The sequence below is a fragment of the Streptomyces sp. NPDC007856 genome (assembly GCF_042868225.1).
GTDB lineage: Bacteria > Actinomycetota > Actinomycetes > Streptomycetales > Streptomycetaceae > Streptomyces.
In genome coordinates this window covers 383,897-440,267 of record NZ_JBIAEC010000007.1, presented here as the reverse complement: position 1 = coordinate 440,267, position 56,371 = coordinate 383,897, and the positions used below count along the sequence as shown (strand labels likewise).

Annotated in this window: 39 protein-coding genes and 4 pseudogenes; 18 read left to right on the top strand and 25 right to left on the bottom strand. The window is 70.1% G+C overall.

What is annotated here, in order from left to right; all coding sequences use genetic code 11:
• A pseudogene (locus tag ACFYOH_RS19970) lies at positions 1-576 on the bottom strand (hypothetical protein); the annotation flags it as partial.
• A 657-nt stretch (positions 577-1,233) separates the two neighbouring features.
• A complete protein-coding gene (locus tag ACFYOH_RS19965; protein WP_388627181.1) occupies positions 1,234-1,566 on the bottom strand; it encodes a helix-turn-helix transcriptional regulator in 333 nt (110 codons plus the stop codon).
• Between the two features lie 177 nt (positions 1,567-1,743).
• Here ACFYOH_RS19965 and ACFYOH_RS19960 point away from each other — a divergent pair, with 177 nt between their 5' ends.
• The gene (locus ACFYOH_RS19960; protein ID WP_388627179.1) at positions 1,744-2,502 is read left to right on the top strand and encodes an ANTAR domain-containing protein; all 759 of its coding nucleotides are present in this window, start codon (positions 1,744-1,746) and stop codon (positions 2,500-2,502) included.
• Between the two features lie 225 nt (positions 2,503-2,727).
• Here ACFYOH_RS19960 and ACFYOH_RS19955 read toward each other — a convergent pair whose 3' ends face one another.
• From ACFYOH_RS19955 to ACFYOH_RS19935, 5 genes and pseudogenes are all read right to left on the bottom strand, one after another.
• Complete coding sequence (locus tag ACFYOH_RS19955; RefSeq protein WP_388627177.1) at positions 2,728-4,152, bottom strand: M1 family metallopeptidase; 1,425 nt, start codon at positions 4,150-4,152, stop codon at positions 2,728-2,730.
• Complete coding sequence (locus tag ACFYOH_RS19950) at positions 4,149-8,105, bottom strand: Pls/PosA family non-ribosomal peptide synthetase (protein ID WP_388627175.1); 3,957 nt, start codon at positions 8,103-8,105, stop codon at positions 4,149-4,151. The genes ACFYOH_RS19955 and ACFYOH_RS19950 overlap by 4 nt, the downstream gene beginning before the upstream one ends.
• Positions 8,106-8,289: 184 nt before the next feature.
• Positions 8,290-9,111: a polysaccharide deacetylase family protein gene (locus ACFYOH_RS19945; RefSeq protein ID WP_388627173.1), complete on the bottom strand. Its 822-nt coding sequence runs from the start codon at positions 9,109-9,111 to the stop codon at positions 8,290-8,292.
• A 535-nt stretch (positions 9,112-9,646) separates the two neighbouring features.
• Complete coding sequence (locus ACFYOH_RS19940) at positions 9,647-10,702, bottom strand: alpha/beta hydrolase (protein ID WP_388627171.1); 1,056 nt, start codon at positions 10,700-10,702, stop codon at positions 9,647-9,649.
• Between the two features lie 320 nt (positions 10,703-11,022).
• A pseudogene (locus ACFYOH_RS19935) lies at positions 11,023-11,820 on the bottom strand (FtsW/RodA/SpoVE family cell cycle protein); the annotation flags it as partial.
• Between the two features lie 267 nt (positions 11,821-12,087).
• Here ACFYOH_RS19935 and ACFYOH_RS19930 point away from each other — a divergent pair.
• Positions 12,088-13,062, top strand: coding sequence for a magnesium transporter CorA family protein (locus ACFYOH_RS19930; RefSeq protein WP_388627169.1), 975 nt, complete (start codon positions 12,088-12,090; stop codon positions 13,060-13,062).
• Here ACFYOH_RS19930 and ACFYOH_RS19925 read toward each other — a convergent pair.
• Positions 13,029-14,438, bottom strand: coding sequence for an NAD(P)-binding protein (locus ACFYOH_RS19925; RefSeq protein WP_388627167.1), 1,410 nt, complete (start codon positions 14,436-14,438; stop codon positions 13,029-13,031). The two genes, ACFYOH_RS19930 and ACFYOH_RS19925, sit on opposite strands and share 34 nt — an antisense overlap.
• A gap of 213 nt (positions 14,439-14,651) precedes the next feature.
• Between ACFYOH_RS19925 and ACFYOH_RS19920 the strand changes: the two genes are divergently transcribed.
• Positions 14,652-15,311: an MSMEG_1061 family FMN-dependent PPOX-type flavoprotein gene (locus ACFYOH_RS19920; RefSeq protein ID WP_388627166.1), complete on the top strand. Its 660-nt coding sequence runs from the start codon at positions 14,652-14,654 to the stop codon at positions 15,309-15,311.
• An 85-nt stretch (positions 15,312-15,396) separates the two neighbouring features.
• Here the strand turns inward: ACFYOH_RS19920 and ACFYOH_RS19915 are convergent, their stop codons facing one another.
• The 5 genes from ACFYOH_RS19915 to ACFYOH_RS19895 form a co-directional block, all read right to left on the bottom strand.
• Positions 15,397-17,331, bottom strand: coding sequence for an ArnT family glycosyltransferase (locus ACFYOH_RS19915; RefSeq protein ID WP_388627164.1), 1,935 nt, complete (start codon positions 17,329-17,331; stop codon positions 15,397-15,399).
• A 72-nt stretch (positions 17,332-17,403) separates the two neighbouring features.
• Positions 17,404-18,495: an NlpC/P60 family protein gene (locus ACFYOH_RS19910; protein WP_388627162.1), complete on the bottom strand. Its 1,092-nt coding sequence runs from the start codon at positions 18,493-18,495 to the stop codon at positions 17,404-17,406.
• 44 nt (positions 18,496-18,539) lie between these two features.
• Positions 18,540-19,022, bottom strand: coding sequence for a poly-gamma-glutamate biosynthesis protein PgsC/CapC (locus ACFYOH_RS19905; protein WP_388627160.1), 483 nt, complete (start codon positions 19,020-19,022; stop codon positions 18,540-18,542).
• Positions 19,019-20,482 (bottom strand): poly-gamma-glutamate synthase PgsB, encoded by a 1,464-nt coding sequence (gene pgsB / locus ACFYOH_RS19900; protein WP_388627158.1) that lies wholly within the window; start codon positions 20,480-20,482, stop codon positions 19,019-19,021. Before pgsB ends, ACFYOH_RS19905 begins: the two co-directional genes overlap by 4 nt.
• A gap of 15 nt (positions 20,483-20,497) precedes the next feature.
• Positions 20,498-22,750: a HAMP domain-containing protein gene (locus ACFYOH_RS19895; protein WP_388627156.1), complete on the bottom strand. Its 2,253-nt coding sequence runs from the start codon at positions 22,748-22,750 to the stop codon at positions 20,498-20,500.
• A gap of 610 nt (positions 22,751-23,360) precedes the next feature.
• Between ACFYOH_RS19895 and ACFYOH_RS19890 the strand changes: the two genes are divergently transcribed.
• Entirely contained in the window at positions 23,361-24,194 is an 834-nt protein-coding gene (locus tag ACFYOH_RS19890; protein ID WP_388627155.1) for a PIG-L family deacetylase, read from the top strand.
• Between the two features lie 131 nt (positions 24,195-24,325).
• On the opposite strand, the gene ACFYOH_RS19885 is transcribed toward ACFYOH_RS19890, so the two are convergent.
• Both ACFYOH_RS19885 and ACFYOH_RS19880 read right to left on the bottom strand, forming a co-directional pair.
• On the bottom strand, positions 24,326-27,082 hold the full coding sequence (locus tag ACFYOH_RS19885) for an ATP-binding protein (RefSeq protein WP_388627153.1): 2,757 nt from the start codon (positions 27,080-27,082) through the stop codon (positions 24,326-24,328).
• 610 nt (positions 27,083-27,692) lie between these two features.
• On the bottom strand, positions 27,693-28,367 hold the full coding sequence (locus tag ACFYOH_RS19880) for a polysaccharide deacetylase family protein (protein ID WP_388627152.1): 675 nt from the start codon (positions 28,365-28,367) through the stop codon (positions 27,693-27,695).
• A 793-nt stretch (positions 28,368-29,160) separates the two neighbouring features.
• Between ACFYOH_RS19880 and ACFYOH_RS19875 the strand changes: the two are divergent.
• The 7 genes and pseudogenes from ACFYOH_RS19875 to ACFYOH_RS19845 form a co-directional block, all read left to right on the top strand.
• Positions 29,161-30,039, top strand: a pseudogene (locus ACFYOH_RS19875) (DUF1152 domain-containing protein); the annotation flags it as partial.
• Between the two features lie 154 nt (positions 30,040-30,193).
• The gene (locus ACFYOH_RS19870; RefSeq protein ID WP_388627150.1) at positions 30,194-30,811 is read left to right on the top strand and encodes a hypothetical protein; all 618 of its coding nucleotides are present in this window, start codon (positions 30,194-30,196) and stop codon (positions 30,809-30,811) included.
• A 287-nt stretch (positions 30,812-31,098) separates the two neighbouring features.
• Positions 31,099-32,238, top strand: a complete 1,140-nt coding sequence (locus tag ACFYOH_RS19865; protein WP_388627149.1) for an acyltransferase family protein — start codon at positions 31,099-31,101, stop codon at positions 32,236-32,238.
• Between the two features lie 330 nt (positions 32,239-32,568).
• Entirely contained in the window at positions 32,569-33,147 is a 579-nt protein-coding gene (locus ACFYOH_RS19860; protein WP_388627147.1) for a DUF4232 domain-containing protein, read from the top strand.
• A 28-nt stretch (positions 33,148-33,175) separates the two neighbouring features.
• Positions 33,176-33,334 (top strand): hypothetical protein, encoded by a 159-nt coding sequence (locus ACFYOH_RS19855; RefSeq protein WP_388627146.1) that lies wholly within the window; start codon positions 33,176-33,178, stop codon positions 33,332-33,334.
• 11 nt (positions 33,335-33,345) lie between these two features.
• Positions 33,346-34,176, top strand: a complete 831-nt coding sequence (locus ACFYOH_RS19850; protein WP_388627144.1) for an SAM-dependent methyltransferase — start codon at positions 33,346-33,348, stop codon at positions 34,174-34,176.
• A 795-nt stretch (positions 34,177-34,971) separates the two neighbouring features.
• Positions 34,972-35,607 (top strand): AAA family ATPase, encoded by a 636-nt coding sequence (locus tag ACFYOH_RS19845; RefSeq protein WP_388627143.1) that lies wholly within the window; start codon positions 34,972-34,974, stop codon positions 35,605-35,607.
• A gap of 309 nt (positions 35,608-35,916) precedes the next feature.
• On the opposite strand, the gene ACFYOH_RS19840 is transcribed toward ACFYOH_RS19845, so the two are convergent.
• Positions 35,917-36,141: a hypothetical protein gene (locus ACFYOH_RS19840; RefSeq protein WP_388627141.1), complete on the bottom strand. Its 225-nt coding sequence runs from the start codon at positions 36,139-36,141 to the stop codon at positions 35,917-35,919.
• 153 nt (positions 36,142-36,294) lie between these two features.
• On the opposite strand from ACFYOH_RS19840, the gene ACFYOH_RS19835 reads away from it, so the two are divergent.
• Positions 36,295-37,311 (top strand): DNA-directed RNA polymerase subunit alpha, encoded by a 1,017-nt coding sequence (locus ACFYOH_RS19835; protein ID WP_388627139.1) that lies wholly within the window; start codon positions 36,295-36,297, stop codon positions 37,309-37,311.
• A gap of 59 nt (positions 37,312-37,370) precedes the next feature.
• Here ACFYOH_RS19835 and ACFYOH_RS19830 read toward each other — a convergent pair whose 3' ends face one another.
• Genes ACFYOH_RS19830 through ACFYOH_RS19820 form a run of 3 tightly spaced genes read right to left on the bottom strand, consistent with a single transcriptional unit; the run spans position 37,371 to position 40,142 of the window.
• Positions 37,371-38,801, bottom strand: coding sequence for a DHA2 family efflux MFS transporter permease subunit (locus ACFYOH_RS19830; protein WP_388627137.1), 1,431 nt, complete (start codon positions 38,799-38,801; stop codon positions 37,371-37,373).
• Between the two features lie 14 nt (positions 38,802-38,815).
• The gene (locus ACFYOH_RS19825; protein WP_388627135.1) at positions 38,816-39,634 is read right to left on the bottom strand and encodes an alpha/beta fold hydrolase; all 819 of its coding nucleotides are present in this window, start codon (positions 39,632-39,634) and stop codon (positions 38,816-38,818) included.
• A gap of 49 nt (positions 39,635-39,683) precedes the next feature.
• Entirely contained in the window at positions 39,684-40,142 is a 459-nt protein-coding gene (locus tag ACFYOH_RS19820; protein WP_388627134.1) for a cupin domain-containing protein, read from the bottom strand.
• A gap of 150 nt (positions 40,143-40,292) precedes the next feature.
• Between ACFYOH_RS19820 and ACFYOH_RS19815 the strand changes: the two genes are divergently transcribed.
• Positions 40,293-40,913, top strand: coding sequence for a TetR/AcrR family transcriptional regulator (locus ACFYOH_RS19815; protein WP_388627133.1), 621 nt, complete (start codon positions 40,293-40,295; stop codon positions 40,911-40,913).
• A gap of 243 nt (positions 40,914-41,156) precedes the next feature.
• On the opposite strand, the gene ACFYOH_RS19810 is transcribed toward ACFYOH_RS19815, so the two are convergent.
• Positions 41,157-42,059, bottom strand: coding sequence for an RNA repair domain-containing protein (locus ACFYOH_RS19810; protein WP_388627132.1), 903 nt, complete (start codon positions 42,057-42,059; stop codon positions 41,157-41,159).
• A 1,121-nt stretch (positions 42,060-43,180) separates the two neighbouring features.
• Between ACFYOH_RS19810 and ACFYOH_RS19805 the strand changes: the two are divergent.
• The 3 genes and pseudogenes from ACFYOH_RS19805 to pntB form a co-directional block, all read left to right on the top strand.
• A pseudogene (locus tag ACFYOH_RS19805) lies at positions 43,181-43,741 on the top strand (pyridoxamine 5'-phosphate oxidase family protein); the annotation flags it as partial.
• A 386-nt stretch (positions 43,742-44,127) separates the two neighbouring features.
• Entirely contained in the window at positions 44,128-45,684 is a 1,557-nt protein-coding gene (locus ACFYOH_RS19800) for a Re/Si-specific NAD(P)(+) transhydrogenase subunit alpha (RefSeq protein WP_388627130.1), read from the top strand.
• 6 nt (positions 45,685-45,690) lie between these two features.
• On the top strand, positions 45,691-47,157 hold the full coding sequence (gene pntB, locus ACFYOH_RS19795) for a Re/Si-specific NAD(P)(+) transhydrogenase subunit beta (protein WP_388627128.1): 1,467 nt from the start codon (positions 45,691-45,693) through the stop codon (positions 47,155-47,157).
• 156 nt (positions 47,158-47,313) lie between these two features.
• Here the strand turns inward: pntB and ACFYOH_RS19790 are convergent, their stop codons facing one another.
• From ACFYOH_RS19790 to ACFYOH_RS19775, 4 genes are all read right to left on the bottom strand, one after another.
• Positions 47,314-48,555 (bottom strand): Ig-like domain-containing protein, encoded by a 1,242-nt coding sequence (locus ACFYOH_RS19790; RefSeq protein ID WP_388627126.1) that lies wholly within the window; start codon positions 48,553-48,555, stop codon positions 47,314-47,316.
• A 76-nt stretch (positions 48,556-48,631) separates the two neighbouring features.
• The gene (locus ACFYOH_RS19785) at positions 48,632-49,585 is read right to left on the bottom strand and encodes a hypothetical protein (protein WP_388627125.1); all 954 of its coding nucleotides are present in this window, start codon (positions 49,583-49,585) and stop codon (positions 48,632-48,634) included.
• A gap of 30 nt (positions 49,586-49,615) precedes the next feature.
• Complete coding sequence (locus tag ACFYOH_RS19780) at positions 49,616-50,734, bottom strand: Ca2+-dependent phosphoinositide-specific phospholipase C (protein ID WP_388627123.1); 1,119 nt, start codon at positions 50,732-50,734, stop codon at positions 49,616-49,618.
• A 157-nt stretch (positions 50,735-50,891) separates the two neighbouring features.
• Positions 50,892-52,148, bottom strand: a complete 1,257-nt coding sequence (locus tag ACFYOH_RS19775) for an alkyl sulfatase dimerization domain-containing protein (protein WP_388627121.1) — start codon at positions 52,146-52,148, stop codon at positions 50,892-50,894.
• 75 nt (positions 52,149-52,223) lie between these two features.
• Here ACFYOH_RS19775 and ACFYOH_RS19770 point away from each other — a divergent pair, with 75 nt between their 5' ends.
• Together ACFYOH_RS19770 and ACFYOH_RS19765 are read left to right on the top strand one after the other, a co-directional pair.
• On the top strand, positions 52,224-53,384 hold the full coding sequence (locus tag ACFYOH_RS19770) for a PucR family transcriptional regulator (RefSeq protein ID WP_388627119.1): 1,161 nt from the start codon (positions 52,224-52,226) through the stop codon (positions 53,382-53,384).
• Between the two features lie 137 nt (positions 53,385-53,521).
• A complete protein-coding gene (locus ACFYOH_RS19765) occupies positions 53,522-55,108 on the top strand; it encodes a Na+/H+ antiporter (protein WP_388627117.1) in 1,587 nt (528 codons plus the stop codon).
• Between the two features lie 688 nt (positions 55,109-55,796).
• On the opposite strand, the gene ACFYOH_RS19760 is transcribed toward ACFYOH_RS19765, so the two are convergent.
• On the bottom strand, positions 55,797-56,371 hold a 575-nt coding region (locus ACFYOH_RS19760), incomplete at its 5' end, for a hypothetical protein (RefSeq protein WP_388627115.1).

Sequence of the window (56,371 nt, the reverse complement as noted above, 5' to 3'; positions counted from 1 at the left end):
GGTGGGAGTGGTGACCAGCAGGATGTTGGCGCCTGGTGCCATGGCGTGGGCGGTCTCGACGTCGAGAGCCACCTCCAGTGCCCACGCACTCTTGTCCTCCTGCCCAGGGGATTTGCTTGTGGGCGGCGGCGCCTTGGTGGCGGGCGAGCCCTGCAGATGAAGCTCGCTGAAGGTCGGCATGCCGGGTGCGCAGCTGACGTTGTCTTCCCCGCACATGGCTGCGAGGTTGAACGCCTGGTCGAATACGTGCAGGTCGTGGGCCATGGTGTCGCTGCCGTAGGAGTCGACGATCGCAATCGTCTGACCGCGGCCATCGTCTCCGGCTGAGTGCAGCGGGCCCACGTTGTAGGCCGCCTGGATGGCCTGGGGGGTGAAGCAGCGGCGTCCCACTGACGCGCACTGAGCTTGTGTCGGGGGCGTCTGGCTGGTCGTCAACTGCGTGTAGTCGGCGACAGTTGGCCGTACGTGCGGATAGGTTGCCTGGTGGGCAGCGCTCGTCGCGGGCACGGCGCCCGCCGCTGCGAGGCTGAGTGTGCCCACCCCCGCGAGCAGCCACCGTCTGATGGTGCGTGCCATCAGAGTCCTTTCTTGAGATCGAAAGGGACCTTGCGTGTCCGCCCCTCAGGTGGGGGGTGGTGGCACAGGGGTTGCGGACGGGGCGAGGTTACTCTCGCAGTTGTTGGGCGGACAGTCTCGTCCTGTCAACAATGACCAAAGAATGGTGTCACTGGACCAGTTGAGCGGTGGTGCCTGAGTGTTCGGGCCGCTCGCGTTCGCCGCCGCGTGGTCGCCGAACTGTTTGGCGCCCGCTCCGGCTCGGCTGGAGGCTGAGGCATGCGCTGCCGGCGCCCGGGGCCAGGTCCCTCGTCGGTGCTGACACATCCCGGATAGAGATGGTGCACATCGGTTCTGCCGTAATGACCGTTTGGGGCAAGGCGGCTGGCTGCGAATCCGTTGGTCCATGCCGGCTCGGAGGACTGGGTCGGGCCCACGAGAGCAGCCGGCGCGAACATGCTCTTCCGGCTGCCGTGGCTCGCAGTCGTCAGGGCGGGCGGCCCACGAAGGGGAATCGGCGATCGGGGCAGCCACTGCGATGGACCGGTGGCCGTGGTGGTCGGCCAGGGCCCCGACCAGCGGGCCGCCGACGGCGATGGCGATGCTCTGGGCCGCGCCGGCCGGTCCCGCGCAGGCGTAGCTGTGGGTCGCCGCCTGGTCCTGGACGAGCGTGGCCGTTTATCGAGTGTGTCTGGCGTCGTCCGCACGGGCGGTGTCGTGCCGGGAGAGGAGGGAGAGCAGGTCTGCGACGGTGAGGTCGGCTTCGGCGGGGTGGCGCAGGACGGTTCCGGGCTGGATGCGGTAGGCGTTGGCCCGGCCCTCACGGGTGTGGGTGAGATACCCGTCGGCCTCCAGATCGGAAATGATCTTCTGGACTGCGCGTTCGGTGAGCCGGCAGCGTGCGGCGATGTCGCGCATGCGGGTTGTGTGATCGTCGGCGATCGTGGCGAGTACCCGGGCGTGGTTGGTGAGGAACGTCCACCCGGTGTGCGGTTCCGGTGCTTCTCCCATGCATCCCAGGGTAGACGTCTTATTCGCGTATCCAAAAGGGTGAAATATTTTTCCGGTATTCCTTGACGGGTGAGGTCCGGTGAGCGGAGTCTTGGTAGCGAGGTCGGAGGGACCCGGACGGGAGAGGTGGCCATGTCCGAACCGAGGCTTCCACCGCAGAGCGCCAGGGAGGAGGACATGACCGTGCACGCAGCAATGACCGACGCCTCTGCCACTGCGCAAGCGCCGCTGCAGGATCTGATGATCAATGTCTCCCCGTGCGGTGGGCGTGTGCTGGTGACGATCTGCGGCGAGCTGGACCTCTGTACGGAAGGGGCACTTCGGTCAGCCCTGAGGGAAGCCGTCGGGCGGGGCACCCGGGGCGTTGACCTCGACTTGACCGAGACAACGTTCTGTGACTGTTCCGGACTCAATGTCCTGCTGGCCGCTCGGCGTGATGCCCTACGCACCGGGAAGACCCTGACCGTCCAGGCCGCCAGTCGGCAGGTCCAGCGTCTGCTGAGCGCGACAGGGACCGGTTCCCTGTTCGTATGTCGTCGTGCCCCGTACCCGCCGTCAGGGACTGCCCTGCCGGCTGCCGAGACCCAGGAGGATGCCCTGAGTCAGGAGGAGGAGCTGCGCACCGAGGTGGTTCAGCTGCGCCGCGCCATGCAGACACGCGCCGTCATCGACCAGGCGCTCGGGGTCCTGATGGCCTCGTTCCGCCTCAGCTCCGAGGACGCCTGGAACGTGCTGGTCACGGTCTCCCAGAACACGAACATCAAGCTCCATAGGCTCGCCGGGCAACTGGTCACCACAGTCCAGGGAGTTGCCCTGGCCGATGCGGTGCAAGCGCAAGTGGCCGCAGCCGTCGCTGCTCTGCATGCCGCCGCGAACATGCCTTCAGAGGTCCCGCGGCCCACTGAGGCGGGCGAAGGTGGTGGCGACGGGCAATGAAGTCGCCGTCGACGGCACTGCAGTTCATGGCGGATCTGGGTGAGTGCGGAGTGCAATGTGCTCCTGACTGTGCTGACAGCCGTGCTGAGGGCGGCAGCTGTTCTCTTGGTCGTGCCCTGATGAGGGGCGGGCTGGAGTGGCCGTTGCGGCAGGTGTAGCCGGTACGGTTGTGGGTCCAGTGGGATTCCAAGTGTCCGCCGCAGACGCCCCTCGCTCCGGCGGGTTTCAGCTCCGCCCGTGTCCCGGTTCCGGCGGGGGCAGGGGCGGCAGGTGGGTGTCGTAGAGCCAGGCGCGCAGCAGGGGTTCCACCGCCCTCGGTACGGTCCGGCCGGCGTGGGCGACGAAGGCTGCGGTGTCGGCGCTTTCGCCGCGGTGGGCGTGGTGCCAGCCGCGCAGCATGGCGAAGAAGCGGTCGTCGCCCATCGTCAGTCGTAGCGCGTGCAGCGTGCACGCGCCCCGGTTGTACACCCGCTCGTCGAAGATGCGGTCGGGGCCGGGGTCGGCGATCCGCAGCCCCTTGCCTTGGCGGGCGAGGGCGTGCCAGGCCGCGCGGGCGATGGTGTCGGCGGAGTCCTCGCCCAGGTGCTCCGACCACAGCCATTCCCCATAGGTGGCGAAACCCTCGTTGAGCCAGATGTCCCGCCAGTCGCGCAGGCTGACGCTGTTGCCGTACCACTGGTGGACGAGTTCGTGGGCGACCAGCGTCTCCCAGGTGCGCTCGCCGTCGATGTGGTTGCGGCCGAAGACGGACGCCGTCTGGTTCTCCACCGGCTGGTCCAGGTCGGCGTCCACGACGACGGCGCCGTACGTCTCGAAGGGGTACGGCCCGAACCACCGGGTGAACGCCTCGAACATCTCGGGCTGGCGGCCCAGATCATGCCGGGCCCGGCCGGACAGGTGGACGGGGTAGGCGTTGCGGCCGGTGATCGAGCGGCCGGTCGCGCTGTCCGTGGCCTTCCAGGTCTCGTGCGCGAAGCGGCCGGTGTACAGCGCGGCGAGGTAGGGGGCCATGGGACCCCCGTGGTGGTACGTCCAGCACTCGGTGGTGTCCGAGGTGCGCCGCTCCAGCAGGACTCCGTTGGCGAGCGCCTGGTGGCCGCGGGGCACGGTCACCCGGAAGGTGAACTCGGCCTTGTCGTCCGGACGGTCGTTGCACGGGAACCATGACGGGGCGCCCAGCGGCTGGGCGGCCACCAGCGTGCCGTCGTGTGCGTCGCCCGTGCGGTCCCACCCGATCTGCCCGAACGGTGTGCGTACCGGGCCGGGCCGGCCGCCGTAGCCGATCTCCAGGGTGAACGGCGTGCCCGCCGGGATCGGGCGCGGGGCGGGCAGCAGCAGTTTGTGCCCCTTTCGGCCGGGCTGTACGGCGGCCCCGTCGACCAGCGCCTCGTACACGGAGAGCCTTGCCAGGTCGAGGCGGACCTGACGCAGCGTCCGCTCGGCCACCACGCGGATGTGCGCCCGGCCCTCCAGGGTGCCGGCGGCCGGGTCGTAGGCCAGGCGGAGGTCGTAGGCGAGCGAGCGGTGGTCGTAGCTGCCATGGCCGGCGAAGTAGCGTTCGGCCGGGTTCGGGAGGGCATCCGCGGCCATCGCCGCCAGCGGGGCGAGCGCCGCGCCCCGGACCAGCGCGCGCCGGCTGCACCAGATCATGCCGTCTCCTCTTCGACGAGCCGGGCGGCGGGGCCGACCGCGGGGACGCCGGCGATGGGGTTGCCGGCCCAGCGGGTGCCGTCGGGGACCGTCTCCCCCCGCATCACCAGAGAGGCCGCGGCGATGGACGCGCCGGTGCCGATCGTGGTGCCGGGCAGGGCGATGCTGTGCGGGCCCAAGGAGGCGCCGGCGGCCAGGCACACGGTGTCCATCCGCATGATCCGGTCGTGGAAGAGGTGGGTCTGCAGCACGCAGCCACGGTTGACGGTGGCGCCGTCGCCGATGCTGACCAGATCCGTCTCCGGCAGCCAGTACGTGTCGCACCACACCCCGCGTCCAATGCGCGCACCGAGGCTGCGCAGCCACCAGTTCACCACGGGCGTGCCCAGGTGCGCGGCGATACCCCACGGCACCGCCAACACCTCCACGAACGTGTCGAACAACTCGTTGCGCCACACGAACGACGACCACAAGGGCCGCTCCACCGGCCGGAACCGGCCCACGAGCAGCCACTTGGCGACGGTCGTGGTCAGGCAGGCCGCCAGGGAGGCGGCAAGGAGCAGCGGGACGCCTGCGAGGGCCGCCAGGGCCAAGCCGCCCAGGTCCAGGGCGTACTGCTGGGCCAGCAGCAGCCCCTCGGTCAGCAGCGTGCCGAGGATCACCGGCAGCACGCGGCACGCCTCGACGGCAGCGCGGGCCGCCACCAGCCGCCGGGGCGGGGCGAACGTCCGCGCCGCGTCGCCGATCTCGGCCACTCGGGGCAGCGGCATCGAGGGCCGTCCGATCCAGGACGTCCCGGGCTCCCCCTGCTCCGGTGCGTCGGACAGCACACCCACCAGGGCGTCGTCGGCTACTTCACGGCCGGGGCCGACGATGCCGGAGTTGCCGACGAAGGCCCGCCTGCCGATCCGCACGGCCCCCAACCGCATCCAGCCGCCGCGCAGTTCGAACGGTGCCATGAGCGTGTCGTCGGCGAGGAACGCCCCGTCCTCGACCCCGAGCAGCGACGGCAGCGGCAGCACGGTCGAGATCTCGGCGCCGCGGCCGACCCGGGCGCCGAGGAGGCGCAGCCAGGCCGGTGTGGCGAGGCTCGCGTAGAGCGGGAACAGGGTGCCGCGAGCGCCGTCGAGCAGCCGCGTCACCAGCCACGCCCGCCAGGCCACGCCGCCGTCGGCGCGGTGCAGGCCGGGCGTGATCCCGCGGCCCAGGAGGCGCACGGTGAGCGCGGTGAGGAGCATCCCGCACCCGGTGGTCAGCAAGGCGAACAGGGGTGCGGCGGCGAGCAGCCGCCAGGTCGCCCCGGACAGCGTGGCCGTACCGCGCACCAGCAGCCAGGTGACGGCCAGCGCCGGGGCGGAGGCCAGCAGCGACAGCAGCGGCAGCAGGGCGAGGGACAGCGCGTAGGCGAGATGCCAGCGGCGCCGGCGGTCCGCCGGCGGGGCGGCCCGGCCTCGGTCCGCGAGGTGTTCGGTGGCCGCGGCCGGCCGGGCGGGTGAGCCGGTCCACACCTGGCCGTCGGGGATCCGGCCGTCCAGGCAGCCACCGGCGGCGAGTTCCGCACCGTGCCCGAGGACCGCACCCGGCAGCAGGGTGCTGCGGTGTCCCACCCGGGCGTCCGCGCCGACGACGACCCTGCCGACCTGCAGCCGGTCGCCGTCGAGCCACCAGCCCGCGATGTCCGCCTCCGGTTCGACGCTGCATCCGTCGCCCAGCTCGGCCAGGCCCGTCACCGGGGGCATGGCGTGCAGCCGTATGTCCCGCCCGGTGCGGCAGCCGAGGATCCGGGCGTACAGCGCGGCCCACGGGGTGCCGAGCAGGGACGGCACGCCGAACGCCGCGACCGCACGCTCCGCGCTCCACAGGCGCAGGTGGACGGCGCCGCCGCGCGGATGGGTGCCCGGAGTGATCGAGCCGGCCAGCGCGCGGGCGAGGGCCGCCCCGAGCAGGCAGCGCACGGGCGCGCTGAACAGCAGCACCCACCCGGCCAGGACCAGCCACCACGAGGTGTGCGGCGCCCACCGGTGCGGCGCGACCCAGCCGAGGACGTCGTCCGCCGCGGCCAGTGCGACCAGGCCCCGCAGCCCGGTGACGCCGTAACCGGCCAGGGAGACGAGGAACTGCACCACGGCGGTCTTCCGGGGCACCGGCCGGGCGGGGCGCACCTGCTCGGCGGCGCCGGCCAGGGAGTCGAGATGGTCGGCCATGCGCCGCAGCACCGGGTGCCGGTAGAGGTCGGCGACCGACAGACCCGGGTGATCCCGGCGCAGCATCGAGGCCATCCGGGCGGCGGTCAGGCTGGTGCCGCCCAGCTGGACGAAGTCGCTGTCCGGGCCGGGCCGCAGACCCAGCAACTCCTCCCAGACGTCCGCCAGCCGGGCGGCGGTGCCCTGGAGCCGGTGGGCCGCCTCGCCGTTCGGTGCGCCGCCGGCCAGCGGCACCGGCCAGGGCAGCGCCTTGCGGTCCACCTTCCCGGACACCCGCGTGGGCAGGTCCGCCACCTCGGCCAGCACCGGAACCAGCGGTGCGGGCAGCCGCTCGACCAGCAGGGCCCTGGCCTTGTCGGCGTCGAAGGCCGAGCGGCCGTCGGCGTTCTCCTGCGCGACGATGTAGCCGACCAGCACCTGGGCGCCGGCAGCGGTGGACGGCACGGCCGCCGCCGCGCCGCGCACCCCGGGCAGGGCGAGCAGGGCGGTGTCGATCTCGCCGAGTTCGACACGGCGTCCGCCGAGCTTGACCTGGTCGTCGGCGCGCCCGAGGAACACCAGTCCCTCGGCGTCGGCGCGCACGAGGTCGCCCGAGCGGTAGGTGCGCGGGGAGTTGAGCGCCGGGCAGGGCCGGAAGCGTTCGGCGTCCTTGACGGGGTCGAGATAGCGGGCGGTTCCGGCACCGGCGATGACCAGTTCGCCCTCCTCGCCGTACGCGACCGGTTCGCCGGCCTCGTCCACCACCGCCAACTCCCAGCCGGCGAGCGGCAGTCCGATGCGCACCGGCTGCCCGGTCTCCAGCCGGGCGGCGCAGGCCACAACGGTGGTCTCCGTGGGGCCGTAGGTGTTCCACATCTCCCGGCCGGGGCGGGCGAACCGTTCGACGAGGCCGGGCGGGCAGGCCTCGCCGCCCAGGATCAGCAGCCGCACCCGCCGTAGCGCCTCCTCCGGCCACATCGCCAGCAGGGTGGGCACGGTGGAGACGGCGGTGATGCCGCGGGCGTCCAGCCACGGGCCGAGTTCGTGCCCGGCGCGCACCAGGGCCCGTTCGGCCGGTACCAGGCAGGCGCCGGAGCGCCAGGCCAGCCACATCTCCTCGCAGGAGGCGTCGAAGGCGACCGACAGGCCCGCCAGGACGCGGTCGCCGGGGCCGAGCGGCCGGCCGGCGAGGAACAGCGCGGCCTCGGCGTCGACGAAGGCCGCGGCGGAGCGGTGGGTGACGGCCACGCCCTTGGGCGCGCCGGTCGAGCCGGACGTGAAGATGATCCAGGCGTCGTCGGCGGGGGCGGGCGCGGTGCCCGCGGCCCCGGACGCCGGTACCAGGTCGGCGGGTTGCGGATGCGGCCCGAGAACGTGGCAGACGCCCGCCTCGCGGAAGACGGTCGCGGCACGCTCCTCGGGGTCGTCGGCGTCGACCGGGACGTACGCCGCGCCGCAGTGCAGGACCGCGAGGATCGACAGGTACAGCTCCGCGGTACCCGACGGCACCCGTACGCCCACCCGGTCGCCGGGGCCGATACCCCGCTCGGTGAGCCGCAGCGCGCGAGTGCGGGCCTCTGTGCACAGCTCTTGGTAGGACAGCACCTCGCCGCCCGTGTCCAGGGCGGGTGCGTCCGGGTGCCGGGCGGCGGTCGCCGCCAGGACGTCGACGAGGGTGCGGGTCGGCGCGGCTGCCGCGGAGCGGAAGAGGGCCCGGTTTTCTGGGGCTCCGGGGGAGGGGGGTGACGTATCGAGTGCGGTCGAGGTCAAGGTCGTGCCTCTGAGCTTCCCATGTGCGACGGGCCGGTAGGCCCTTTACGGCCTGTCAGACATCCTTCGCCGCATGGCGCGTTCACCAACTCGGTGCAATTGATTCACAACCTGCACATGGGGGGAAATTGGCGAACCAAATACCAGAATTCACCCTGTCGTACTCCGGCATGGTCCGGCTGCCTCACCGCACCGGGAAGCCGAAGACGTAGCCCTGCTCCTTCAGCCGGGGCAGGAGCGCGGCGAGCGCGGCCACCGTCTGCGACCGGTCCCCGCCGCCGTCGTGGAAGAGGATCGTCGGGCCGTTGCGCAGTTCCCGTTCCACGGTGCTGAGGATCGTCCGCACACCGGGCCGCCGGTAGTCCTCCGTATCTATGTTCCAGCCGAGCGGGCGCATCCCCAGCGACGCGGCGATCTGGCGGCTGTACGGGGTGAAGGCGCCACCGGGCGCGCGGTAGTACAACGGTTTCACCCCGCCGGACGCGCGCTCGATCATCCGCTCCGCGTCGACGACTTCGCCGTACTGGTAGGAGGCCGGCTTGCGGTCCATCGCCGTGTCGTGGCGGACGCTGTGGTCGCACAGCCGGTGCCCGTCGGCGACGACCTGCCGCAGCACGTCGGGATACCTGGCCGCGTTCCGCCCGATCATGCAGAAGACCGCCTTGACGCCGTTGTCGCGGAGCACCTTCAGCACACGCGGTGTCCATACCGGATCAGGGCCGTCGTCGACGGTGATGTTGACGGCGTGCGCACCCTGGTCCGAGGCATGGGCGATGTCCATGCTCACCACCGGGGCGGGCAGGTGCGGATCCGGTACGGACTTCTGGTCCGCCGGCGGCTGCTCGGAGGTGTAGAGCGGCGACGAGGGCGAGGCGATCGCCCGACCCCGGCCCTCCGGCCGGTCGTCCGTCGCACTGCCCGTGTGACCGCCCCATATCGGGCCCAGGACCGCGGCGACGACCACTGTGGTGGCGGCCGCGAGCACCGCCCGGGTTCCTTCCCGCATCCCGTGCTCCCCCTGTTCGTGGCCTGAGTGTTCCTGCGTTCCCGTCCCCCGACACCGGACAAGAGGGCGGGATTCCGTCGCGGCATCCCGCCCGGCTCGGTGCGGCGCTCATCCGGCAGGCGCCTGGAGCCAGTTCACGTACGAGCATAGCTTGCCAGCTTGCGCAACCATGCAACCAGGGGATTGATGCCGGGCTCGCGCCTCCCGTACGTACGCTGCCGCGGCCGCCGCTCTTGCAGCGCTCCCGGTCCCGACGACCGCCGCGCACGCCGCCCCGGCTGCTACGGCCATCTCCAAGGCGGACCGGGCCTGTCCATGTGGCCGCCACCTGTCGAGGCCTACCGCTGCGCCTACGTCACCAGCTGGGAGGCGGACAAGACTCGCTGGGACTTGAGCATCGACCGATCATCTGCGAGTTCAGCACAGTGAGGGCGGGGGAGTGCGGTATGCGCGGAAGGAACGCCTTCCTCGAGGCGCTGCGGGCCGTGTACGACCACGCTGCCAGTCCGCCGATCACTGAGGATTCCCATGCTCCTCATCCCTTCGGTGCGTCGGTGTGGTGGCTGAGGAAGTTGAAGGCCACCGGGTACAGACGCATCCAGGTGTTGTAGTTGTGGCCGCCGCTGGGCAGCACCAGAGTCCGGGTCTGGACGCGTGTGCCGGCTGCGGCCTTCGCGAACTGTTCGATGTAGTGCGGCGGACTGAGCCGGTCCTCCGCCGAAGTGGCCAGGAAGAGGCTCACCGGTGCGGTGGTGTGCGTCACCATGTACGTGGGACTGGTACGCCGCCGTACCGCCGGGTCCCTGAGCACGCCCTTGTCACCGGTCAGCGGGTCGGGGTCCAGCGCGGCGCCGGCGCCGAAGACCTTGGGGTAAGCAAGGGGGAGTCGGGCGGCGCAGAAGCCTCCGGTGGAAAAGCCCATCACACCCCAGCCCTTGGGACCCGACAGTGTGCGGAACTTGTGGCTGATCAGTTCCGGCACGTCACGCGCCATCCAGGTGGCAACCTTTCGGTTGGGCTGATCGGTGCAGTCGGTGTCGATGCCACCCGGATCGACCACCGGCATGACCAGAATGAAGGGGTGTGTGGTGCCCGCGGTCATCAGCTGCTGGAAGTCCTGGGGCATGCCGCCGTGTTCCAGCCAAGACGCGGGGCTGCCCGGCACTCCGTGCAGAAGCAGCACGATCGGGAACCTGGTGTGGCGGTACCGGGGCTGGGTGTACTGCGGCGGCGTCCAGACGACGACTTGCCCGGAAAGCGCGGAGTGCCGGCCGCGGAAGTAGGTGTCCAGCAGCCCTGTGCCGCTGTTGGTGAACTTGGCACGGTCGGCAGGGGGTCCGGGCATGGCGACGGCCCCGGTGTTCCTTCCCAGCAGGTCGTCCCAGGAGGCGTACAGGCCGTAGTCGTTGTTGATCCACGTGGCGACCACCGAGATCGCGGTGAGCTGGCACAGGCCGATCATCAGCAGCCGTAGCAGCCAGCGCAGCGTGTGGGGGCCCCGGAGCCGCGACCACAGCAGCATGGTGCCGATCACGCACAGTGTGGTGGCCGCGATCAGCGCGACGAAAAATGGCGTCCCCGTCAGACTCATGGTCAAGCCCCCAGTTGTCGATGTCTCTCGGCAGCCAGGTCCCACGGAATCACATCCGGGCAGGCGAAGGGGGCTGCCGTCGGCCCGACGTCGTGCGAGGGTCCCGCCTGCATGGGGACGCCGGCGCTTTTGAACACCGTGCGCTTGCGGTGAGCGGCGGGGGCCGAGGTCAGGGTGCTGCCCAGTTTCGGTGAGGTGCCAGGACGAGCAGGTCCAGGGGGCTCACGTCGAACAACATCGTGCCTCCGCTCTGTCCCCGAGGGAAATGCCGGCCTCACGGTCGTACGAACTGGGTTTCGGCGGCGCTGACATCGGCGGGCGGGACGGGCGGGCGGCCGGCGGGCGGTGTCGCTCACTTTGACCAGGATGGCGATCAGCAGCCAGTTGGCGACCATGGACGAGCCGCCTTGGGCGAGGAAGGGCAGCGCCTTGCCGGTGAGCGGGATGAGTCCGGTGACTCCCCCCACGACGACGAAGACTTGGAGGACGAGCGCCGAGGCCAGGCCGCCGGCCAGCAGTTTGCCGAACGGGTCGGTGACGGTCAGGGCGGTGCGCAGGCCGCGCTCGGCGAGCAGGGCGTAGAGCAGCAGGACGATCGTCACCCCGGTCAGGCCGAGTTCCTCGCCGACCGTGGTGAGGATGAAGTCGCTGCGCCCGGCGAAGCCGATGAGCTCCGGGTGCCCTTGGCCGAGGCCGGTGCCGAGTATGCCACCCGAGCCGAAGCTGAAGAGTGCCTGGGCGGCCTGGTCCGAGACCAGGCCCGGCGGGCGCTTGTCGGGCGGGAGGAAGATGTCCATGGGGTGCAGCCAGGCGACGACACGGCCGTGGACGTGCGGTTCGAACGACCCGACGATGAAGGCGCCGACGGCGAACATGGCGACGCCGAACACCACCCAGCTCGTGCGCTCGGTGGCCACGTACAACATGATCACGAACAGGCCGAAGAAGATCAGCGAGGTGCCGAGGTCCCGCTCGAAGATCAGGACGAGCAGGCTGAGGATCCACACGGCCGCGACGGGGCCCAACTGCCGCCCGCGCGGCAGATACATGCCCATGAGGCGCCGCCCGGCGAGCGCGAGGGCGTCCCTGCGCAGTGTCAGGTATCCGGCGAAGAACCGACGGTGGAGCAGCGGCGCCTCGGACCAGGGCTGGGCGCACGTCGCGCCCGCGTCGACGGAGTCCTCGACGGTGGCCGTGAGGGTGGGCCAGACCGTATGGCCACGCATGCCGGTCGGTGGTGACGTCGGCGATCGACGGTCGGTCCGGGTGTGCCGGCGCGGCGAGAAGAAGACCCTGCTCAACCAGGTCAGCCCCGGCCATGCACCTGTGGGAGGCAACGAGCGCAGAGGCAGGCTTCTTACCGAGGCGGCTTATGGTGCGTCGCCATGACTCGTACACGGCTCTACCGCAACGGCTCCCTGATCCTGGAGGACTTTCCGACCGCTGACATCTCGGATTACGTGAATGATCCGGACGTGGCGGTCTGGCTCGACCTGTGCGATCCGTGCTCCGCCGACTTCGCGATGATCAGCGAGGAGTTCGGACTGCACGAGCTCGCGGTGGAGGACGCGCGTCACGAGCATCAGCGGCCAAAGCTGGACCGCTACCGCACCCATGCCTTCCTCAGCGCCTACGCCGTCAGCGCGGACGAGACCGGTGGCCGGCTGACCGCAAGTGAATTGTCGGTATTCATAACGCCCACAGCGTTGATCACCATCCGCCCCGACCACCGGTTCGACATCGAGAAGGTCGTCGAACGCTGGGACAACAACAGCGATCTCGCCAAGTACGGCGTGGGATTCCTGCTGCACGGACTGCTGGACCACATCGTTGACGGGCATTTCGCCGCCGTGCAGGAACTCGACGACCGTATCGAAGCGGTGGAGGATCTGCTCTTCGACGAGGGGCGCGAGCAGATGGACTCCGTCCAGCGGGACTCCTACGCGCTGCGCAAGAACCTCACCAAGCTGCGCCGCGTAGTGTTGCCGATGCGGGAGGTCGTCAACAGCCTTCTCCGGCGTGACCTGCACATCGTCGCCGAGCCCTTGCTTCCCTATTACCAGGACGTGTACGACCACGTCCTCAGGGCCACCGAGTGGACCGAGTCACTGCGGGACATGATCACGTCCATCATGGAGACCAATCTGACCGTTCAGGGCAATCGCATGAACCTGATCATGAAGAAGGTCACCAGCTGGGCGTCGATAGTGGCCGTGCCCACAGCCGTCACCGGTTTCTACGGGCAGAACGTTCCGTATCCGGGTGTCAACACCCACGTCGGCTTCCTCACCTCCACCGGTGTCATGGTCGTCGCATCCGTGCTGCTCTACTGGGCCTTCAAACGCAAGGACTGGATATGACCCCGTGCCTGTCCGGCGTGAACCGCACACGCGGCAAGAGCGTGGCCAAGGACTTGTTCGACGGCCGAATGGCACGTTGTCGATCCGCGCTCGCCGGGCGACGCTGTGGCCAGCGTGTCCCGCAGCCGGTCCGTCAGCGAGACGAGCCACTGGAGCCCGACGGTATGCACACGACGCCGACCGTCGACTACGGCCTCGTGCTGCAGGGCGAGATCGTCCTGGAACTGGACGACGGCCAGTGCACTCAACAGCTCGGCGAGGCAGTTCAGCCGTACCGTCACTCCCAGGTGCTTCGTCTCCTGGGCCAGCCAGTGGATGATGCCCGCCTTCTCTGCGTGCCGGGGGGTCCGGGCGGCGGGGATCATCTGGCCGCCGAGCCGGTCGGCGGCCTCCAGCAGCGCCACGTGGTGCCCCCGTGCGGCGCAGACGCGGGCGGCCTCCAGGCCGGCCGGGCCGCCGCCGACCACGACCACCCGCTTGGTGGTGGGCGCGGGGCTGACCAGTTGCGGGATCACCGCTTCGCGGCCGGTCGCGGGGTTGTGCAGGCAGAAGGTCTCGACCCGGGAGGCGCAGTAGGTGGCGCCGACGCAGGGACGGATGCGCTCCTCCTGTCCGGCGAGGAGTTTGGCGACGATGTGCGGGTCGGCGATGTGCGCCCGCGTCATGCCGACCATGTCGGCGTAGCCGCCGTCGATCGCGTGCCGGGCGGTGGGCAGGTCGGCGATGCGGGCGGCGTGGAAGACCGGGATGCCGACCTCCTTGCGGATCGCGGCCGCCACCGGGAGGTGGGCGCCCAGCGGTCGACCGTAGACCGGGATGACGTCGGCCAGTTCACGGTCGGTGTTGCCGGAGCCGTAGATGACGGACAGGAAGTCGAGCTTGCCGGTGCGGGCCATCGCCGTGGCGATGCCGACGCAGTCGGCGGGCGTGAGGCCGCCGGCCGCGCCCTCGTCGCCGGGGACGCGCATGCCGACGACGAAGTCGTCGCCGACCTCTTTGCGGACCTCTTCGAGCACCATGTGGCCGAAGCGCAGCCGGTTCTCCAGAGTGCCGCCGAACTCGTCGGTGCGGTGGTTGGTGCGCGGCGACCAGAACTGGTCGATCAGGTGGCCGGCCATGGCCGCGATCTCGATGCCGTCCAGGCCGCCCTCCCGCGCTCTGCGGGCGGCCGCACCGTAGGCCTTGACGATTCGGTCGATGTCGAAGTGCTCGATCTCCTTGGGGAAGCTGCGGTGTGCTCGCTCGCGTACCGGGGAGGGGCCGAGGGCGGGCGGGCAGCCACTGGTCGATGTCGCACTTCGAGCGGCGGCCCAGGTGGGTGTGACGGCCTGTCGTTCGGGGCCTTTCCCGCCGACGGTCGCCCTCACGTCGCCCATGACGCCCGGACTCACAGCCCGCCGCCCGGCGCGGGGCGCGTTCCGCGACCAACTCGCCCAGATTTTGGCGCGACAGCCCGCAGAAGGCAGGACGGGACATGGCCGCGCGGGTCTGTTTGATCTTCACGCATCAGGCACCTCGCGAGGCCGTGCTTATTGCCCCGCGCCACCTGACCAAGATCAATCCTGGGTCGGCCCATTAGGGTCGGAGGCATGACGACACCCCTTGCCAGTAGTGCCTTTGACTCGCTCCGCCTCGACGCCGTGCCCGACGAGCAGGCGTTGCGCCGGGTCTACGAACTCCCCAGCGACGCGGCCGTGCGGAAGCAGATGACCGAACTCACCGAGCAGACCCGGCAGTTGATTGGCTGCTCATCGCTGGTCCTGGTCGCCAGCGCGGATGCCGAGGGGAACTGTGACGTCTCCCCGCGCGGCGGCCCCGCCGGGTTCGTCGCCGTCCTGGACGCACGGACGGTGGCGATACCGGACGCGACCGGCAACAAGCGTCTGGACACCCTGCAGAACGTCATCGCCACCGGACGGGCCGGGCTGCTGTTCGTCATTCCCGGGCGCACCACGACGCTCAGGGTGAACGGCAGGGCCTGTGTCTCCACCCGTCCGGAGCTGCTGTCGCAGCTGACCGCCGTGGGCAAGCCGCCGGCCAGTGCGCTGGTACTGGGGATCGAGGAGGTCTACCCGCACTGCCCCAAGTCGCTCCTGCGCAGCGGAGCCTGGAAGCCGGAGCAGTGGCTGCCGGCGGACGCCCAGCCGACCTCGGCCGAGGTGACGCTGGCCCAGCTGCGGATGCCAGAGCTGACGATCGCCGACATCGAGCAGGCGGAGGCGGATTCGCTCAAGTACCGGTACGAGTAGCGGGCAGACCCTGCGATTGCTGAACCACCAGCCCGCCGAACCAGCACGCCCCGAGATCAGTTGCGGGAGGTTCGGCGGGGGCGCCTCACCTCTGGGTGTTGCAGTCGTAGAGGGCGAAGCTGCCGGCGGTGCGGCGGCCGTAGGCGGTGGGCGGGATGCGGGTGCAGTGGGACTTCACCCAGGTGGTGGCGGGAGTGGTGGGGCGCTGGGTGGTGAGCAGCGCATAGCGCAGTTGGCGGGTGGTGACGAGGCTGCCGAGCTGTTGGGCGGTGGGGAAGGGGGTGTTGCCGGTGAAGCCGCCCATGACGAGGACGGGCTCGGACTTCGCGCGCAGCAGGGGCTCGGCGGTGTAGGCGGCCTGGGTGGCGAGCAGGTACTTCTCGCCGTGGCGGTGCGTGGTGAGGTAGTCGAGCAGGGCGGTGTCGCGGGCGCTGGGCCGGTCGAGTCCTACCCGCTGCGGAGCGTGGCGGTGGTGGACGCCGTACGCCTTGCCGACCGGACCGGTCATCGGCGAGGTGGCGGCGCCCGCGTAGAGCGGGTCGAGGCTGGAGATGGCCCAGCCTGCCGGTACGACCAGGGTGGCCGCGATCCCGCCGGCGAGGGCGGCGTGGACCATCCGCGGGGCGGTGCGCGGCCCGCGGGTCCACAGGCCCGCCACGCCGCACAGCGCGAGCATCACGGCGATCGGCAGCAGCCGTGAGACGAACCGGGTCGGCCAGTCGAGTACCAGTGCCCACGCCACCGTCAGCACGATCGCCGCCGGCAGCGCCATGTGCCGCCGGCCGCCCGTCCCGTGCTCCGCCTCGTGCACCGGCTGGTACTGCGCCTCGTACTCCGATCGGAAGAGCGCGAGCCCGCCGCCGGCCAGCGCGGCGAGTGCCGGGGCGATGACGGCCGTGTAGTACGCGTGGTTGCCGTTGGAGGAGCTGAACACCAGGGCGTGTACGGCCAGATAGCCGCCCCACATCACAAATCCCGTGCGCAGCGGATCCGTTCGCGGTTGCCCGGCGCGCCAGACGACGCCCAGGACCGCGGCGAGCACGGCGAGCGGCAGGAACCAGGCGATCTGCGGGCCGACCGTGTGGTTGATCAGCATGCCCCAGCCGGTGTTGCCGGTGGTGCGGCTGGCGGCGGTGCCCGCGACGGCGCCGAACGCGGTGGAGTCGCTGCCGAAGCGGCTCAGTCCGTTGTAGCCGAAGACCAGGGTGAACGGATCGTTGTTGGACGTGCCGTCGAGGTACGGGCGGTTCGCGGCCGGTGTCACCCAGGCGATCAGCACCCAGGAGCAGGAGACCGCCAGCGCGACCGCGCCGGCCAGCAGGACGCGCAGGGCCCGGTTCAACCTGGTCCCGGGCGCGGCGAGTTGGTAGACCGCGGCGAAGACGGGCAGCACCAGCCACGCCTGCAGCATCTTGGTCTGGAAGGCGAGCCCGACCCAGATCCCGCAGGTGATCAGCGGCAGCAACCGCTCGGTGCGCACCGCCTTCTGCAGCGCTCCGGCAGCGGCGACCAGCAGCAGGGTGAGTGCGGTGTCCGGGATGGTGGCCCTGTTGAGGACCACGGTGATCGGGGTGAAGGTGAGCGTCAGCGCGGCGATCAGCGCGGCGAACGGCCCGGCCCAGGCCCGTACGATCCGGTGCAACAGCCATACGGTGAGCACGCCCTCGACGACCTGCGGCAGCGCGGCCGCCCACGTGCTCGGACCGAAGATCCAGACGGTGACGGCGTCGGGCCAGAAGGCGCCGGGCAGCTTGTCGATACTGATCGAACCGCTCGCGTCGAGCCCGCCGAAGAAGAAGGCCCGCCAACTGTCGGCCATCGACCGTATCGCCGCGCCGTAGAAGGGGTGGAGCGCGGCGTGCCCGATGCCCCACGAGTACAGCACCGTGGCGACGACCAGCACCGTGGCGAGCGCCGGGCGCTCCCAGCGCGGGGCGTCTTCCGGCGGGACGGAGCGGCGGCCGGCCGCCCGGCGGCCTCGGTGCGCGCCGGTGGGCTGGACGGCGGAGACGGCGGTCATGGCAGTGGTCCTCGGATCAGCAGGTCAGGTGAGGCGGTGGGGCACAGGGGGCGGGCTCATCGGGCGGCGGGGTCACAGGCGGCGGGCCGCCCGGAAGCCGCGGGCGTAGAAGTCGGTGCCGTCCAGCAGCGAGCGGCCCGACAGGTCGCCCAACGTGGGGCCGTTGGCGGCGGAGCGGCTGGAGTAGAAGCGGTGCCGGCCCTGGTCGTCGAGGCCCATGTACATGCCGCAGTGGTCGATGAAGTTCGGCCGGTCCTTGATGATGGCGAAGAAGACCAGATCCCCGGGTTGCAGGGCGCCCAGGTCGGTGGGCTGCTCGCCGTTGTCCGGGATCACCAGGCGGCCGGGGCCGTAGGCGGCGATGGCGAAGGCGCGGCGCGGCAGTCCGGGGCCCCGGGTGTTGGTGTTGTGCAGGGGGACGCCCATGCGGTAGCCCCACACCAGACGCTGGAAGCCGGAACAGTCGACGTCGCCGTAGCGGGCCCGCTCCGGCTGCACGCGCGTGCCGTCCGGGAAGGTCCAGTCAATGCCCAGATAGTCGTAGAAGTCGGACTGTTCGTCGTGGTAGGCGAAGTCCAGCGGGTTGTTGACCTTGGCGTTGCGCGGGCCGAAGTGGGCGGTGCCCGCGTAGCGCACCCCGGCCGCGTTGTGCTTGTCGGGCGCCCCGGCGCTCGAGTACTCGAACGCCACCGCGAAGACGTCCGGGCTGGTGTCGCCGAGCGCCTTGCGGAACCAGCCCTTGAACCAGGCGGACTTCTCCATGCCCTGCTGCCACTCGTGGGGCAGCACTCGCACCCAGGCGTCCGTGGTCACCGTGGCCTCGGTGGTCCGCGGCTCGCCGAAGGTGCGGTTGGGGCCGGTGAGTACGGCCGTACGGGCGCCGTCGGTGAACGTGGCGAGCGTGCCGCCGTCGGCGGCGCGTACCACGGTGCGGTCGGGAGCGGACAGCCGCTCGAAGGTGTGGGGCCCGGTGAGCCGGGCGCTCGGGGTGGTGCCCGTGCCGTCGGCGGCCGTACCGCCGAGGTCGTCGCCGCCGCCGCGGTCGTGCCCGAGGTGGTCCCAGGCGTATCCGCCCGCCGCCCCGGCGGCCGCCACGCCCGCGATCGTCCAGAGCACGGCGCGGCGCGTCGGGCGACTGCGTGTGCCGGTGGGTTCGGAGTGCATGGCCGATCCTTTTGGAAGTGCGAGGTGAGAGTGCGGTGGACAGGTCAGCTGGTGGGCAGCAGGCCGATCAGCAGACCGGAGACCAGCACCACGTACGTGGCCAGCGTCACCGCCGTGGTCGAGATCAGTGTGGCCGCCATCGGCTGGCGGACCATCTGGTAGGAGACCAGGCCGGGGACGATGAAACCAAGGGTCTGTGACGTGTACAGCAGCGGGAACTCGTGGCTGAGCGCGAGCATCACGGTGGTCTGCATCAGGACCGCGCACAGCACCACGGCGGCGAACAGCCGCTTGCCGTAGAGAATCACCGTGCGCTGCACCAGCTTTGTCATGAAGTACGTGAGCGCCGCCACACCGACCATCAGGGCGGCCATCTGCACGTCGGTGATGAGCGTGAGGGCGATCCACCCAGGGGTGATCATCCCCCCGGGGGAGAGATTGGTCGTCAGGTAGCAGACGAGCGAGAAGATCAGCCCGAGGGCGATCCCGAGCGCGGCGGTCTGTGCGGTGAGGTGGGCGGGGATCACGGGTTCCTCGTGGACTGGGACGGATCGTAGGAGTGGTGCGGGGCGCCTTGCGTACTCTCGCCGGCGGGCCGGCCCTGGCGGGCGGCGAACCGGCGGGCGAGTTCGCGCTGCTCCGGGATGTGGAAGCCGTACGCCGGTGTCTCCAGCGGTGCGACCCAGCTGTACGGCTCCGGCTCGGGCGGCCGGGCCACCGCGATCCGCGGCCGGGGCACCGCGATCTGCATGGTTTCCTGGTCCAGGCCGTCACCGTCGGGAACGGCGTCGAGCGGGTCCTCGGAGTCGTCCAGCGGCAGTTCGGCGAGGCATTCCAGGAACAGCTCGCCCTGGCCGTGGATGTTGCCGATCGCCACCAGCGAGGAGGCCGGGCCGAGTTCCGCGAGCATCGCCGCGGTCAGTTCCGCGGGGTCCCGGCGGTCGCCACCGAGATCCACCACCCGCCCGGTGAAGCCGGACGGAATCGCATCGCGGGCACTCTTGGTCGGATGGCCGATCAGGAACACGGTCTCGGCGGCCAGGTCGGGGACGATCGCGCCCATCTGGCCGTTGCGTTCCACCCGGTCCGGGCGGCAGTTGATGACCACGTTGAGCGGCCGTCTGATCGCGCCCAGATCCTCCAGCTGCTTGACGTTCATCAGCGTCGACTCGGGATCGTTGGCCGCGAAGACGTTGGCGAACCGCAGCCGTTTGCCCTCCGGGGTGACGTAGCGCTCCACCGACAGCACGCCCGGGTCGGGCGGTGCGTCCCACATGCCCTGCATCGCGGTCTGCCGGTCCACGCCGAGCAGTTCGGCGACGGTGAGCGCGATCGCCACGTTCTCCTTGAAGGTGAACCAGCTGAAGCCGCGCAGCTCCTCGTCGGTGACCGTCTCGGGGTCGGCGTAGACCAGCTTGCAGTTTCGGGCGTCGGCCTCCTCCTGCAGGATGTGGAAGCGGTCCTTCTCCGCCGTCACGCACACCCCGCCCACGGGCATCGAGCGGGAGAGCGAGCGGGCGACGTCGTCCAGCGTCGGCCCCATCTCCTCCAGATGGTCCTCGCGGACATTGCACAGCACGCCGATCGTGGAACGGATCAGCTTCTCCTGGTTGATCTCCTGCAGCGCGGGCATCACCGCCATGCACTCGATCACCAGCGCGTCCGGCCGGTAGGTCGCCGCCCGCCGCACGATGCCGATCTGCTCGACGATGTTGGACAGCCCGAACTTGCGGTACACCGGCTCCTCGGTGGCATCCGGATGGATGAACCGGGCCGCGGTGCCGGTGGTCTTGGCCACCGTGACCAGGCCGCCGCCGCGCAGTGCCCCCGCGCACAGCCGGGTGATCGAACTCTTGCCGCGGATCCCGTTGACCAGCACCCGCGTCGGTATCTGCTCCAGCGAGGCGAAGTGCCGCTGCTGCTCCAGGATTCCGGCGATCCACAGCGCGGCGCAGCACAGCAGGACTATGACATAGAGGAAGAGCACGCCGATTCCATCCTTCTACCGCTGGAGGGTCTGCTCGCGCAGGGACCGGGAGGGCCTGGCGGTATGGCCGGACCTGGCTGCGCGGTCGCGTTCCGCCAGGGCCTGGCGCATCAGCTCCAGGCTGCGGGTGACCGAGCCGACCTCGTCGTGGTTGACCGGGTGCAGCACGGTGCGGCGGTCTCCGCCGGCGAGCCGCTCGACGAGCACGGCGACCGCGCGCAGCGGCCGGATCACCACGACATGCAGCCAGCCAAGGCAGGCCGCGCCCAGGGTGAGACCCAGGATCCCGGCGAGCATGGTGCGCTGCTCGGCCTGCACCGCGGGGATCTGGAGCGCCGCCGCGGGCTCCGCGGTCACCACGTGCCAGCCGAGGCGGGCCGTCGGGCCGCTCTGGGCCAGCGGCGCCGCCGCGTCGACCGAAGCGCCGGAGGATGTGCGGAGCGCCGCCGAGGTCGCGGTGCCCGCGGCCCCCGGGGCGCCCTGGGTGGCGCGGGCAAGACGGGTCAGGCCGGAGTCGGGCAGCGACTGGAAGGCGCGGTAGCCCACGCTCGCCGCCAGCACCTTGTTCTCGTCGTTCGTCACCCAGACGCTGCCCAGCTTCGGCCTGGGCAGAACGGAGTTGAGCGCCTTGACGTCGATCTCGCCGAACAGGACCACCCCGGCCGCCGGAGCCTTGCCCTTGACGGCGCGGACCTGGGCGTAGGCGGCGATCGCCGGGATCCGGCCCGAGGTGTTGACGGTGGTGATCCCGCCGCCGTCGGGCACGTGGACGAGGGTGCGCAGCGGTGTGTCGCCCACCCTCAGCGTGATGCCGCCCGAGCGGTCCAGGAGATACAGCGAGCGGTACTGCTTGTGGTCGGCGAGGGTGTGCCGCAGAACCTCGGTCTGGGCGGCGCGGCTCCGGCCCGGCAGGCCGGCCGCCACGTCGCTCAGGTCGGTGTACGACTGGTCGAGGGACTGCCGGATCCGGTTCGCCGCGACCTGGGTGCGCGCCTGCTGGTCGGCGAGGACCGGAACCGGAACCGCGGTCGCGGTGTCCGCCCGGTTCAGCATGAAGATCATCGGCACCGCCCAGCAGGCCACCACCACCACGCCGACCACGGCCAGCGCCCGGTAGCCCGGACCGCGCCGGGCCGGCAGCTCCTGCGGGCCGCTCTCGCCGAGCAGTTGCAGGCGCAGTGACTCCAGTGCCCGCCCGATCCGGGCCAGTTCCCCGAAGCCGTGCACCGGAACCGGCCGGAACAGCTCCTCGAACGCGCCCGGTCCGTCCTCGGTCGCGCCCCGGGCCAGGCGCCCGGCGGACAGGTACAGCCGTAGCAGCGGCCGCTGCACGAAGAAGTGCAGCACCAGCCCGAGCAGCAGCGCGAGCCCGGCCAGCGCCCCCGCGGCCTCGAGCGCGAAGCGCGAGTAGTCGGCGGCGGCGGTCGTCGTGGGCACCGCGCGCGAGGTGAGCACCACCAGACCGAGGTTGTCGGTGTCGCCCGGACCGGTCGCCGAGGCGACCTGGGCCCAGCCGGCCACCGTGCGCCGGGAGCCCGTGGCGGCGCCCAGCATGCTTCCCGAGGCGTCGGTGTCACGCCCCGACCCGTTCGCGGCGCGGGCCGCCGCCGCGGGCAGACCGCTGTCGGTGACGGCCGGCGACGCCGCGCCGTCGGACGTGGTGGCGAGCGCCGTGCCGCGCGCGTCCAGCACCTCGGCGCTGCGTCCGTCGCCGTACGTCGTGAGGGCGGGGAGCGTCTCGCAGACCACCAGCAGCCACTGCCGGTCGGGCCGGCTCGGGGCCTGGAACTGGTCCTGGTTGGCGTCCTCCTGCAGCGCGGGCAGCGTGACCCGGGCGAAGTAGAGCAGTTGCCGCGTGCCGCCCGAGGTCACCAGCCGGGGCGGGACCGCCCCGTGCCCGGACGCCGCTTGGACGACGTCCACCCCGGCCAGCGGCACCGGCCTGCCGCCGGCCGCCAGCAGTTTGCCGGTGCGCGGGTCGAGCAGAGCCTTGCCGAGGACCGCCTTCCTGGCGGAGGTCAGCGCTTGGAGCGCGGTCGTGGGCGTGGATGCGCTCGTCGCCGGGTACGCGTTGGCCGTACGGCGTACGGTGCTCGCCTCGACGTCGATCGCGGTGCGCACCGACTGCGCGGTGTCCGCGGCGATCTGCTGCTCGCCGTTCAGCACGGCCTGCGGCACCCGCTCGGCGTGTACGCCGCCGAGGCCGATCACGGTCAGGGCGGCGACCACCAGCAGGAGTACGACGAGTGCGGCTATAGGCGGGCGCACCCCGCCAAGCATCGGCATATCGGCGCGGCGGCGGAGGCGGTGCCGGCGCGGCGCCCGGGCGGCGGAGGGCAGGGCAGGGGGTCCTTCCTCAACTGGCGCCGAGCGCCATAACGTTCGATAGAGCGAACACTCTAGCCTCCTGCGATTACATAATCATCACACTTTCGTCCCTGTGTCGTACGCGTTAACCGGGCTACTGGGCGACGGCCGACGCGTGCGGCCCCCGACACGCCGAGGGGCGGTCGCAACCCCGGCTGCGTTGCCCGGCGCGTCCTGATCCGCGCACCGGCGGGCCGGGGGCATGGCCGGTGCCACGAGCCGACGAAATCGTGAAGGCCCACGGGCACCCCTGGAAGCGATGTGCACGGGGCGAGTGCCAAGGCCCAGGAGTTCCCAGGCACGGCGGGAACATCCGATGCGGCCGGCGCTGTTGCACCGGCCGAGGAACTGACGCCGCGCGGGCGGGGAGCAGAGGGGCGAAGAGCTCGCCCGCCCCGACGGGATCCAGGCCCGGGTCCGCGCTACGCCCGGTCGCCCGATATCGGGGCGACCACTTGTACGCCTGGCGCAGACTCGGACCGAGGCCTTTTCACTGCAGGAGGACTGTTACATGAATGACCGGCCCTTGACACTCATGGCGGTGCACGCCCACCCCGACGATGAGGCCACTGGAACGGGAGGTGTCCTCGCGCGGTACGCGGCGGAGGGTATTCGCACGGTTCTCGTGACGTGCACCGACGGCAGTTGCGGTGACGGGCCGGGGGGTGTCAAGCCGGGCGATCCCGGGCACGATCCGGCAGCCGTCGCCTTGATGCGGCGGCAAGAACTCGAGTCTAGCTGCGGCATCCTGAAGGTCAGTCATCTGGAAACGCTGGACTACGCCGACTCCGGGATGATGGGCTGGCCGACCAACGAAGCCCCGGGATCCTTCTGGCAGACACCTGTGGAGGAGGGCGCTGCCCGACTCGCGGAACTCATGCGCCGCTACCAACCCGATGTGGTCGTCACCTACGACGAGAACGGCTTCTACGGCCACCCCGACCACATCCAGGCAAACCGGATCACGATGAGGGCGCTGGCCATGACCGCGCAGACTCCGAAGGTGTACTGGACGACGGCGCCTCGCTCGATGATGCAGCGGTTCGGGGAGGTCATGCGCGAGTTCGGTGCGGACTGGCAGGAGCCGGATCCCGCCGAGGCCGCCGCGATGGCCGAGATCGGCCTCCCCGACGCGGAGATCACCACATGGGTGGACACCAGCGCGTTCGGCGGTCAGAAGTTCGATGCGCTGGCTGCGCATGCCAGCCAGGGCGAGAACATCTTCTTCCTCAAGATGGGCCAGAAGAACTTCACCGAACTGATGGGCGTCGAGACCTTCGTACGTGTCCAGGACACCACCGGCGCTGCCGTGCCCGAGAACGACCTCTTCGCCGGACTGCGCTGATCCGCAGGGCAGGAGATCCTCGCTGTCCCGGACCGAGGCAAGCAACACCGGCTCTGTGACAGGTGAGGGCCGGTGCGCCGTCCGGTGTACCTGTGGTCGCGACCCGGGCGCTTGGCCTCTGCTGGGTGACGTCAGTGCCGTAGCTCCTCAGTATCCGCACGGCCCGGCTCTGCTGTCCGCTCTTCCCGCTGCGCAGAGATGCGCAGTTCACTCGACCGTAAGCCGGCGGCGGCGATCTCCGCCTGCGCCCGCGCCGCGAGATGTTCCGCGCCGCACCTCTCCGCCAGGTCGGCACCCTCGAAGAGCAGTTCCGCCGCCCGATCGGCACGGCCGCAGCGTCTGAGGCCGATGGCGAAGTCGACCAGTGCCTCGGCGTACAGGTACTGATTCGGGGACTTGCGGAGCGTCTCCACCGCGCGCTCCAGCAGCGCCATGGTGTCCCCGTCCTCGGACACCGCCGCGCTGAAGCACAATGCCTCACCTTTGGCGGTGGGCGTGCCGTAACGCTCCGCTCGGCGCAGTGTCTGCGCTGCGAGGGCGCGGGCGCCTGCGGGGTCCTCCGGGGCGAGGGCGAGGGCGAGGTGTCCCGCCCAGGGACACCAGGTCGGATTGAGTATGCCTTTGGCCTCCAGCCGTTCCCCGGCGGCGGTGAGTTGGGCGATGGCTTCCCTACGCCGGCCACGGACGAGCAGCAGGCGCCCGTACAGCGTCTGGGGGTCCGGGAAGACCACCGCGTTGGGGTAAGGGGGCGCGAAGTCGTGCGTCTCGGCGACGTTCAGGGCTTCCTCGAAGTGGCCGCGGGACAGCAGGACGTCGAGCAGCAGACCGACGGCGTACCACTTGGCGGGCAACCTGGGTCCGACGCGGTCCGCCAGCCGGACTGCCTCACGCGCGCAGCGCTCGGCCTCGACGAGCAGTCCGCGCCGGAAGTGGACCAGGCCGAGGAGGCTGAAGCCGAAGGAGAGGTGGGCTCCGCTCCATCCGACCTGCTGGCACTCGGCGATGGCGGAGCTGAACAGCTCCTCCGCGCGGTCGCACTCGTCGGCGTACATGTATCCGAGCGCGGTGATGCTGGGCAGCTCGAAGCCCCAGTCGGGGTCGGTGTAGCTGAGCCCCACGGCGCGTGTGGCGACGGCCAGCGCGTGTTCGGCGGGCTCGCTGCGCAGCGTGGCATCCCAGGTGCGCAGGCACAACAAGGCCTTCTCTCCCGGGTTCTGCCCGGACAGATGCTCGGCGAGCCGCGCGAGCCGACGGGAACGGACAGGCGCCTGTACCTCCCGCGCGTCGAAGACCCGCCACAGGTGGTGTGCGGCCTGCAGGCGCAGCCGCGCCCCGGATGTCCGTGCGTGGGCGGCCTCGGCCCCCACCACAGCGGCCGCTTCGCCGAGCTGGTCGTTGTGGGCGAGAGCCTGGGCCAAGCGGAAAGTGGCGTCCTCTCTGAGCGTGGGGTCGAGGTCGGGAAGCTCCAAGGCCGCCGAGAGGTGGTTGACTGTGGTGGCCGGGGAGGTGAGCAGGGCAGAGCAGCCGAGCTCGTAGAGCACGGCCGCACGTTCCTCGGGCGGGGGCGGTTCGCGCAGCGCACGCTCCAGGCAGCGGCGAGCGGCGTCCGGAGCACCTTGGCGAAGGTTCTCCCGCGCGGCCGCGCGCAGCTGCTCCACGGTCTGCGGGTCGTTGCCCGGATGAGTCTCCAGCAGGTGCCGGGCGGCGACGGTGATGTTCAAGCCCGCGTCGGTCACCGCGCTGGCGGCTTGCCCGTGTATGGCGGTCCGCATCGCCGGTGGGATGGCCCGGTACACCGCGGTGGCGATGAGGGGGTGGACGAACTCGAGCGTCCTGGTGCCGGTCAGGATACGAGCGACTCGCAAGGTGTCCGTGGCGTCCTGAGCCTCGGCCGGTGGCAGCCCGGCCACCGAAGCCGCCAGTTCGGGAGAGATCTCGGTACCGAGTACGGCCGCCGCCCAGGCGAGCCGCACGGCCCGGTTGCCGAGCCTCTCCAGTCGCTTGACCAGCCCGGTGCCGCGAGACGACGCACCGAGGTCTCGCAGCAGATGAGCCGACTCCTCGGAGGGGGTCAGGCCTCGGTCCTGGATCTTGGCGACGAGTTCGACGGTCTCGTAGGGGTTGCCGCCGGTGACGGCCCAGCACTCGCGGCAGAAGGGATCGTCCGCGTCCGGCCCGAGGACGCCGCGGACCAGCTTCGCGACCGACTCAGGGCTGAGAGCGCGCAGGCTGATCGGGTGTGACCCGCGCCCGCCGACGAGTTCACGGAACGCCGCGGCCTCCGCCGGAAGTTCGTCCGGGCGGTACCCCAGGACGATCAGGACGGGAAGGTCCTGCACGCGCACGGCGAACGTGGCCAGCCAGGTGAGGGACTCCGCGTCACCCCAGTGAGCATCGTCGACGACCGTGATGATCGGCGCCCTGCGCACGGCGAGCTGTGTGAGGACCCAGTCCAGACCGTCCCGGACGCCCTGTGGATCCGGCACGGCGGTGCCGGCCTGCTGAGCGAAGAGGCCGACGGCCGGCCCCGCGATCTCGTACCAGCCCCCGAAGATCTCGCGACGCTCGGCCTCGGTGCAGGAGGCCAGGACGGGTTGCAGCAACTGCCGGACGACGTGGAAGGGAACCGTATGCTCCTGCTCGCTGCCGCGCGCGGAGAGAACCGTGCACCCGCGGGCGGCGGCCATGCCTCGGATCTCGGCCAGCAAAGTCGTCTTGCCCAGTCCGGCGGCGCCGCTCAGGAACAGCAGCCCGCCACGTGGACCACCGCTGTCCGCCGGGCGGTTGCAGAGCGCCTCCACTGCCTCCCGCGCGGCGGCCACCTCGTGGTCACGCTCGTACAGGGGCGTTCCGGCCCGGCTGGGGCCTACCGAACCGACTCGCCTCACGCTGCGCTCCTGCTCCGGCACGCTGTTCCCTCGCTTCCCAGCCTGTTGGTCAGCCTAGCGAGGTGGGGCGATGCGCCATGGAAATATGCGGGAACCGTGTAGGCAGTCTTTCCAGCAGCCAGCCGCAGTGGTAGGCGGTGAGCGCGGTCGCGAGGCGTTCGGGGCGAGTCGCAATCCTGACGCGCCACCTACTCGACGACCACGAACGTCCGCGACAGAACGGCGCGGTGCGGGTTCTCGGCCCCGCGGTGAAGCTGCCGATGTGCACCCAACGCGTTTCACACGTACCAGGCGTGAGGCCATGGTTCATCTCGCACCTGGTCGGACTTCTGGGACGACAACACCCGCAGTGCCGGGCACCGCCCCTGGATGCCGGCACCCGGGGAATCACGAGAACGAGCTCGGTAACGGTCCCATCGGTTGCGAGGCGTTCCAGACCTATCTCGCGACTCCCCGGCAGCCCGGCCAGACGGATGTCACCCGCGGCTCCGCTCCCTTCGTCCGGGGCCGCGTGCCTCAGCGCGAATGAAGCGGAGTTGTCCGCTTGGCTGCCACGATGGGGCCGTCAGCGAATGACCTCGAAGACTGTAAGGTCCGGACGGCGTCGAGCTCAGGCCGGGAAGCCGTAGCCGTAGCCTTGAGCGTCCAGCTGATTGAGGAGACGGGCGAGCGCCTGCACCGTCTGCGAACGGTCGCCGCCGCCGTCGTGCATCAAGATGATCGCGCCGGGTCGCAAGTCCTGGTTGACGTTGCGCAGGATGCCGTCCACACCCGGGCGCCGCCAGTCGTTGGCGTCGTCACTCCAGCCAAGCGGCTGCAGGCGGTTGGCGCCGGCTATCCCCCGGATCGTGGGGCTCCAGTCGCCGCCGGGTGCCCGGTAGTACATCAGCTTCACGCCGCTTCCCGCGGCGTCGGTTATCTCGCGCTTGGCGTCGACGATCTCGTGGATGTTGTACTCGACCGACTTGCGGGTCTGCTGCTCGTCATGATGGACCGAGTGGTCGCACAGCCGGTCCCCGTCCGCGATGATCGCCTTGGTCAGGTACGGGTAGCGCTGGGCGAGCGGCCCGAGTTCGCAGAAGGTGGCCTTCGCGTGGTGCTGAGCGAGGAGCGCGAGCACCTGCGGGGTCCACCGCGGGTCTGGGCCGTCGTCGAAGGTGAGCGCTACGGACTTGCCGCTGCCCTCCACCCCGTAGCCGACCAGCGCGTCGGAGCCCGCCGGGGCGCTCGGCAGCTGCCCGAAGGCATTCGCCGAGCCGGATTGCGAAGCCTGCCCGGACGGCACCGCGGCGGAGCCTCCACTGCGGCCGGAGTGCGTTCCTCCTGCCGCGCGGTCGGATGCCGACGCGGACGGGGAAGCGTGCGAGGGCGACGGCGCCTGGGGCGACGAGTGCGGCCTGGAAGAAGAGGGCGTCGTCGAGGGAGTCAGGCTGCTGGGCGAGCTCTGGGGTGTGTGCCCGCCTGCGTGCTGCCCGCCTGCGTGCTGCGCACCTGCGTGCTGCCCGCACGCCGTGAGCACGCCTCCCGCGATCGCCGCGGTGAGGACGGTTGCCGTTGCCACTTTGATTCTGGCCAACGCCACAGATTTACCTCCGTCGGCACCACTCGGTGCTCAAATCGGTGCCTGGTACTGGTCACGTCGAGGCAGGGCTGAGCGCATGCGCGCTGCCGGTCGACGGCACGGCGGCATCCATACTCAGGTCCGCTGGTGATTTACGTCCCTGGGCGTCCGTGCCCTGGGGGGTTACCGGTCGCTCCAAGTGCTCCGGGGGTCGGTCAGGCGGCGGGCTCCGTCGCCCGGCCGCGGATCCCTCGGCTCTCGACGGAGATGGCCGGTACATCCGGTTTAAGCCTTGATGTCCGACCACAGTAAGGGAGGCCGGTCGTTTTGCTTAATAATTCCAATCTGTGATGAATGTCGCATTGATTCTGAGATGAAAGGAACCGAGCCGAAACAAGGCCGCCGACGTCGAATCGGACCACGCAATGTCAAGGATCGTAACATTCTGTGATGGCCCGATCGGATCTGCGGTGACTGGTGCACGTGTCTCAGGAGTGAACAGGCGCCCCAGGGGGCCCTGCGCTCCGCGCGACGGCTACTCGTCGCCGGTGCGGGCGGCGGCTTCGATGTCTACGCCGCACTGCCCCTGGCGCTCGCGCTGCGTCGGCCGGTACCGAGGTCCACCTGGCCCACTTGTCCTTCTGTGATCTCCATGGCCTCGGGCCGGGCCACTGGGTGGCGGAGGACGTTGCCGCCGTCCCCCCGGACACCCCGTTGCGGGGTGACTATTTCCCGGAGCGGTCGTGTACGCCTTCCCCCGCACGGGCGTCGAACCCCTCCGGTCCGCCTACCGGGCGCTGGCCGGACATCTGGGCGGCGTGGACGCGGTCGTGCTGGTGGATGGCGGGACGGACATCCTGATGCGGGGGGACGAGCACGGGCTCGGCACTCCGGAAGAGGGCATGGCGAGCTTGGCCGCTGTCGCGGACCTCGACGACGTTCAGCACCGGCTGGTGGCCTGCCTGGGTTCGGGGTGGACGCCTATCACGGTGTCAACCACTCGCTGCTGGAGAACCTGGCCGCACTGGCCCGCGACGGCGGCTACCTCGGCGCCTTCTCCTTCACCCGGGACAACCCCGAGGGGGGCGCCTACCTCGATGCGGTCGCCCATGCCCCGCGCCTCCACGCCGACCGTCCGAGCATCGTCAATGGGTCCGTTGCCGCCGCAGTGCGCGGTGACTTCGGCGACGTGCGGTTCACCGAACGCACCCGGAACAGCGAGTTGTTCGTGAACCCCTTGATGGCCCTGTACTTCTGCGTGGACCTGCCCGTTCTGGCCCGTGCCAACCTCTACCACGACCGGTTGGCGGACACCGTCCTGATGCGCCAGATCAGCTCCGCCATGGCCGACTTCCGTGAGGAGCTGCCCCGCCGGCGGCCGCCGCCGGCGTTCCCTGTCCTTCCGGTGAGCTGCCGACCGGTCGTCGCTGCCGCTGATGAACGGGGCAACCTGGGATGCGGTACCGGCCGCGGCTGACCGAGTCCGGTCGATGGTCAAGACTCCGTCATGTGACATCAGCGGTTTGAGAGGGCGGGAGTTGTCCGACGTAGTGAGGGAGGAAGCAGACGGCGATTTCCCGACGAAGGGCAACTTCGTGATCCCGCAACGCATCGTCCTCGCCTCGGCCGCAGGTCTCGTGTCCGCGTTCCTGCTCGCGGCATGCGGCTCTTCAGACGACAACGCCTCCAGCATGAACTCCGGCAATGCCACACCTGTCGCCACGGCTGCGTCGGATCCCGCGAGCTCCGCACCGGCCACCTCCGCACCTGCGGACAGCGGCGACTCCGGCAGTGGGCACATGGCCACGACCACCATGCTGATGGCCAAGGCGGTGAAGGGGATGGGCAGTGTGGTCACCGACGACAAGGGGATGACGCTCTACCGCTACGACAAGGACCAGGCGACTCCCTCCAAGTGGACGTGTGCCGGTGAGTGCACGAAGACGTGGATGCCCGTCATGGTGCAGGGCTCCGTACGGACCATGGGTGTGAAGAACAGCCTGCTCGGCACGGTTCACCGCAACGGCATGAAACAGGTCACCCTCGGCGGCTGGCCGCTGTACCGGTACATGGGCGACACCAAGGCCGGGCAGATGAACGGCCAGGGCAAGGGCATGCAGTGGTACGCCGTCACCCCGACCGGCCAGAAATCCACCATGACGGGCTGACGGCAATCCTGGCCTGGGCCGGCTGCGCAACCGCAAGGGCCCCCAGCCGCCACCGCGACGGCCGTGTGGTCGGCGGCGCTTGAACCACTCAGCCGGAGGCTACGTACCGGTCACCGTGGACGCATCGCGCAGTGACCATCGAGCCGTAGGGGCGTGCGGCAGACGGTGTCCGGAAGAAGGGTTGAACGATTTCAGTGCACTCGAGTCGTCCGGTCAGCAGTGCTCTCGACTCAGCCGCCCCAGCCGGCCAGGAGAAGAGGGCGAGCGGAGCACATGTCCGTCGGCAAGTGCTCGGCCTGGACGGCCTCCGCGGCCTGGCGGCACTGTATGTGGTTCTGTTCCACTGCTGGTTGTACACCTTCCCGGGCTACCCCCACAGTTCGGCGCCTCCGTGGCTGGACGGACTGATGTTCGGGCGCCTCGCCGTCGTCTTCTTTCTGGTGCTGTCCGGCTTCTCCCTGGCAATCTCCCCGGCACACCACGGTTGGCGGTCGGACGGCGTCACCCGATTCCTGCGCCGACGCGCCTGGCGCATCCTGCCTCCCTACTGGGCAGCACTGGCCATGAGTCTGGTCATTTCGTGGCTCGTGGTACCGGCATCGCACTTCGGGCCACCTACCGGTGCCTCAATCCTTGTGTACGGCACCGTCGCACAGGACATGGTCACCGCCCCGACACCCAACGGCGCATTCTGGTCGATCGGGGTGGAGGCCGAACTCTATCTCCTTTTTCCTCTTCTCCTGTTCGTTCGGCGGCGGTGGGGCGCGATCGTCCTCGTCGTGTGTGTGACGCTTCCGGTGATCGTCCGTGGGCTGACGGCGACTGACGCATCCCCCGTGGAGGGCGACAACTGGCTCGCTCCGCAGCTCGCTCCCGTGTTCGTCGCAGGAGTGGTAGGCGCGGGAGTCGTCGCTGCGTCGGACAGAGTTCAACGCCTGCCATGGGGATGCTTTGCCGCCCTGGCCGCCTTGCCTGTCCTGGCACTCGGCTTCATCCAGGGTTCTGTTTGGACGGTGAACCACTACTTCTGGATGGACCTCGCCATCTCTCCCGCCATGACGATGCTGCTTGCCGCGGTTGCCACCGGCAGATCCGCCATCCTTGTGCGGCTCCTGACGGCGCGACCCGTTCGCAGCCTCGGTGGCTTCTCCTACAGTCTCTACCTGATCCATCTTCCGATCGTCCTGGCCGTGATTCGCCGAACAGCCCCGCACTTTGTGTCGTCCCGACTTTCCGTGTTCGGGTTCACTCTTGTCCTGGGTCTGCCGGTTGCGGTATTTGGGGCGTGGCTGTTTTCCCGGTTCTTCGAGATGCCGTTCAAGCGCAACAGATCCTGGAAATCCGTGATCGCGCTGGGCGCGAGGAGATCCTTGATCCTGCACACACGAGACACTGGTGTCGAGTCGCAGTCGAAGACCACCGCTTGACCAGAACGCCGGGCGACAGGCGGACACCGCCGGCCGGTGAGCGAAGCCCCGCCTTGGCCCGCGTAGTCCGCGCTGTGGTCAGGTGCGGGACGGTCTGCGGATGCATAACTGTGAAGTTGCTGGTACGCGTCCGGTACAACCGGCGCGGCACCTGCGGCGTCATGAGTGTCACACGGCCAATGGGCCGCTTTGCGCAGCAGAAGGGCAACCTCGATGTCATCCTCACTCACGCTCCGGCGAGTATTCCCGGCCACCGCGCTCACCTGCGTCGCGGTGCTCGCTACCGGCTGCAGCGCAGGCTCGTCCTCCTCCTCCGTTGGTACCGCTGCAGTGACGGCTTCTGGAGCGTCGGCCACGGCGGCGTCGGCCACGACGGCGCCGGCGGCGACACCGCCGGCCGCGGCCGACACGGCTCGATCCGGCGGTACGGTCACCAGCGTCCAGGCGCCGTCAGCCGGGACGACGCACAAGCACACCGCTGCCTGCGCCACCCGTGATCTGCACGCCAGACCAGGTATCAGCCAAGGTACGGCCGGCAGCGTCTACCAGGTGATCGACTTCACCAACATCTCCCAGACCACCTGCACCCTGTACGGCTACCCCGGGGTGTCGCTCGCCGGCGGCAGCCCCGTGCGCCAGATCGGCCCGGCCGCCACACGGAACACCACGGCCCCTCGCGCGCTGGTGACGCTGGCACCGGGGGCCACGGGCAACGCGCTGCTGCGGATCACAGACGCCGGCAACTACCCCACGACGCAGTGCCACCCGACGGGCGCGCAGTACCTGCAGGTCTACCCGCCGGGCCAGACGACTCCGAGCTACGTCGCCTACAACTCGACGGCCTGCGCCGGGACGGTCGGCCTCCTGAGCGTCAGTGCGGTCCAGGCGGGCTCGGGAAGTACGTCGTAGCACGCCGCGGTGCCGTGGGCGCGTCCCTTTGCCACTCCAGGTCGTCCAGCAGGCCGATGCCTCGGTGCACCAGGGACTCCGGGCGGCGTGCCCGGTGGGCGAACACCTCGAACTGCTCCAGCCGGGAGGCGTGTTCCGCACCGACCGCACCGGCGGCGGCAGTTCCGACGCAGCGCTGCCGATGTAATGTCGGGCGTCATGACGCACTGGCAACCGTTGAGCGCCGTGTCGAAGACGGCGCTGGCCGTGGCCCGGGTCCGGGCTCACGAGAGCGCAGCCGGTAACGCCTTGTTCGACGATCCGTACGCCGCGGCCTTCCTGGCCGCCTCGGGAGAGCCTTTGCGACCGCGGCAACGTGTCGGTCCGCTGGCGGCCGCGCTGAAGTTCCAGACGGTGATCCGGACTCGCTTCTACGACGACCAGCTCCTCCAGTCCGGCTGCGATCAGGTGGTTCTGCTCGCAGCCGGACTGGACACCCGTGCCTACCGGCTCCCCTGGCCGGCTGGGACCCGCTTGTACGAGCTCGACCTGCCGCCGGTCCTCGAGTTCAAGCACCGCGTGCTGGCAACGGAGTCCGCGGACCCACGCTGCGACCGCACCGCCGTGCCCGCGGACCTGCTGAGCACCACCTGGGCCGACCGGCTGGTCGATGCCGGCTTCGACCCCGACCGACCGACCGCCTGGCTCGTGGAGGGCCTGCTCGTCTACCTCACCGCCGACGAGGCGGCCGCGCTGCTGCGCACCGTCGGCGAACTGTCGGCACCCGCCAGCCGACTGGCCCTGGAGCGAGGACGCAGCGGACAAACCGTTCTCGACGACCCGTCCCTCGCCCACATCACCTCGCTGTGGAAGGGCGGCCTGGGCGCCGGCACCGCCGAGTGGCTCGACGACCACTGCTGGAGCACGGAGGCCCATCCACTCGACACCGTCGCGGCGCACTACGGCCGGCCGACAGCCAACCCTTCCGGCACCGGCTTCATCACGGCCGTGCGCACACCAGGTCGATATGGAGGAAGTAGCAGGCGATGATGCCATCGGCCGGTACACCGTGAGGAACTGACGCCACGTCGGCCCGCTGCGCTGACGATCAAGGTGACCGCCATCCGGTCCATCCGGTCTGATCTTCAGTCCGATACCAGTACGTGTAGGTGTCGTCGCCGTTGTCAATGCACCACCAATGCCGGTACACCAACCCATAGGCATACCCGTAGGCATAGCAGAGGGATTCCGATGAAAAAGTCGGCCCCTCAACCCAAGTCATAGGCAAGCGGGACGCAGTTGGACGCGTCTGGGTGATGTGGTGGCTGACGGGAGGAGGCGACCCCGACAGTTCGGTGGCCACGGCGGTGGGTGTGACCAGGGCTGAGGCCGCGACTGCCGCCGCAACTGCCGGGACGATGAGTCTGCGCATGATGTCACTCCCTCGGATCACGAGGGTCTTCTGCCGCGTTCTGGGAATGTTTGCAGCGCGCCCATGTGCATAATGCGGGGTTGGCGCGGCAAGTCAGCGACGACACCCGGTGTTCACTGGGCTGCGCTCTGCGCACGCACATCGTGCCGCAGATGAGCGGCGGCACGTACTCGATCTCTCTTTTCGACGCTAGTTCTCGTCGGCGGAGGCCGCAACCCCGCCTCGTGTTTCGGGCGCGGACCGTACCGCTTCGGAATAGTCGCGCAGCAGGCCAAGCCAGACCAGGCCGCCTCGGGCCTTGCGATTTCCGTACTGGACCATACGAATGATTCACCGGCGCCGCAGGGTGAACGGTGGCCCTGTGTGCCCCGAGTCGAGGGCCGACAGCCGCTCGCGACCATACGTTGACTCGTGTGTCGCTGAGCTATGCCTTTGTGAACCTGAAGCCCGGGGTGGGGAAGACGACCAGCGCAGTCTGGTTGGCCCACGCACTGCACGAGTCGGGTATCCCACCGCTACTGGTCGACAGTGACCCCGCTTCCTCCGCGCTGCGCTGGAGCGAATTGGCAGGTGGCTTCCCGTTTCCTGTGGTCGCTCTGCCAGTGGGCGATGTGCACCGGCGCGTGAACGACTTCTTGGGAGACCGGCGGGCCGTCGTGTTCGACGCTCCGCAGCTGGAGGACCACGCGCACATCGCCCGCAGCATCATGAGGTACGCGAGCGAATGGATCGTGCCGGTGACCCCAGCACCCATCGAGCTGGATCGGATGGCGCCCATCGGTGGCGAGATGGGCGACGTACAGTCCTTGCGCGTCCAGCCGGCCCGTGCCGCCGTTCTGCTGAACCGAACGAATCGGGCCGACGCCACGCGTACGGGTCCCGACGCCGACGCCCGCGAAGCTCTCACCGAGCGGGGGTTCGACGTGTTGTCCACCCACATTCCGCGGCTCGACTTGTACGCCCAGTCATTCGGAAGTCCGGTGCAGGTCAAAGGCACGGCGTACATGAACCTCGCAGACGAACTCATCAAGCGACAGGACAAGGCATGAATCAGCGCAAGGACACCTACCGAGCCGCATTGCACCGCGGACCGGACGCCGTCGCACCGCGTCCCGTCAAGGTCACTCAGCTGCACACCCGATACGTGCGGGTGACCATCGAACTAGACACCGGCTTGCCGCGTGACCTCGTCCAATGGGCAGGGTCATCGGTGTCCGCGATGGTGCGGGCCGGCGCCGCTGCTCTGCGACCCCTGAGAAGCGCCCAGTAAGCGGGCGATCTCGTTGGATGGCGGAGGCCCGGAAGTCCTCGCCAGGCTCGGCTGCCCTCGCCGCGACTCCCCGCTGTGGAGAGCGGCCCTACCACTTCCGCCACTTGTCGGTGAGCTGGTACCCGTCCAGACCGTGGCGGGCGGTCAGTGCAACGACATCGACGCCGTGCTCAGCGAGCGACGCGTCGATGCAGTCGCACAGCTCCTCCCGCTCGTCGGTTTCAGGCGCACTCGGGCACAGGGTGCCGGCGGCAAGCTCTTCGGCTTCCTCGGCTGTGCCCTGCCGCCAACTCGTGGGCGGTCTCTCAGCCATGGGCAGGACCGTACCGGCCGGTACTGAGAGCTGACCCTGCCGACGCGCCGGCCTGCAGACGGGCGGGTCTCCTTCGCAGGAGGCCGCACCACACGTACCCTTCGGGGACCACGGCGTCAGATAGCGGGCGCCAAACACTGGAGGCAATACCTCGTGCTGATTGCTCAGCGTCCCTCGTTGACCGAAGAGGTCGTCGACGAGTTCCGCTCCCGGTTCGTGATCGAGCCGCTGGAGCCGGGCTTCGGCTACACCCTCGGCAACTCCCTCCGCCGTACCCTCCTGTCGTCGATCCCCGGCTCTGCTGTCACCAGCATCCGCATCGACGGCGTCCTGCACGAGTTCACCACCGTGCCGGGCGTCAAGGAGGACGTCACCGACCTGATCCTCAACATCAAGCAGCTGGTCGTCTCCTCGGAGCACGACGAGCCGGTCGTGATGTACCTGCGCAAGCAGGGCCCGGGTCTGGTCACCGCCGCGGACATCGCGCCACCGGCCGGTGTCGAGGTGCACAACCCCGACCTCGTCCTCGCCACGCTCAACGGCAAGGGCAAGCTGGAGATGGAGCTGACGGTCGAACGTGGCCGCGGCTATGTCTCCGCCGTGCAGAACAAGCAGGTGGGCCAGGAGATCGGGCGTATCCCGGTCGACTCGATCTACTCGCCGGTGCTCAAGGTCACGTACAAGGTCGAGGCCACGCGTGTCGAGCAGCGGACCGACTTCGACAAGCTGATCGTCGACGTCGAGACCAAGCAGGCGATGCGTCCGCGTGACGCCATGGCGTCGGCCGGTAAGACCCTGGTCGAGCTGTTCGGTCTCGCCCGCGAGCTGAACATCGACGCCGAGGGCATCGACATGGGCCCGTCCCCCACGGACGCTGCCCTGGCCGCCGACCTCGCGCTGCCGATCGAGGAGCTGGAGCTCACGGTCCGCTCCTACAACTGCCTCAAGCGTGAGGGCGTCCACTCGGTGGGCGAGCTCCTGGCCCGCTCGGAGGCCGACCTGCTGGACATCCGCAACTTCGGTGCGAAGTCCATCGACGAGGTCAAGGCGAAGCTGGCCGGCCTGGGCCTGGCCCTCAAGGACAGCCCGCCCGGATTCGACCCGACCGCCGCTGCCTTCGATGCGGACGACAACGGGAACACGGGTTTCATGGAGACCGAGCAGTACTGAACGTTGCGCCGGGTCGTGATGTGGACCTCGACAGCCCGCGGATCAGGCCCCGCCGGCGGTCAGCCCGTGGCGTCCGCGGTGTCCGCCGTGGCGCGCGGCGGGTTGGGCCCCGGCGGGGCGGCGGCGCGTTCGGCGGTGGCGGCCGCCCAGCGGCCGGTGGTGATGGTGCCCAGTGCCAGGATGGCCGCCCCGCACCCGGTGATGATCCACCAGGCCGTGGGCCGCGCGCCGGAGGCGACCGCGGCGCCGATCACCGCGATGCCGAGCGAGGATCCGACCTGACGGCTGGTCGCGGCGACCGCGGCGGCGACTCCGGCCTGGGCGCGCGGCATGCCGGACACCGCCGTGTAGGTGATCGGCGCGTTGACGAAGCCGAAGCCGAGACCGAACAGCGCGTACGTGACGTACAGCAGGATGTCCGAGGGGTGGGCGGAGCGGGTGACGGCGACGGCCAGAGCGCCGCTGGCGGCGATGTTGGCCCCCGCGAGCACCAGGGGAATCCGCGGACCGCGGCTGCCCACGATCCGCCCGGACAGCGGCGGGCACACCAGCGACAGCACCGCCATCGGCAGCAGGTGCAGCCCGGTGCCCAGGGCGCTCAGTCCCACCACCCGTTGCAGATAGAGGGTATTGGCGAACAGGAAACCACCGAGCGCGCCGAAGGCGAGGACCGCTGTCGCGGTGGCCCCGCTGAAAGGTGCGCTGCAGAAGAGCCGCGGCTCGATCAGCGGTTCGGCGCGCCGGTTCTCGTACGGTACGAAGGCGGCCAGCGCGCCCGCTGCCACGATCAGGCAGGCCACGATGGGCGGCGCGGTCCAGCCCTCGCCGGGCGCCTCGATGACGGCGTACGTCAGCGTGCCGAGCAGGATGATCACCAGCAACTGGCCCACGGGATCGGTGCGTCGGGCCGCCGGTGCGCGGGACTCCGGGACGAACAGCGCGGCGAGCGCCAGCGCGGCCAGCCCGATCGGCACGTTCAGCCAGAACACCGACCGCCACCCTGCCGACTCCACCAGTACGCCCCCCAGAACCGGCCCGGCCGCCATGCTCAGGCCGACCACTGCGCCCCAGACGCCGATGGCCCGTGCCCGCTCCCGCGGTGCGGTGAAGGTGTTGGTGAGGATGGCCATGGCGACGGGGGTGAGCATGCTGCCGCCCACCGCCTGCACCATGCGGAAGACGACGAGCCGGCCCGTCGTGGGCGCCACACTGCACAGGGCGGACCCGCCGGTGAACAGCACGAGACCGAGCAGGAAGACGCGCCGCCGCCCGATGCGGTCGGCGGTGGCTCCGGCCAGGGTCAGCAGCGAGGCCAGGACGATGGTGTACGCGTCGAGCGTCCACTGCAGGCCGGAGACGGACGACTGCAGGGACCGCTGCATCGAGGGAAGCGCGACGTTGAGGACGGTGACGTCGAGACTGACCAGCAGCACGCTCAGGCAGCAGACGGCCAGGACGAGCCGGCGTCGTCCCTGTACGGGATCGGGCACGTGGGCTCCCGCGCTCAGTCGGTGAGCCGGTGGGTGGCGTGGGTGACGGCGAAGTCCCAGATCACGGGGAGGAGTTGTCCGGGGGTCTCGATCTGGGGCATGTGACCGGTGCGGGGGAGGAGTTGGAACTCGGCGCCGGGGACGGCGGCTGCGTACGCACGTCCGTACTCGGTGTCGACGACCTGGTCGCTCTCGCCCCACGCGACGAGGACCGGGGAGCTTACTTTGGCCAGGCGTTCGCGCAGGGTGGGGTCGGCCATGGCGTGGGGGCCCGAATAGACCTGCAGGGCGGCGCGGTTGGCGGAGGCGACGGCGCGCTGCTCGTCGGAGAACGTGCTGGGGTCGATGCGGAACCTCTCGGCGTCGTGGAAGGAGAGGGCGGACAGTTCGGCGGGCGTCAGGGTGAAGGGGTCGGCGACCGGGTGGCCGGGGACCTGGATGCCGGCGGCGTTGACGAGGACGACGCTGCTGATCCGGTCACTGCCGAGCAGGGCGATTTCGGCGGCGATCCAGCCGCCTATGGAGTTGCCGACGACGGTGACGTCCTCCAGGCCGAGTTCGTCCAGCAGCCGTACGTAGATCTGGGCGAGGGTGGGCACGTCGGTGAGCCAGTCGGGCCGGGCGGTGCCGCCGAAGCCGGGGTGGACCGGGGTGATGACCCGCGCCGGCCGTTGCCCGGCGAGGAGCGCGGCGAACCCCATGACGGTCTGTGGGCCACCGCCGCCGTGCAGGAGCAGGAAGGGACGGCCCTCGCCCCGCTCGTCGACGGTGAAGCTCAGGTCGACGTCGCCGGAGTCGAGGGTTAGGGTGATCGTGCGGGCGGTGCTGGTCATGGAAGTCTCCAAGTCGGTTTCTGGCAACGGGGGTTACTGACGCGGGTTGTCACGCGTAGTCGGTCGCCGGCACGGTGGCGTACCGGCTCATCACCTGGACGGTCGCCTGTGGGCTGAGCTCCTGGCCGCCGGCGATCATGTCCAGCAGGTCGCGGAAGTACTGCACGTACAGGTCAGGGGTGAAGGTGTTGAGCATCACCGCCGGCTCGTCGCCGTGGTTGGCGAAGGTGTGCGGGGCGCCGGGCGGGATCATCGCGAGGGTGCCGGCCGGTGCGACGTGGGTCGTGTCCCCGACGGTGAAGTGCACGGTGCCGGAGACCACGTAGAAGCCTTCGTCGTGCTGGGCGTGGCGGTGCTGCGGGGGCCCTTCGGCGTGCGGGGCGAGGGTGATCTCGCCGATGCCGAGCCGGTGTCCGGTGGTGCTGCCGTCCTCAAGGATGCGGATCTGTGCCGGTCCCAGACGGATCGTCTCGCCGTCGTCCGGGCCGACCACGGAAACCTCGGTCATCGCCATCTCCTTCGTGAGAGTCAGCTCTCACGAAGGAGCGTAGAGGGTGCTGCCTCGTCATGCAAGTGAACTCTCACGATGAGGGCGGACAGTGATAAGGTGGCGGCAGATGGTCGGACAGGAAACGGACGCGAAAGGGGACGTACCGGGGTGGCGACGACGCAGGCAGACACGGGCACCGGCCGCAGCAATCAGAAGAAGCGCACGCGTACGGCGATCCTCGAAGCCGCCCGCGAACTCATCGGCACGGGCGGCGAGGTGACCATGCCCGCGATCGCGCGCGCGGCCCTGGTCTCCGAGGCCACCGCCTACCGCTACTTCCCCGACCTCCCCTCGCTGATCAGCGAGGCCCTGGCCGGCGCCTGGCCGCCCCCCGCCGAGGCGCTCGCGCCGGTCGCGGACTCCGCCGACCCGGTCGAACGGGTCGCCTTCGCCTGCGAGTTCCTGTTGCGCGGCATACTCCTGCGGCAGGGAGCGGTGCGCGCCATGATCGCGGCCACCATCACCCGCCCCGAGGCGGCGACCGCCAGGCCAGGTATTCGATTCGGGCTGATCGACCACGCGCTCCTGCCCCTGGAGGAGACGCTGGGGGCGACGGATCCGGAAGCCCTCGCCCAGCTCAAGCGCGACCTCGCCGTGGTCGTCAGCGCAGAAGCCCTCTTCTCCCTCACCGACCTGTGCGGCCTCGCCCCCGACGACGCCATCGCCAGCGCGGTACACACTGCGACCACGCTGACCGAAGCCGCACAGCGGACGATCGCGCGAGGGTGAGCCGCGCGCGGAGATCCTCCGGCGCTCTGCCACCCCCAGGACCGCAAAGCTTCAACGGCCCCTCGTCCCGCGAGTCCGCCGGCGTGACACTGTCCAGTTGCCCGATGGTGCTGGCTCCGGGGACGTGAGAACCACCGGCGTCGATGTCGTTGCTGTCGGAGCGGGCGTCCCCGTCACTGCCCCAGGCGCTCGGAGTGCGCGCCACAGCAAGAGAGTTCGCATGGCCCCCGCCTGGCTGCGGCCTCACCTGTCGGTGATCGCGGTGAGCCATGCCGTCTCCTCCGGGCCAGGCGCTTCGAGGCCGGGTGCGGTCAGCCGGCGTACCTCGCCCGTGCGCAGGGCGACCGTGGCCCGTGGCTGCATCGGTCCGTGACCCCTGCGCGAGAGCAGGACGAGTTCCCAGACTGTCGCCGTCATGGCCTCGAGCCGGGTGGCGCAGTCGGCGCTGACTCGCCGCGGATCCCGGGTCCGTCCCAGGGGCAGGTGTGGGGTGAAGTTCCTGGCGAGCCCATGGCAGCGCGGGAACCGCCGCTGCAGTACGCGGTGCAGGTCCGCCCACGGCGCAGTGCCGTTGGCCGTCGGGTCGAGCCACACGGTGAAGTACGCCCTCTGCTGGAAGGTCCGTACCCCCTCCAGCCGGGCGGTGAAGACCGGCGTGTCGGCCGTCGCCGCGGCGAGCAGCGGGGCGGCCCGCTCGAAGTCGGATTCCGGCACGAAGCCGAAGAGGAGATTGACGTGCGGCGGCCAGCGGTGGATCTGCGGATCGTAATCCCGGCGGATGTCCTGGATCGGCGGCCACAGCTCCGCCGGCGGGATCCAGGCCACCGCCGTGCGAGCCGTCGGGGACAAGCCGAGGACACCGACGGGTTCTCCCCTGCCGAAGCTCGGGTCCGCCTGCGGGTTCCGCACCCGGCCGGCATCCGACGCGTCGATGCGGTCCACCCTCGTGGCCCGGTCCCAGATCACCTCGCCGTCCGCCTCGATGAACATCACCCGGTGCCAAGGGATGTCGCCCCCGGGCACGAAGGAAGGCAGCGCGATGCGTTTGCAGGCACCCCCGCGCTGGCTGATCCCCAGCACGAACCGGGCCGGGGCGAACCGCGGGTCCCAGCGGACCCGGTGATAGATCTCGTCGCTGGTTCGCATCACACCTCCTCTCCCGCCGTCACATCTCTTCCTCCAGGGTGCCGCCCCCTGTCCTCGCGGTCACTCCTCACTCACGGCGACCTGTCGGGCGCGGTCCGTGAGGGAACCGGCGTGTGCCGAGGCTGGTCGTCCGGACGGAAACAAGCGCCGGTTCACCCCGGCCTGGGGGACGGACCGGCAGCACCCGAGCAGTTCTCCCCGGCCTCCGGTAGGGCGATTGCGGCGATTGGTGACCGACCGCAGGGAACCGTGATCTTCCCGGCTGCGGACAGTGCGGCATGAACCGGGGGTTTGCGGATGCGCCGGGGAGCGGCCCCTTGTGCATCCATCCCCGCCGGGTATGGTCTGAGACCGGCTCGGCCAGGCGGTCGTGTCCTGTTGAACGTGAGCATGTGTCAGCCCGGGGCGGAAACTCGGCCCAGGTGACTCGGAATTCCGGCTGTCTGTCCGCGGAGGTGGCATGGAGCGACAGGCTGCACACCGGGTGAACCGGGGCCTCGACTCCCACACCGGCCGACATGGGCGGCCATGGCGTAGGCGGGGCCGCTGGCGGGGCGAGGGGGACGGACGGTGAACTGCCCGGTGGTGTGGGACGGTTCGGTCCGTGGCATCGCCGTGACGCTGTCCCTCCGGACCCTCGGCCCCGACGCACGGCGGCGCCGGCGCCCTTGCGCGGATCGGTGTCCCTCCCGGCGGTCACAGCACGACTCCGTCGTATGACTGGTCGCGGCCACGCCCGGCCACGGCACCAGCGCCTGAAGGAGACACAGAGGAACGTGGACGGTCACCTGAACCTGGACGGGCACCCCGGCCGGGACCGGAACGAGGACCTAGGCCGAGAGCCTGTCCCGCAACCTGTCCCGGGGCGGCGTGATGGGACGGAGTCAGGTCCCGAGGGGAGGTCTGCGGTGCGCCCGGACGTGGACACCGGGCCGCCGCAGGCCGGGCATGACGGCGAAAGGGCCGCCCCGTCCGGGGCCTATGGCGCCGGCCCGGTCCGTGACGGCGACGGCGCTCCGATCCAGCACCAGCGGCTCCACGTACCAGACGCCCGCCGCGTCCGGCGCTCCTCCCACCCCGACCGCCCGGGCAGTGACGGCGAGCACGGGCTCCAGGAGCGCATGGGCACCACGGAACGTGCCGACAGGTTCTACGACGAGCAGGTGCTCGACCGGCTCAATCCGCGGATGCGGGAGTTCGCGGCGCGTCAGGAGATGTTCTTCCTTGCCACCTCCGACCGCCACGGGGAGTGCGACAACACCTTCCGGGCCGGCCCTCCCGGCTTCGTCCAGGTCTTCGACGACAGGACGCTGGCCTACCCCGAGTACCGCGGCAACGGCGTCCTCGCCAGCCTCGGCAACATCCAGGAGAATCCACACGTCGGCATTCTCATGATCGACTTCCTTCGGGACCGGATCGGCCTCCACGTCAATGGCAGGGCCCGTGTCCTCTCCGACGAAGAGATGCGCCGCGAACGCCCGGGCCTGCCGGTCGACCCCGCGCCCGGCCGCCGGGCCCGGCTGTGGGTGGAGGTCACGGTGGAGGAGGCGTACATCCACTGCGCCAAGCACATCCCGCATCTTCGGAAGGTGCCGGCAGGCGGGGACCGCGCGTGGGGCACGGACGACTCCAAGCGCAAGGGCGGTGACTTTTTCGGCGCGGCGGCCGAGGCGGCCGACCGCGCTACGGACGAGCGCCCGCGCCACGAGGCCGGCGACCCCCGGTCAAGCACATCGGCGTCCCCGCCGCACGCCCCCCGGCCGGCCGGAAGGGCCTGGTGACCGCAGTCGCCCGTACGCGATCACGACCGTGTCGTCGAATCCCCTCGGATGCCGTGCCCCGTTCGTGCGTGACTGGGTGGGCCGAGTCACCGAGTACCTCCTGCGTACGCTGCGGGCGAACGGCGGCGCAGCGACCGCCGAGTGAAACACACCACGGCCATGACCGTAGGCACGGGCGACCCCGACGGGTAGGTTCCCACGACCGGCGTCCACGAGGACGAACCCTGTGGACGCCTTTTGATCGCGGATAGCCCGTCAAGCCCTCCTCCCAGGAGAGAACACGAGAAATGTCTGCACAAGAACCTGCGCACCACCCACCCCAGCGCGTCGGCGTGGTGGCCGAGTCCGTCTCCGGTGAGACGCGTGTCGCGGCGACGCCGGCGACCGTACGTCAGCTGCTGGCTCTCGGCTACGAGGTCGTGGTGGAGTCCGAGGCCGGCGCGGCGTCCGGCTTCAGTGACCAGGCCTACCTCGATGCCGGCGCGGAGATCGGCGAGGCCTGGGACGCGGATGTCGTCCTGAAGGTGAACTCCCCCTCCGACGCGGAGATCACCCGGCTCCGGCAGGGCACGACAGTGGTCGCCCTGCTGGCGCCGGCACAAGGGCCCGAACTGCTTCGGACACTCGCCGATGCCGGGGTGACCGCTCTGGCGCTGGATGCGGTGCCGCGCATCTCGCGCGCTCAGTCGATGGACGTTCTGTCGTCGATGGCGAACATCGCCGGGTACCGTGCGGTGATCGAGGCCGCGCACGTCTTCGGCCGGTTCTTCACCGGCCAGGTCACCGCGGCGGGCAAGGTGCCACCGGCGAAGGTGCTGGTCGCCGGCGCGGGCGTGGCCGGTCTGGCGGCGATCGGTGCGGCGTCGAGCCTCGGCGCGATCGTGCGGGCGACCGACCCGCGGCCCGAGGTCGCGGATCAGGTGAAGTCGCTGGGCGGCGAGTACCTCCCGGTGCACGTCGCCCAGGAGGCGAGCACCGACGGCTACGCCAAGGCGACCTCGGCCGACTACGACCGTGCCGCCGCCGAGCTCTACCACGAGCAGGCAGCGGAGGTGGACATCGTGATCACCACCGCGCTGATCCCGGGCCGGCCGGCGCCGCGCCTGCTGACGGCCCGGGACGTGGCGGTCATGAAGCCGGGCAGCGTCATCGTGGACATGGCCGCCGCCCAGGGCGGCAACGTCGAGGGCACCGTGCCCGGGCGTGCGGTCGTCACCGACAACGGCGTCACCATCGTCGGCTACACCGACCTGGCCTCCCGGCTGCCCGCCCAGGCCTCGCAGCTGTTCGGCACCAACCTGGTGAACCTGCTGAAGCTGCTCACCCCCGGCAAGGACGGGCGGCTGGCGATCGACTTCGACGACGTCGTACAGCGGGCGGTGACCGTGGTGCGCGACGGCGATGTCACCTGGCCGCCCCCGCCCGTGGCGGTCTCGGCCGCGCCCGCCGCACAGCCGGAGACCACGCTTGCCGACCCCGAGCCGAAGCAGCCGAGGCTGACGCCTGCGGGACGCTTCGGCCTCATCGGGCTCGGCATGCTCGCCATGTTCCTGCTGGTCGCCTTCGCCCCCGCCCAACTCGCGGGAAACTTTACGGTGTTCGCCCTGGCGGTGGTGATCGGCTACTACGTCATCGGCAAGGTGCACCACGCGCTGCACACGCCGCTGATGTCGGTGACCAACGCGATCTCCGGGATCGTAGTGATCGGCGCCCTGTTGCAGATCGGGCACGAGAACCGGATCGTCACCGCGTTGTCCTTCGTGGCGATCCTGCTGACGAGCGTGAACGTCTTCGGAGGCTTCGCCGTGACCCGCCGCATGCTGTCCATGTTCTCGAAAGGCTGAGCCGAGATGACCTCACAGACGGCCTCCCACGCTGCCGACCTGGTCGCCGCCCTGTTGTTCATCCTCAGCCTGGCCGGCCTGTCCCAGCACCGCACCTCCCGCGCCGGCGTCGTCTACGGCATCGCAGGAATGGTCCTCGCACTGGTCGCCACGGTCGTGGTGGCGGCGCAGAGCATCACCGCCGGGGCGGTGGCCCTGATCGTGCTGGCCATGGCGCTCGGCGCGGCGATCGGCCTGTGGCGGTCGCGACGCGTCGAGATGACGCAGATGCCGGAACTGATCGCGGTGCTGCACAGCTTCGTCGGCCTTGCCGCGGTGCTGGTGGGCTGGAACAGCTACCTGGAGGTGGAGGCGCACGGCACGGCGCAGACCCGGATCGGCGCCGACCTGCTGGGCATCCACCATGCCGAGGTGTTCATCGGCATCTTCATCGGCGCGGTCACCTTCACCGGCTCGATCGTCGCGTTCCTGAAGCTCTCGGCGCGCATCGAGTCCCGTCCGCTGATGCTGCCGGGCAAGAACGCGCTGAACCTCGGCGCGCTCGGCGCTTTCGTCGCGCTGACCGTCTGGTTCACGATCAGCCCGGACCTGCTACTGATGATCGCGGTCACCGCGCTGGCGCTGGCCCTCGGCTGGCACCTGGTCGCCTCGATCGGCGGCGGCGACATGCCCGTCGTCGTCTCCATGCTGAACAGCTACTCGGGCTGGGCGGCGGCCGCGGCCGGCTTCCTGCTCGACAACAACCTGCTCATCGTCACGGGCGCGCTCGTGGGTTCCTCCGGCGCTTACCTGTCCTACATCATGTGCAAGGCGATGAACCGGTCCTTCATCTCCGTCATCGCGGGCGGTTTCGGCATCGAAGCCCCCACGGGCGGGGGCGAGGAGCAGGGCGAGCACCGCGAGGTGCGGGCCGCGGAGGCGGCCGAGATGCTCGCGCAGGCCCGCTCAGTGATCATCACCCCCGGCTACGGCATGGCCGTGGCCCAGGCCCAGCACCCGGTCGCGGAGCTGACGCGCCGGCTGCGCGAGCGGGGCGTCGAGGTCCGCTTCGGCGTCCACCCCGTCGCCGGGCGCCTGCCCGGGCACATGAACGTGCTGCTGGCCGAGGCGAAGGTGCCGTACGACATCGTCCTGGAGATGGACGAGATCAACGACGACTTCGCCGACACCTCGGTCGTGCTGGTCATCGGCGCCAACGACACCGTCAACCCGGCCGCGACCGAGGACCCGGGCAGCCCGATCGCCGGCATGCCGGTGCTGCGGGTCTGGGAGGCGGAGCAGGTCATCGTCTTCAAGCGCTCCATGGCCTCCGGCTACGCGGGCGTGCAGAACCCGCTGTTCTTCCGCGAGAACAGCAACATGCTCTTCGGCGACGCCAAGCAAAGCGTCGAGGAGATCCTGCGCGCGCTCAGCACCAACGGCAGCCATGGGGCGGCCCCGGCCGCGCGTCAGGCGACGGTGGCCGGCCGGTGAGCTGGTTCTGAGTTCGTTCGGTGTCCCGTCACCGGCGTCCGGACCGCCTCGATGGTTCAGCCGTTCGAGCGCCTTGACGCCGCAGGCGGCGGCCGACATGGTGTCGGCCGCCGCCTGGCGGAAGGGATTCAGGTGTATGCGTGGAGTGATGTGGTGTCAGTGGGCCGTGCTGCCCGAGACCCACTCGGTCCACGGCATGTTCCAGTCGCTGAGGCCGTTGTCCGGGGCCAAGGTGGTCTTGTCCGCGGAGTTCTTGACGATCACGACGTCTCCGATCATCGAGTTGTCGAAGAACCACGCGGCGGGCTGCTTGCCGTCGCCGCCGCCCTGGACGTCTTTCAGGCCCACGCAGCCGTGGCTGGTGTTGACCTTGCCGAAGACCGAGTCGGCACCCCAGTAGTTGCCGTGGATGAACGTGCCCGAGTCGGTCAGGCGCATGGCGTGCGGTACGTCCTTGATGTCGTACGCTGGCTTGCCGTCCTTCTTCTTGAGGCCGACGCTCGCACCGTTCATATGGATCTGCCGGTACTTCTCGGAGATGACCATCTGACCGTTGTACGTCGGGTGCTCGGGGCTGCCGGACGAGATCGGGACGGTCCTGATCGTCTTGCCGTCCCGCACGACGGTCATCTGCTTCGTCCTGGCGTCGACGGTGCTGATCTGGCTCCGGCCGATCTTGAACGTGACCGTCTTCCGGATGCGGTGGTGGGTGAGCCTGACGGTGACGGTGGAGCCGGGCTTCCAGTAGTTCTCGGGGCGGAAGTCCAGGCGGTCGTCGTTGAGCCAGTGGCCGACGACCCGCTGCCCGCTGCTGGAGCTGACGTGGATCTCCGACTGTACGGCGGCCTTGTCGCTGATCGCCTTGTCGAAGCCGACCGTCACCGGCATGCCCACACCAACGGTCGAGCGGTCCTCGGGGGAGAGGTGCCCGAGGAAGCCGTTGGCCGGGGAGACCGTGGTGATCGTGGCGTTCCCGGTGACGGGGCGGCCCTTGGCGTCCTCGGCCTCCGCGGCGACCTGGTATCTGGTGGCACGCTCCAGCCGGCCGTTCGGCTTCCAGGACGTGCCGTCCGCGGCCAGGGTGCCCGGAATCTCGGTACCGGTCGCGACGGCGGTCATGGTCACCTTGGTGAGCTTGCCGTTGCTGACAGCGACTTCTACGGGGCTGTTGATCCCGATGTTGTGGGCACCTTGCCCGGGAGTGATCTCTATCCGGGCGTCGGAAGCGTCCTGGGCGCCCGCCTGACCTGCCCGCGCCTGCGGTTTCGGGTGATCCCCGGCGCCGTTTCCGCTGGTGGCAGCGTTGCTGGTCCCGCCGAGGGCCGTGAGTGCGAGTACCCCGCCGAGTACGCCGGCGGTAGCCATCAGCGCGGTGCGTCGCTTAGGTGCCGTGATCAAACGCTTCTCCCATGCCACTGATCGTGAATCCCTGAGCTGGTTACGGAGGAGTGCAACCGGGCTCAAAAAGCCACCTTTATGCATTCATCCGTCTTGAAGGGAGGGAATTGTGGCAAATCCCACGGTCTCGGTATCGGTCCCGCACTCGCGAAGCGGGCTGGTAGTTCGGTCCCGCGGTTTCATCCACGCGTGCGAGCAGCAGTTCACAAGGGGGTTCGAGGCGCTCCGCGAACTCCGTCGAGAATTCCATGCCGAGCAGTCGCCACGGCAGGGCCGTCAGCTCGTCGGTGAGGTCCTCCAGATGCTGACGCAGCCGCAGACCGGCGGGAAGGAGCCTGCGCTCTGCTGCGAGTCCCTTCCGCGACAGCATGTCCCAGCCACGGTTGATCTCCTCCTCGGTCTGACCCCGGGATCTGCTCAGCCAGTCATCCTTGTAGCCCAGCCATTCGTTGTGAACGATCGATGCCTCCGAGGACGTCAGACCGGCCGAGGCCATCAGGGCCCAATGCGAGTCCCCCCGCCATTCGCGGATCGCGTTCACAGCGTGCCAGCCCGACAGCAACGGGTTCTGTGGACGAGGCATGGACGCGGTCGCGGCGAACAGCACGCGACCCAGCCTCGGGAGGCGGTCGACCGCGGACCACAGGGTCGGCCCCATCTCCACCAGCGGGTCGACGATGCCGGGCGCGTAGCGACGCAGGCCTTCGTCGACGGCCTCGTCCCGCAGACGCCAGAACTCGCGGAACGCGGCTGCGTCCCCCTTCAAAAGGTCGAAGGTGACGGTGATGCCGACCGAACCGATGGTGCCGAACGCGGCGGTCAGTGCCTCGACCCCGGCAGGCGCGAGTGGCGCGCCACGGGAAGCGATGTAGCCGAGCGGCCCTGGGAGGCCATGGGCCTCGAACCGCGCCACGGCCCCCGGATCCCAGAAGATCCATCCGACGGTGGTGTGTACGGAGCGGGCGTTGCGACGGCTTGTCTCACTCCACTCGGCATCTGCTGCCCCATCATGCTCCTGATCGAAGATCATCGATATCTGCCTCTCCTCGCTTGCCTCCTGTCAGCAGTCGCGGGACCAGAGGGTGAATGCGCCGGGTGTGTGCATCCAGTCGAAGGTGGTGGCGCTGGAATGGCCTTGCTGGGCGAGGTACCGGACACGTTGGGCTGCGGCGGTGGGGTCGGGGTCGGTGTCGTCCAGTGCGGGGACGACGCTTTCGGCTGCCCCTTCGACGGTGAGGTAGTGGCTGCGGCAGTACCACGACACGGGGTAACCGTCGTTCAGCCAGTGGGTGGCTTGGGTGTCGAAGATGACGAACCAGGGACGCAGGGCGGCGTCGTAGACGAGGCGGGGGTCGCCGTCGGGGCTTGGTCTGGTCATGGCGGGCCACATCGAGGCCTGTTCGAGCCGACCGGCTGCCGAGAGGTCGGCCAGGTGCTGGGCGTATTCCTGTTCGGTGGACAGATGGTCCAGGTCGTAGCCCGCGAGCTTGTTCTCTATGGTGCCGGTGATCGGAAAGACGATGAACTTTCCGCGGAGCCGGTTCCAGGTGGGCCAGGCTCCGGCCCTCGCCGCGGCGTCGAGCGTCGGGTAGGTGGTCCCGAGCATGTCCGCGGGGGTGAAGAGGTTCTCGGCACCGAGGTGTTCGGCCAGCAGCCGGTCCAGTTGGTCCGGTCCCATTCCCGCGTTGGAGCGGAAGCCCCATTTGAGTTCGAGTTTGATGTAGACGGGGTCGTGACCGGGGTGCGCGTCACTCCAGGCCTTGAGATCGTCGAGGCAGGTTCTCAGGCTGCCGTTCCGCCATGTGGTCCTGAAGACGCCTGATCCGGTGGTGTAGGTGCAGTTGTTGTCGTTGACCAGGGGATCGGAATGGCTGACGACCCATCCGCCGGGATTGCCGTACGTGCTGTAGGTGTCGATCTCCAGCAGGTGCGCTCCGAGGTCCAGGCCCGTGGTGATCGACTTGGACTTGCTCTTGTCGTAGGCGTTGTGCAGCCCGGATACGGAGATCTGGTCCAGGGGAACACTGTTGAACGCGGATGTGTCTGCTGCCGGCTTGTCTTCGGCGGCGTGTCCGGGCGTCGTCCAGGCCCACGGCGAAGCCAGGCCGAGCAGTATGGCGGCGGCGAGGCCACCGGCCTTGCGGCGCCGTGAACGGACTGTCGCGCGAGCGGAGGGCATGGGTGAGCTCCTTAGGTCTGGAGAAGTCGTGCGCGGGGGAGTGCCGGTGGTGCGCGATCCGCGGGCGGTGGTGCTGGGGACGTCAGCGTCCGCGCCTCCGTTGAGTTGCGGTGCCCATGCCATGCGATGGTGCTGCCTGTCGTCGGCGATGCACGGGTCAGGGCTTGCCACCGCACCGTTGTCGTGACTCGGCGGCGGCCCAGGTGAAGATGCCCTGGGCCATCAGGGAGGACTCGGCCTCGGCACGCGCCTCGTTGATGTCAGCGCGGGCGGCGTGCACCGTGGCGTCGTCGGGGGCGGCCTGTACCGCGAACTCCGCGAGGTGGCCGGCGACCCTCAGCTCGCCCGCGTCGGCGTGGCGTCGGGCCGCGTCCGACAGGGCGTGGGCACCGCCCGCGAGGTCCGCCAACGCGGTGGCGAGTCGGCCCTCGCGAGCCGGTTTGAGGTGCGCAGGGTTGCCGTCGTACCACCCGGCATAGCGCCGCCACAGATTGCGCACGATGAACTCCGGCTCGTCATACTTGGCTTGCAGGTAGACGCGGTCGGCCAGATGGGCGGGCGGGCGTACGGAGTGGATCAGGTCGTCCAGCCGGGCACCGGAGTTGAGTCCGTCCAACGTCTGCTGGACCAGGCTCTCCAGCCATTCGGCGGTCTCGGTGAGGGCCAGGTGGATCCGGTCGGCGCCGAAGACCGGTGCTCCGTGTGAGGGCAGCATGATCTCCGCGCCCAGGGCCGCCATGCGGCGCAGCGCGAGCGCCCACTCGCGTGGGTAGCGCTGAACCTTCTGGGGGTTGCCGCAGTTGGGGGTCAGCCAGATGAACATGTCGCCGGGGCACAGGATGCGGTGTTCGGGGATCCAGGCGACGGTCGCGTCGTCGGTCTCGCCCTTTACGTGGAAGAGTTCGAAGGTCAGCTCACCACGCGTCAGGGTGAGCGCCTCCCGGTAGGTCAGGTCGGGCCTGCGGTACTGGGTCGGCCAGGTCAAATCCGGTACCTGGAACTGCCGTTGGTTGATGACCGTGTTGTAACCATTCGTCAGTACGTAGCGGTCGAGCCTCTCCCCGACCTTTTCGTGGGCGAGCACGGTCGGGCGTGGCGCCTTCTCCGCATCGAAGGGACCCATCCCGAAGACATGGTCGATGTGACCGTGCGAGAAGACGGCGGTGGTCACCGGGAGCCGGCTCCAGGCACGGACGGCCTGGTGGAGCCGGCCGGCGGCCAGTGGGTTGCCGGTGTCGAACAGGATGATCTCGCTGTCCGTTCGGAAGGTGATGACGTTGCCGAAGGCGGGGTGCCAGCCGACGCCGTCGACCACCTCGATGACGCCGGAGCCCGCCTGTCCGGTATGGACGATGCTGTCGTCGACGGCGCCTTGCCAGACCCGGTCTGCGTAGTCGGTGAGGGAGAAGCTCATGGTGCCCATGCCACCGTGAACGCATGACCGGAACAATCGGCCGCCGGGCCACTGACCGCTGCCTACAGTTGTGACATGTCACAACCAGACATGGCGCGAGAGGGCGCGATCCGGCTGGCCGTGCGCCTTGAACCGCGGGTCAACCAGCTGGCCAGGGCCATCGTGGAACGTCAGCGGGCCGAGGTGCGCGGCTTCGATCTCCTGCCCGGCGAGATGCGGGATGTGGAGATCGCGGCGACGGCCCGCCGCGCGATCCGTGGGTTTCTCCGCCATGTGCGAGGCCTGCCGGACACCGACATCGTGGTGTTCCGGGAACGCGCCGCCGAACGCGCCGAGGAGGGCCTGCCCCTGGTGCAGTTGCTCAGGGGATACCACGTCGGTGCCGAGGTGCTGCTGGACGCGCTGAGCGAGCTGGCCCGTCCGGGAGAGGAAGCGGCACTGCAGTCGTTGACCCGGATGCAGCTCAGCGCGCTCCAGGCCACCGTCGAGAACGTCACAGAGGCGTACCTTGCGGGCCTCGCCGGCCAGCAGGGGGCGGCACGGGAACTGGCCCGGGCACTGATCCGTGGCGACGAGCCCGAGGAGGTGGCCGCCCGTCACGGACTGTCCCTGGAATCCGGCTACCTCGTGCTCAGTGTGCGGACCCCCGAACCCGCCACACCGCTGGCGGCACGCAGACTGCTGCGTCGGGCGCTCGCCCGGCTCGCCCCGCTGGCCGAGGGCCGCGTGCTCAGCCTGCCGGACGAATGCGGCGGCTGCGTCCTGTTGCCCTCCCGGACCGCACTCGACGCCGTCGCCGGCCGACTCTCCTCCCGTCTTCCGACGGCGCCGATCGTGGGCGCCGCGACGGCGGGCACCCCCAAGGAGGTCCCTGCAGCGGCCGAACGAGCACGCCGCATCGCAGCCGTCGCGGACCAGCCCGGCGTGCACCGGTTGCGGGACGTGCTGCTCGACTACCACGTGGCGGGAGCCACGGACAGCGCACCCGAACTGGCCGCCCTCCTGGAACCGCTGGACAGCCAACCCGGCCTGACCGCGACCGTGGCCGCCTTCCTCGACTGCGACTTCGACCGGCGCCGTACGGCTCAGGCGCTTGACGTGCACCCCAACACGGTCGACAACCGCCTGGCTCGTGTCACCGAGTTGACCGGCGTCGACCCGCACACCGCCCGCGGGGTGCAACTCTTCGGCGCCGCGCTCACCCTGCACCGGATCGCCGGTCGGGACCGTTGGTAACACCGCTGGGCTCGGACAAGGCGCCGGGGACCGGACGGTCGCTCCCCGTCGGCTGCGGCACCGCCGTACGTCGGTTACGTTGGTCAAAGCACCTGGCCAGAGGGGGGTAACAAGCCGTAACCCACCGGGGACGCTCCATGACCGGCCTGATCGTCGTCCTGCTGCTGGTGGTCCTGGCCACAGCGGTGGCAACCGGTGCCCGCCGCTGGAGTTTGCCCGCCCCCTCGCTCCTCGTGGTGGTGGGTGTGGTCGTGGGGCTGATGCCCTGGGTCCCCGAGGTGCGCCTGCCGCCTCATGTGATCAGCGTGCTGGTGCTGCCGCCGCTGCTCTACGCCTCGGCCGGGGAAATCTCCGTCCGCGACCTGCGGACCGTGTGGCGGCCCGTGACGGCCCTGGTCTTCGGTCTGGTCCTCGCCTCGGCGCTCGCCGTCGCATACGTCGCCCATGCGATCACGCCGCTCACCGCCGCGACCGCGTTCATCCTCGGCTCCGTCCTGGCCAGCACCGATCCCGTGGCCGTGACCGCGCTCGGCCGGCGCCTGTCACTCCCACCGCGTGTGCAGGCCATGGTGCAGGCGGAAAGCCTGTTCAACGATGCCACCTCACTGGTCCTGTACAAGGTCGCCGTGGCCACCGTGGTGTCCGGCAGCGCCATCAGCGTGCCCGGAACCGCCCTGCAGTTCCTGATCCTCGCAGGCGGAGGAGCGCTCATCGGGGCGGCGGTCGCAGCGGTGGAGACGCTGATCCGCAGACGGACCGACGACCCCATGCTGGAGACTGTCATCGCGTTGGTCACTCCCTACGCCTCCTACGTCATCGCGGAGCAGTCGCACACCTCCGGCGTGACCGCCGTCATCGTGGCCGGGGTCGTCCTCGGCAGCACCGGCCACAAGCTCGGCGACGCCCCTGTCCGCCTCCAGGTCCACGCCGTCTACGACACCGTGGCCTTCCTGCTGGAGAGTGTCGTCTTCGCCCTGATCGGCCTCGAGCTTCCTTGGGCCGTCCGCCATCTCGCGCGCGACGAGCACGGCTGGCCGCTGTGGGTGCCGGTGATCGCCTTCACTCTGCTGGCGATCCGTCTGCTGTGGATCTTCCCGCTGTCCGCCCTGATCCACCACCGGCACAGGGAGGGCGACGACCGCCTCTCCTGGCGCGTTCCGGCCGTCCTGTCCTGGGCTGGCACCCGAGGCGTCATGCCGCTGGCAGCCGCGCTCGCCATCCCGCTGGTCACCCACACAGGGGCGCCGCTGCCGCACCGGGCGCTCATTCTCACGCTCACCACCGGGACCGTCGCGCTCACTCTCGTCTTCCAGGGCTTCACCCTGGCTCCTGTCGTACGCTGCTCCGGCATCGCTCTGGAACCGGAGCACACCGCCCGCGAGGAGGCCCAGACCCGCCGGCGCATCGCCCGCGCCGCGCTCGACGAGCTCAAACTGCTGGGCGATCTGGATCAGCTGGCCGATCTGGGTGCCGCCGCCGAGGCCGCCCTGAAACAGGCCCGTCGTCATCTGGAAGCGCGCATCCACCAGGTCGAAGACGCCCACTACAGCGACCCGGACGCCCGTCCTGCCGACGCCTACCGCGAGATCCGCCGGACACTCATCGCCATCGAGGCGGCCGAACTCCAGCGCCTCTACGAGGCGAACAAGATCAGCAATGGCACCCGGCGCCGGATCCAGCACGAACTCGACCTCGAAGAAGCCAGCCTCCGCCCCGGTGACTGACTGGCTGCGGGGGTGCGAGATCGGGTGGGCGGATGCGGGCTGAGCGGCCCCTCCCCGCTGACGGAAGTCGGCCAGGGAGGCTCCATGGCGCGTGGCTGCCCTGGCCCTCGCGCTTTGTCGGCCGGTGCCGACGTCCACCCGGCCGGCTCGTCCTTTTCCGACCTGTACGGCCTGCACCTGGACTCGTGGGCCGCGGAAGACGTCGCCGCCGGGTCGGGTCGGCGCCCGTGACCTCGTGTTGGCCGTGCGGTACGGGCCCGGGAAGCGTTCACCCCGGTGCCGGCCGTACCTGAGGACGCCGACGGGCGGCAGGACGGCGGCCGCGGTCAGGCCGGTCGCCGATCGTCAGGGGCCGGTGCCCAGATCGGGGTGTGGCAGCCCGGGCAGCACGCGGTGCTGCTCTCCCGCGACGAGTACCTGCCGGTGGGCGGGAACCGGGCAGATCCCCACCCACTCGCGCCCCAGGAAGATCCAGGTCCGGGAACTGGCGGACGGCCGCTGTGCTGACCGGCGTAGACGACCTTCAACACGACGGGACTCCAAGGCGGTCTCCACCCGCGCCTGACCGCCTTCCCCGCCTCGGAGGGGGTTCGTCGGCATGACTACGAATCGACGGCGTACACCGCCGGTCCTGTCACCACCGCACCGTCGATCTTGCGCACATGGCGTACCTCACTCCGGAGATAGTTCACCATTCAACCAACTGTCGGTTACTGTCGCCAGTGCCTGCTAGGAGGCAAGCCATCGCGATCTGCTCGTGCAGGTCATGGGGCAACAAGGAGGAAAGATCATGGGGATGGGCATTGCACGCCGGGCCGCCATGGCGGCCGCTTCCGTGGCGGTCGCAGCGACGGGACTCCTCGCCACAGGGGGCGCCGCCTCGGCGGCCACTGTCCCGGCCGGTGACCGGGATGTGGTCGTCCTGCCGTCTGAGCGGCTGCCCGGAGCCCACGACGAGGGTCGGAACAACGATCGAGTGCCCTACGAAGTGCATGGGCACGGTCGCTGGGTCCGCCACCACGACGGGCGTCGGCGCTGGGTTCTCGGCCAGGTCGACTGGGCGCGCGGCCACGGCGGGTACGCACACCTGGTGCAGGTTGACGGTCGTGGTGGGTCGCGGGTCCGTGAGGACGATGGTCGCCGCCGTTGGGTTCTCGGCCAGGTGGACTGGGCGCGCGGCCACGGCGGGTACGCACACCTGGTGCAGGTTGACGGTCGTGGTGGGTCGCGGGTCCGTGAGGACGATGGTCGCCGCCGTTGGGT

Excerpts from the sequence above, each read along its gene's own strand:
- ACFYOH_RS19965 (WP_388627181.1), bottom strand. The coding sequence starts at position 1,566 with ATGGGAGAAGCACCGGAACCGCACACCGGGTGGACGTTCCTCACCAAC.
- ACFYOH_RS19960 (WP_388627179.1), top strand. The coding sequence starts at position 1,744 with ATGACCGTGCACGCAGCAATGACCGACGCCTCTGCCACTGCGCAAGCG.
- ACFYOH_RS19955 (WP_388627177.1), bottom strand. The coding sequence starts at position 4,152 with ATGATCTGGTGCAGCCGGCGCGCGCTGGTCCGGGGCGCGGCGCTCGCC.
- ACFYOH_RS19945 (WP_388627173.1), bottom strand. The coding sequence starts at position 9,111 with ATGCGGGAAGGAACCCGGGCGGTGCTCGCGGCCGCCACCACAGTGGTC.
- ACFYOH_RS19940 (WP_388627171.1), bottom strand. The coding sequence starts at position 10,702 with ATGAGTCTGACGGGGACGCCATTTTTCGTCGCGCTGATCGCGGCCACC.
- ACFYOH_RS19930 (WP_388627169.1), top strand. The coding sequence starts at position 12,088 with ATGACTCGTACACGGCTCTACCGCAACGGCTCCCTGATCCTGGAGGAC.
- ACFYOH_RS19925 (WP_388627167.1), bottom strand. The coding sequence starts at position 14,438 with ATGGGCGACGTGAGGGCGACCGTCGGCGGGAAAGGCCCCGAACGACAG.
- ACFYOH_RS19920 (WP_388627166.1), top strand. The coding sequence starts at position 14,652 with ATGACGACACCCCTTGCCAGTAGTGCCTTTGACTCGCTCCGCCTCGAC.
- ACFYOH_RS19915 (WP_388627164.1), bottom strand. The coding sequence starts at position 17,331 with ATGACCGCCGTCTCCGCCGTCCAGCCCACCGGCGCGCACCGAGGCCGC.
- ACFYOH_RS19910 (WP_388627162.1), bottom strand. The coding sequence starts at position 18,495 with ATGCACTCCGAACCCACCGGCACACGCAGTCGCCCGACGCGCCGCGCC.
- ACFYOH_RS19890 (WP_388627155.1), top strand. The coding sequence starts at position 23,361 with ATGAATGACCGGCCCTTGACACTCATGGCGGTGCACGCCCACCCCGAC.
- ACFYOH_RS19850 (WP_388627144.1), top strand. The coding sequence starts at position 33,346 with ATGACGCACTGGCAACCGTTGAGCGCCGTGTCGAAGACGGCGCTGGCC.
- ACFYOH_RS19840 (WP_388627141.1), bottom strand. The coding sequence starts at position 36,141 with ATGGCTGAGAGACCGCCCACGAGTTGGCGGCAGGGCACAGCCGAGGAA.
- ACFYOH_RS19825 (WP_388627135.1), bottom strand. The coding sequence starts at position 39,634 with ATGACCAGCACCGCCCGCACGATCACCCTAACCCTCGACTCCGGCGAC.
- ACFYOH_RS19820 (WP_388627134.1), bottom strand. The coding sequence starts at position 40,142 with ATGACCGAGGTTTCCGTGGTCGGCCCGGACGACGGCGAGACGATCCGT.
- ACFYOH_RS19810 (WP_388627132.1), bottom strand. The coding sequence starts at position 42,059 with ATGCGAACCAGCGACGAGATCTATCACCGGGTCCGCTGGGACCCGCGG.
- ACFYOH_RS19800 (WP_388627130.1), top strand. The coding sequence starts at position 44,128 with ATGTCTGCACAAGAACCTGCGCACCACCCACCCCAGCGCGTCGGCGTG.
- pntB (WP_388627128.1), top strand. The coding sequence starts at position 45,691 with ATGACCTCACAGACGGCCTCCCACGCTGCCGACCTGGTCGCCGCCCTG.
- ACFYOH_RS19785 (WP_388627125.1), bottom strand. The coding sequence starts at position 49,585 with ATGATCTTCGATCAGGAGCATGATGGGGCAGCAGATGCCGAGTGGAGT.
- ACFYOH_RS19780 (WP_388627123.1), bottom strand. The coding sequence starts at position 50,734 with ATGCCCTCCGCTCGCGCGACAGTCCGTTCACGGCGCCGCAAGGCCGGT.
- ACFYOH_RS19775 (WP_388627121.1), bottom strand. The coding sequence starts at position 52,148 with ATGAGCTTCTCCCTCACCGACTACGCAGACCGGGTCTGGCAAGGCGCC.
- ACFYOH_RS19770 (WP_388627119.1), top strand. The coding sequence starts at position 52,224 with ATGTCACAACCAGACATGGCGCGAGAGGGCGCGATCCGGCTGGCCGTG.
- ACFYOH_RS19765 (WP_388627117.1), top strand. The coding sequence starts at position 53,522 with ATGACCGGCCTGATCGTCGTCCTGCTGCTGGTGGTCCTGGCCACAGCG.